Annotated in this window: 66 protein-coding genes, 1 tRNA gene, 1 other RNA gene, 1 riboswitch and 1 other annotated feature (1 of these 70 cut by a window edge); of the genes, 48 read left to right on the top strand and 20 right to left on the bottom strand. The window is 29.3% G+C overall.

Features of this window, described 5'->3' with window-relative positions:
• On the bottom strand, positions 1-99 hold a 99-nt coding region (locus V2W16_RS11200), incomplete at its 3' end, for a hypothetical protein (RefSeq protein ID WP_425353963.1).
• Positions 100-555: 456 nt separating this feature from the next.
• On the opposite strand from V2W16_RS11200, the gene V2W16_RS09585 reads away from it, so the two are divergent.
• From V2W16_RS09585 to V2W16_RS09625, 9 genes are all read left to right on the top strand, one after another.
• Positions 556-1191 carry a helix-turn-helix domain-containing protein gene (locus tag V2W16_RS09585; RefSeq protein WP_005946876.1) on the top strand — a complete coding sequence of 212 codons (636 nt, stop codon included), beginning with the start codon at positions 556-558 and terminating at the stop codon, positions 1189-1191.
• 275 nt (positions 1192-1466) lie between these two features.
• The gene (locus V2W16_RS09590) at positions 1467-2153 is read left to right on the top strand and encodes a class I SAM-dependent methyltransferase (RefSeq protein WP_223380606.1); all 687 of its coding nucleotides are present in this window, start codon (positions 1467-1469) and stop codon (positions 2151-2153) included.
• Positions 2154-2176: 23 nt separating this feature from the next.
• Complete coding sequence (locus tag V2W16_RS09595; protein WP_008728836.1) at positions 2177-2737, top strand: TetR/AcrR family transcriptional regulator; 561 nt, start codon at positions 2177-2179, stop codon at positions 2735-2737.
• Between the two features lie 627 nt (positions 2738-3364).
• Positions 3365-4414, top strand: a complete 1050-nt coding sequence (gene cfr(B), locus V2W16_RS09600) for a 23S rRNA (adenine(2503)-C(8))-methyltransferase Cfr(B) (RefSeq protein ID WP_099137574.1) — start codon at positions 3365-3367, stop codon at positions 4412-4414.
• 700 nt (positions 4415-5114) lie between these two features.
• The gene (locus V2W16_RS09605) at positions 5115-6056 is read left to right on the top strand and encodes an MATE family efflux transporter (protein ID WP_257209542.1); all 942 of its coding nucleotides are present in this window, start codon (positions 5115-5117) and stop codon (positions 6054-6056) included.
• A gap of 191 nt (positions 6057-6247) precedes the next feature.
• Positions 6248-6667 (top strand): RNA polymerase sigma factor, encoded by a 420-nt coding sequence (locus tag V2W16_RS09610; RefSeq protein WP_008728841.1) that lies wholly within the window; start codon positions 6248-6250, stop codon positions 6665-6667.
• A gap of 4 nt (positions 6668-6671) precedes the next feature.
• On the top strand, positions 6672-6911 hold the full coding sequence (locus V2W16_RS09615) for a helix-turn-helix domain-containing protein (protein WP_005946862.1): 240 nt from the start codon (positions 6672-6674) through the stop codon (positions 6909-6911).
• 290 nt (positions 6912-7201) lie between these two features.
• Complete coding sequence (locus V2W16_RS09620) at positions 7202-7453, top strand: hypothetical protein (RefSeq protein ID WP_329385113.1); 252 nt, start codon at positions 7202-7204, stop codon at positions 7451-7453.
• Positions 7454-7517: 64 nt separating this feature from the next.
• On the top strand, positions 7518-8411 hold the full coding sequence (locus V2W16_RS09625; RefSeq protein WP_329385116.1) for a YihY/virulence factor BrkB family protein: 894 nt from the start codon (positions 7518-7520) through the stop codon (positions 8409-8411).
• A gap of 10 nt (positions 8412-8421) precedes the next feature.
• Here the strand turns inward: V2W16_RS09625 and V2W16_RS09630 are convergent, their stop codons facing one another.
• Positions 8422-8949: an SGNH/GDSL hydrolase family protein gene (locus V2W16_RS09630; protein WP_329385119.1), complete on the bottom strand. Its 528-nt coding sequence runs from the start codon at positions 8947-8949 to the stop codon at positions 8422-8424.
• A gap of 180 nt (positions 8950-9129) precedes the next feature.
• Positions 9130-9205 (bottom strand) — tRNA-Thr (locus tag V2W16_RS09635).
• Between the two features lie 102 nt (positions 9206-9307).
• Here V2W16_RS09635 and V2W16_RS09640 point away from each other — a divergent pair.
• The gene (locus V2W16_RS09640) at positions 9308-10153 is read left to right on the top strand and encodes a patatin-like phospholipase family protein (RefSeq protein ID WP_329385121.1); all 846 of its coding nucleotides are present in this window, start codon (positions 9308-9310) and stop codon (positions 10151-10153) included.
• A gap of 23 nt (positions 10154-10176) precedes the next feature.
• On the opposite strand, the gene V2W16_RS09645 is transcribed toward V2W16_RS09640, so the two are convergent.
• Positions 10177-11148, bottom strand: a complete 972-nt coding sequence (locus tag V2W16_RS09645; RefSeq protein ID WP_329385124.1) for a sugar-binding transcriptional regulator — start codon at positions 11146-11148, stop codon at positions 10177-10179.
• 186 nt (positions 11149-11334) lie between these two features.
• Here V2W16_RS09645 and V2W16_RS09650 point away from each other — a divergent pair, with 186 nt between their 5' ends.
• Positions 11335-12666 carry a RuBisCO large subunit C-terminal-like domain-containing protein gene (locus V2W16_RS09650; RefSeq protein ID WP_329385127.1) on the top strand — a complete coding sequence of 444 codons (1332 nt, stop codon included), beginning with the start codon at positions 11335-11337 and terminating at the stop codon, positions 12664-12666.
• A gap of 250 nt (positions 12667-12916) precedes the next feature.
• On the opposite strand, the gene deoC is transcribed toward V2W16_RS09650, so the two are convergent.
• Entirely contained in the window at positions 12917-13609 is a 693-nt protein-coding gene (gene deoC / locus V2W16_RS09655) for a deoxyribose-phosphate aldolase (protein ID WP_329385130.1), read from the bottom strand.
• A 151-nt stretch (positions 13610-13760) separates the two neighbouring features.
• Here deoC and V2W16_RS09660 point away from each other — a divergent pair, with 151 nt between their 5' ends.
• Entirely contained in the window at positions 13761-14096 is a 336-nt protein-coding gene (locus tag V2W16_RS09660; RefSeq protein WP_329385134.1) for a hypothetical protein, read from the top strand.
• A gap of 26 nt (positions 14097-14122) precedes the next feature.
• On the opposite strand, the gene V2W16_RS09665 is transcribed toward V2W16_RS09660, so the two are convergent.
• A complete protein-coding gene (locus V2W16_RS09665) occupies positions 14123-14611 on the bottom strand; it encodes a prolyl-tRNA synthetase associated domain-containing protein (RefSeq protein ID WP_329385137.1) in 489 nt (162 codons plus the stop codon).
• Between the two features lie 243 nt (positions 14612-14854).
• On the opposite strand from V2W16_RS09665, the gene hydE reads away from it, so the two are divergent.
• The 9 genes from hydE (at position 14855) to gatB (ending at position 26164) form a co-directional block, all read left to right on the top strand.
• Complete coding sequence (hydE, locus tag V2W16_RS09670; protein ID WP_329385140.1) at positions 14855-15901, top strand: [FeFe] hydrogenase H-cluster radical SAM maturase HydE; 1047 nt, start codon at positions 14855-14857, stop codon at positions 15899-15901.
• Between the two features lie 77 nt (positions 15902-15978).
• On the top strand, positions 15979-17406 hold the full coding sequence (hydG, locus tag V2W16_RS09675) for a [FeFe] hydrogenase H-cluster radical SAM maturase HydG (RefSeq protein WP_329385143.1): 1428 nt from the start codon (positions 15979-15981) through the stop codon (positions 17404-17406).
• Positions 17407-17414: 8 nt separating this feature from the next.
• The gene (gene hydF, locus V2W16_RS09680) at positions 17415-18599 is read left to right on the top strand and encodes a [FeFe] hydrogenase H-cluster maturation GTPase HydF (protein ID WP_329385146.1); all 1185 of its coding nucleotides are present in this window, start codon (positions 17415-17417) and stop codon (positions 18597-18599) included.
• A 148-nt stretch (positions 18600-18747) separates the two neighbouring features.
• Positions 18748-19938 (top strand): M24 family metallopeptidase, encoded by a 1191-nt coding sequence (locus V2W16_RS09685; RefSeq protein ID WP_329385149.1) that lies wholly within the window; start codon positions 18748-18750, stop codon positions 19936-19938.
• A gap of 204 nt (positions 19939-20142) precedes the next feature.
• The gene (glyA, locus tag V2W16_RS09690) at positions 20143-21390 is read left to right on the top strand and encodes a serine hydroxymethyltransferase (protein ID WP_329385152.1); all 1248 of its coding nucleotides are present in this window, start codon (positions 20143-20145) and stop codon (positions 21388-21390) included.
• A 17-nt stretch (positions 21391-21407) separates the two neighbouring features.
• The gene (locus tag V2W16_RS09695) at positions 21408-21884 is read left to right on the top strand and encodes a hypothetical protein (protein ID WP_329385156.1); all 477 of its coding nucleotides are present in this window, start codon (positions 21408-21410) and stop codon (positions 21882-21884) included.
• A gap of 634 nt (positions 21885-22518) precedes the next feature.
• A complete protein-coding gene (locus V2W16_RS09700) occupies positions 22519-23094 on the top strand; it encodes a hypothetical protein (RefSeq protein WP_329385160.1) in 576 nt (191 codons plus the stop codon).
• A 168-nt stretch (positions 23095-23262) separates the two neighbouring features.
• Positions 23263-24723 carry an Asp-tRNA(Asn)/Glu-tRNA(Gln) amidotransferase subunit GatA gene (gene gatA / locus V2W16_RS09705; protein WP_329385163.1) on the top strand — a complete coding sequence of 487 codons (1461 nt, stop codon included), beginning with the start codon at positions 23263-23265 and terminating at the stop codon, positions 24721-24723.
• Between the two features lie 10 nt (positions 24724-24733).
• Entirely contained in the window at positions 24734-26164 is a 1431-nt protein-coding gene (gatB, locus tag V2W16_RS09710; protein ID WP_329385166.1) for an Asp-tRNA(Asn)/Glu-tRNA(Gln) amidotransferase subunit GatB, read from the top strand.
• 24 nt (positions 26165-26188) lie between these two features.
• Here the strand turns inward: gatB and V2W16_RS09715 are convergent, their stop codons facing one another.
• On the bottom strand, positions 26189-26782 hold the full coding sequence (locus V2W16_RS09715; RefSeq protein WP_329385169.1) for an SIS domain-containing protein: 594 nt from the start codon (positions 26780-26782) through the stop codon (positions 26189-26191).
• Positions 26783-26949: 167 nt separating this feature from the next.
• On the opposite strand from V2W16_RS09715, the gene V2W16_RS09720 reads away from it, so the two are divergent.
• From V2W16_RS09720 to rplL, 9 genes are all read left to right on the top strand, one after another.
• Positions 26950-27996 carry an alcohol dehydrogenase catalytic domain-containing protein gene (locus tag V2W16_RS09720; protein WP_253229957.1) on the top strand — a complete coding sequence of 349 codons (1047 nt, stop codon included), beginning with the start codon at positions 26950-26952 and terminating at the stop codon, positions 27994-27996.
• A 202-nt stretch (positions 27997-28198) separates the two neighbouring features.
• Positions 28199-29083 carry a cation diffusion facilitator family transporter gene (locus V2W16_RS09725; RefSeq protein WP_329385175.1) on the top strand — a complete coding sequence of 295 codons (885 nt, stop codon included), beginning with the start codon at positions 28199-28201 and terminating at the stop codon, positions 29081-29083.
• Positions 29084-29352: 269 nt separating this feature from the next.
• Positions 29353-29502 carry a 50S ribosomal protein L33 gene (gene rpmG, locus V2W16_RS09730; RefSeq protein ID WP_007049596.1) on the top strand — a complete coding sequence of 50 codons (150 nt, stop codon included), beginning with the start codon at positions 29353-29355 and terminating at the stop codon, positions 29500-29502.
• Between the two features lie 11 nt (positions 29503-29513).
• Positions 29514-29753 carry a preprotein translocase subunit SecE gene (gene secE / locus V2W16_RS09735; protein WP_329385183.1) on the top strand — a complete coding sequence of 80 codons (240 nt, stop codon included), beginning with the start codon at positions 29514-29516 and terminating at the stop codon, positions 29751-29753.
• Between the two features lie 12 nt (positions 29754-29765).
• Positions 29766-30317: a transcription termination/antitermination protein NusG gene (gene nusG, locus V2W16_RS09740; protein WP_138269421.1), complete on the top strand. Its 552-nt coding sequence runs from the start codon at positions 29766-29768 to the stop codon at positions 30315-30317.
• A 26-nt stretch (positions 30318-30343) separates the two neighbouring features.
• The gene (rplK, locus tag V2W16_RS09745) at positions 30344-30769 is read left to right on the top strand and encodes a 50S ribosomal protein L11 (protein WP_138269422.1); all 426 of its coding nucleotides are present in this window, start codon (positions 30344-30346) and stop codon (positions 30767-30769) included.
• A gap of 80 nt (positions 30770-30849) precedes the next feature.
• On the top strand, positions 30850-31539 hold the full coding sequence (gene rplA / locus V2W16_RS09750) for a 50S ribosomal protein L1 (RefSeq protein WP_138269423.1): 690 nt from the start codon (positions 30850-30852) through the stop codon (positions 31537-31539).
• Positions 31540-31602: 63 nt separating this feature from the next.
• Positions 31603-31727 (top strand) — a sequence feature (ribosomal protein L10 leader region).
• A gap of 11 nt (positions 31728-31738) precedes the next feature.
• Positions 31739-32260, top strand: coding sequence for a 50S ribosomal protein L10 (gene rplJ, locus V2W16_RS09755; RefSeq protein WP_329385191.1), 522 nt, complete (start codon positions 31739-31741; stop codon positions 32258-32260).
• A 47-nt stretch (positions 32261-32307) separates the two neighbouring features.
• Entirely contained in the window at positions 32308-32682 is a 375-nt protein-coding gene (gene rplL / locus V2W16_RS09760; protein ID WP_138269425.1) for a 50S ribosomal protein L7/L12, read from the top strand.
• A gap of 107 nt (positions 32683-32789) precedes the next feature.
• Here rplL and dapD read toward each other — a convergent pair whose 3' ends face one another.
• The 4 genes from dapD to V2W16_RS09780 are packed head-to-tail and all read right to left on the bottom strand — an operon-like array spanning position 32790 to position 36188.
• Positions 32790-33521, bottom strand: coding sequence for a 2,3,4,5-tetrahydropyridine-2,6-dicarboxylate N-acetyltransferase (gene dapD / locus V2W16_RS09765; RefSeq protein WP_138269426.1), 732 nt, complete (start codon positions 33519-33521; stop codon positions 32790-32792).
• A 10-nt stretch (positions 33522-33531) separates the two neighbouring features.
• Positions 33532-34281 carry a 4-hydroxy-tetrahydrodipicolinate reductase gene (gene dapB / locus V2W16_RS09770; RefSeq protein WP_329385196.1) on the bottom strand — a complete coding sequence of 250 codons (750 nt, stop codon included), beginning with the start codon at positions 34279-34281 and terminating at the stop codon, positions 33532-33534.
• Positions 34282-34291: 10 nt separating this feature from the next.
• A complete protein-coding gene (gene dapA / locus V2W16_RS09775; RefSeq protein ID WP_329385199.1) occupies positions 34292-35173 on the bottom strand; it encodes a 4-hydroxy-tetrahydrodipicolinate synthase in 882 nt (293 codons plus the stop codon).
• Between the two features lies 1 nt (position 35174).
• A complete protein-coding gene (locus V2W16_RS09780; RefSeq protein WP_329385203.1) occupies positions 35175-36188 on the bottom strand; it encodes an aspartate-semialdehyde dehydrogenase in 1014 nt (337 codons plus the stop codon).
• 82 nt (positions 36189-36270) lie between these two features.
• A riboswitch (Lysine riboswitch) is annotated at positions 36271-36445 on the bottom strand.
• A gap of 279 nt (positions 36446-36724) precedes the next feature.
• On the opposite strand from V2W16_RS09780, the gene minD reads away from it, so the two are divergent.
• The 5 genes from minD to V2W16_RS09805 all read left to right on the top strand — a co-directional run bounded on the left by minD (position 36725) and on the right by V2W16_RS09805 (position 40869).
• Positions 36725-37516, top strand: a complete 792-nt coding sequence (gene minD / locus V2W16_RS09785; RefSeq protein WP_138269430.1) for a septum site-determining protein MinD — start codon at positions 36725-36727, stop codon at positions 37514-37516.
• Positions 37517-37524: 8 nt separating this feature from the next.
• Entirely contained in the window at positions 37525-37788 is a 264-nt protein-coding gene (locus V2W16_RS09790) for a cell division topological specificity factor MinE (RefSeq protein ID WP_329385206.1), read from the top strand.
• Positions 37789-37883: 95 nt separating this feature from the next.
• Entirely contained in the window at positions 37884-39398 is a 1515-nt protein-coding gene (locus V2W16_RS09795; protein WP_329385209.1) for a 4Fe-4S dicluster domain-containing protein, read from the top strand.
• Positions 39379-39894 (top strand): O-acetyl-ADP-ribose deacetylase, encoded by a 516-nt coding sequence (locus V2W16_RS09800; protein ID WP_329385212.1) that lies wholly within the window; start codon positions 39379-39381, stop codon positions 39892-39894. The genes V2W16_RS09795 and V2W16_RS09800 overlap by 20 nt, the downstream gene beginning before the upstream one ends.
• A gap of 159 nt (positions 39895-40053) precedes the next feature.
• On the top strand, positions 40054-40869 hold the full coding sequence (locus V2W16_RS09805) for a DUF1002 domain-containing protein (protein ID WP_138269435.1): 816 nt from the start codon (positions 40054-40056) through the stop codon (positions 40867-40869).
• Positions 40870-40931: 62 nt separating this feature from the next.
• Here V2W16_RS09805 and V2W16_RS09810 read toward each other — a convergent pair whose 3' ends face one another.
• Entirely contained in the window at positions 40932-41435 is a 504-nt protein-coding gene (locus V2W16_RS09810; protein ID WP_138269436.1) for an ECF transporter S component, read from the bottom strand.
• A gap of 145 nt (positions 41436-41580) precedes the next feature.
• Between V2W16_RS09810 and V2W16_RS09815 the strand changes: the two genes are divergently transcribed.
• From V2W16_RS09815 to ssrA, 9 genes are all read left to right on the top strand, one after another.
• Positions 41581-42081 (top strand): DUF6512 family protein, encoded by a 501-nt coding sequence (locus V2W16_RS09815; protein WP_253229947.1) that lies wholly within the window; start codon positions 41581-41583, stop codon positions 42079-42081.
• A gap of 91 nt (positions 42082-42172) precedes the next feature.
• Entirely contained in the window at positions 42173-42541 is a 369-nt protein-coding gene (locus tag V2W16_RS09820) for an Asp23/Gls24 family envelope stress response protein (protein WP_329385219.1), read from the top strand.
• Positions 42542-42564: 23 nt separating this feature from the next.
• A complete protein-coding gene (gene nusB, locus V2W16_RS09825; protein WP_329385222.1) occupies positions 42565-42963 on the top strand; it encodes a transcription antitermination factor NusB in 399 nt (132 codons plus the stop codon).
• Between the two features lie 82 nt (positions 42964-43045).
• Positions 43046-44260 (top strand): exodeoxyribonuclease VII large subunit, encoded by a 1215-nt coding sequence (gene xseA / locus V2W16_RS09830; protein ID WP_329385226.1) that lies wholly within the window; start codon positions 43046-43048, stop codon positions 44258-44260.
• Positions 44253-44480, top strand: coding sequence for an exodeoxyribonuclease VII small subunit (xseB, locus tag V2W16_RS09835; protein WP_253229943.1), 228 nt, complete (start codon positions 44253-44255; stop codon positions 44478-44480). Before xseA ends, xseB begins: the two co-directional genes overlap by 8 nt.
• A gap of 2 nt (positions 44481-44482) precedes the next feature.
• Complete coding sequence (locus V2W16_RS09840; protein WP_329385230.1) at positions 44483-45367, top strand: polyprenyl synthetase family protein; 885 nt, start codon at positions 44483-44485, stop codon at positions 45365-45367.
• A gap of 19 nt (positions 45368-45386) precedes the next feature.
• Complete coding sequence (gene trhA, locus V2W16_RS09845) at positions 45387-46046, top strand: PAQR family membrane homeostasis protein TrhA (protein WP_329385233.1); 660 nt, start codon at positions 45387-45389, stop codon at positions 46044-46046.
• A gap of 7 nt (positions 46047-46053) precedes the next feature.
• The gene (smpB, locus tag V2W16_RS09850; protein ID WP_138269704.1) at positions 46054-46533 is read left to right on the top strand and encodes an SsrA-binding protein SmpB; all 480 of its coding nucleotides are present in this window, start codon (positions 46054-46056) and stop codon (positions 46531-46533) included.
• Between the two features lie 2 nt (positions 46534-46535).
• Positions 46536-46884: a transfer-messenger RNA gene (gene ssrA / locus V2W16_RS09855) on the top strand.
• Positions 46885-47062: 178 nt separating this feature from the next.
• Here the strand turns inward: ssrA and V2W16_RS09860 are convergent.
• The 3 genes from V2W16_RS09860 to V2W16_RS09870 form a co-directional block, all read right to left on the bottom strand.
• Positions 47063-47515 (bottom strand): hypothetical protein, encoded by a 453-nt coding sequence (locus V2W16_RS09860; RefSeq protein ID WP_329385237.1) that lies wholly within the window; start codon positions 47513-47515, stop codon positions 47063-47065.
• A gap of 114 nt (positions 47516-47629) precedes the next feature.
• Entirely contained in the window at positions 47630-48187 is a 558-nt protein-coding gene (locus tag V2W16_RS09865) for an ImmA/IrrE family metallo-endopeptidase (RefSeq protein ID WP_329385239.1), read from the bottom strand.
• A complete protein-coding gene (locus V2W16_RS09870) occupies positions 48180-48533 on the bottom strand; it encodes a helix-turn-helix domain-containing protein (RefSeq protein ID WP_329385242.1) in 354 nt (117 codons plus the stop codon). The genes V2W16_RS09865 and V2W16_RS09870 overlap by 8 nt, the downstream gene beginning before the upstream one ends.
• A gap of 152 nt (positions 48534-48685) precedes the next feature.
• Here V2W16_RS09870 and V2W16_RS09875 point away from each other — a divergent pair, with 152 nt between their 5' ends.
• Positions 48686-48916 (top strand): helix-turn-helix domain-containing protein, encoded by a 231-nt coding sequence (locus tag V2W16_RS09875; protein ID WP_329385244.1) that lies wholly within the window; start codon positions 48686-48688, stop codon positions 48914-48916.
• A gap of 28 nt (positions 48917-48944) precedes the next feature.
• Entirely contained in the window at positions 48945-49088 is a 144-nt protein-coding gene (locus V2W16_RS09880; RefSeq protein WP_329385247.1) for a hypothetical protein, read from the top strand.
• A 36-nt stretch (positions 49089-49124) separates the two neighbouring features.
• On the opposite strand, the gene V2W16_RS09885 is transcribed toward V2W16_RS09880, so the two are convergent.
• The 5 genes from V2W16_RS09885 to V2W16_RS09905 form a co-directional block, all read right to left on the bottom strand.
• The gene (locus tag V2W16_RS09885) at positions 49125-49295 is read right to left on the bottom strand and encodes a hypothetical protein (RefSeq protein ID WP_329385250.1); all 171 of its coding nucleotides are present in this window, start codon (positions 49293-49295) and stop codon (positions 49125-49127) included.
• Between the two features lie 71 nt (positions 49296-49366).
• Positions 49367-51199, bottom strand: a complete 1833-nt coding sequence (locus tag V2W16_RS09890; RefSeq protein WP_329385253.1) for an ABC transporter ATP-binding protein — start codon at positions 51197-51199, stop codon at positions 49367-49369.
• Entirely contained in the window at positions 51192-53462 is a 2271-nt protein-coding gene (locus V2W16_RS09895) for an ABC transporter ATP-binding protein (RefSeq protein ID WP_329385256.1), read from the bottom strand. Before V2W16_RS09895 ends, V2W16_RS09890 begins: the two co-directional genes overlap by 8 nt.
• Positions 53462-53932 (bottom strand): MarR family winged helix-turn-helix transcriptional regulator, encoded by a 471-nt coding sequence (locus V2W16_RS09900; protein WP_329385259.1) that lies wholly within the window; start codon positions 53930-53932, stop codon positions 53462-53464. The genes V2W16_RS09895 and V2W16_RS09900 overlap by 1 nt, the downstream gene beginning before the upstream one ends.
• A gap of 120 nt (positions 53933-54052) precedes the next feature.
• On the bottom strand, positions 54053-55354 hold the full coding sequence (locus V2W16_RS09905) for a bifunctional folylpolyglutamate synthase/dihydrofolate synthase (protein WP_329385262.1): 1302 nt from the start codon (positions 55352-55354) through the stop codon (positions 54053-54055).
• 197 nt (positions 55355-55551) lie between these two features.
• On the opposite strand from V2W16_RS09905, the gene V2W16_RS09910 reads away from it, so the two are divergent.
• The gene (locus tag V2W16_RS09910; RefSeq protein WP_329385265.1) at positions 55552-56718 is read left to right on the top strand and encodes an ABC transporter substrate-binding protein; all 1167 of its coding nucleotides are present in this window, start codon (positions 55552-55554) and stop codon (positions 56716-56718) included.
• Positions 56719-56886: 168 nt separating this feature from the next.
• A protein-coding gene (locus tag V2W16_RS09915) for a branched-chain amino acid ABC transporter permease (RefSeq protein WP_329385267.1) crosses the window boundary here: on the top strand, positions 56887-57307 show its beginning. Its footprint extends 458 nt past the window's final position; the window shows 421 of its 879 coding nt (coding positions 1-421); it begins with the start codon at positions 56887-56889; its stop codon lies beyond the right edge, outside the window.

Genomic DNA, 57307 nt, shown 5'->3' on the forward strand with positions numbered 1-57307 from the left:
TAAACCTAAAATGTGCATGATGACATCTTCAGCAGTTGCCGTTTCAAATACAATGCTGATGTAATCAATCTTAACGGATAAATTTTTGTGTGTAGTTATAGTGCATTACTCCTTTCGTACTTCCCGTTTTTTTGCGGGGTAAAAATCGTGTTTTGTCCTTTATTTATCACAGTTTCTAGGTACTATGACATGTATGCGCAGGGCGGTGTTACATATACGCCCTCTGCGAACGCCTTTAGGCGTTCCTTTTCCAAAAGGAACTGTCTGTCCGAACACGTCTGGGGGACGTGCCCCGTCCAGCCAGCCCCTTTTGGAAACCACTATTTTCGGTCTGATAGTCCATGCTTATTCATGCTATCAAAGTGAAAATGTATCTTCTCTATGCTTACTCAAGCGTGTGATTGACCTTATCGTGCTTAATCACTCTATCTGATACGATAATAACGCCATTAGAATTACTTGTCAAGAAGTTTTTGTTGACTTTTAGATGTAGATTAAGTATGATATGCTTATAAATACCAAGAAAAGCAACGAAAGGAGCGGTTATACTAAGTTATGGAGCATTACGAAAAGAAAATCAGTTTCTTAGGAGAGAACATACAGACCATAAGAAAACACAGAGGAATGAAACAACAGGAACTTGCGGATAAAATCGGTATCAATATGCAGAGCCTTTCCAAGATTGAACGAGGTGTGAATTTTCCTACCTTCGATACATTAGAAAAGATAATGGACGTGCTGGGTGTAATGCCCAATGAATTATTATCGGGAGAATGGAAGTATGTTAATCAATCCGAAAAGGAAGTCTGCCAGTTTTTAAGAATTGAAGAACGATTAAATGCAGAACTAAAACATGGACATTATGACAACTTCTTTGACAGCGAGGAAGAATGGCTGGAATATGAGTTGGAAAAGTTACGGGAATATATTACCGACTACATCAACGGGAAAAGTATTGTAGCGTCCGACCTTTATCCAATCAAAGAATTTATCCAGCATTTGAAGTTTCAAAAACTGTTAGACCGCTATGATGATTTATACAGCATGGATATGTTCGGGGAAAGCATAGAGGGACATAAATATAGGACACCTTATCAAGTCGTAAAAATGATAAACCCCAATTCAAAAGAAGATATGGAATTATTACGGGAAGTATTGAAAAATAACCATTTTGATGATGAGGACGAATAACTTTTTCCCTCTTTGTAGAAGATACAGCAAACAAAAAGCCCAGTAAAGAGTGCAAAGCACCACCAATGGTGGCAAGGCTCTTGACAGGGCTTTTTCTTTTCTGTGGAGGGTAATCAAGAGGAAGAAAAGATAAAATTTGATTTGTGGTAAATCGGATAATATCAATGAAATTGTCACGGTACAAATTTGGGCTATATAAGGAATAGTAACTGGAAGATTGTAGGGTAATCAAAAAGGCGTGTATTTTAAATCAGAGATACACGTCTTTGAAATGAATGAAATTCAATGAATTTTATTCATTGACAATCGTTCATTCACGAGATATAATTTTAGTGAAAGGAGTTGATTACATGAATATTACGAAACAAAAATCACAAAAGACTTTTGATAAGCAAGCTGCCGATTATGATACAAATATTCAGGGGGAACATGCTCGAAAACTCTATAAGCCGATTATAGAAAATTTAAAAAATAAGAATATACATTCTATATTAGATTTAGGTTGTGGAACGGGTGCGTTACTTAAAGAAATAAAAGAATTAAATATAGCAGAACAACTATTTGGAATAGATATATCTCCCAATATGCTTGAAATTGCAAAAAATAAACTAGGAAATGATGCAACACTTATCTTAGGCGACTCTGAGAGATTACCTTTTGAAGATAGTTCTTTTGACGCCATTGTATGTAATGACTCATTTCATCATTATCCACAACCAGATATTGTAGAGAAAGAAGTGTCTAGGTGTTTAAAGCAAAATGGAGTTTTCATTATCGGTGATTGTTGGCAACCAATCGGAGCAAGACAGATAATGAATTACTATATGAAACACAGCAATAGTGGAGATGTAAAGATTTATTCAAAAAAGGAAATGTTGTTATTATTATCAAAAGACTTCCACGAAATTGAATGGAAATCTTTTGGCACAAGATCTTGTTTAATTATAGCATACAATAATTAAACCGCAAGAAAGGAAAGAAAACAATGCGTATTTCAAAAGAACCAGAGGAACGTAAACAAGAAATTTTAGAAACAGCCATTAAATTATTTAGTGTAAATGGGTTTGAAAAAACTTCAATATCAGACATAGCAAAAGAAATTGGAATAGCACAAGGATTATGTTATAGATATTTCCCATCAAAAGATGTACTTTTTCAGTCTGCTATCAATGAATATTCAAATATTTTAGTCGCCAATATGACAAAAAATATAAATATAAAAAAGGATAGTTTAAAAGATATTTTGCGGAAGATGATACTTTTTGCAGAACAAGAAGATGATACATATTATCCAGTTTTTCATAATAACCAAAATAAAAATTTCCATAATTTATTAACATTGAATGTATGTGAAAAACTTTTTCCTATTGTATCTGAAATTATTGAAAGAGCAAATTACACAAATGAAATACAAGTCAATGATGTTGAAATGTATGCCAGTTTTTGCATATATGGACAACTAGGAATTATTTTAAATACCGATATATCAATTAAAGAAAAGAGTTCACGGATAAAGGCATTTTTTAGGGACTTGTTTAGGCTTTAAATCTTCCCCTGCCAAAAGGCAGGGAATATTTATTATAATTCGTCCATACGAATTACCTCCTGCAATATAGTCAGAGAGGAAACCCCTCTACCTAATAGCCACAGGAGATAATGATTGTTGAGGATTTTGAAAAAATTAATGGGTATTTGGATTATTGTGCGGAATTTGTGTATGTTGAAATGGATTTAAAATTGATTCAGCAATTTTTCTACTTTAACAAACGCCCTTTAATTGAATAACTTACTTTAAAGAAAACTGGATATTTATGTTGAAATAAGAACAAAATTGTGAATGGTTTAACTTAAATGTTAACGGTAAACGGTGCAGGTTAGTTTAACTACATTTATATCCAAAATTGTTTGTTTTTCAAATTACATGTATTTTTTTGAGTTTACATAGGGAAAGATTTATGGTATACTATTTAACACTTATATTGACAAGAAAGAGGTGAAAGCAATGTTAACTGTTTTTAGAATTTTGTTTGGTAAAAATGCAAAAGTTGGTAATCGTTCGGCATACAAAGGGAGTAGTCTGTCCTTTTTTAAGCCATATAACCATACAAAAACAGTTATCGGAGCTTTTCCTCTACGGCAAACAAACCAGAGTTATATGGAAGGATGAGAAAACATGCAACAAAAAAATAAGTATATAAGAATTCAAGAGTTCTTGAAGCAGAATAAATTTCCTAATTATAGAATGAAACAAATTACAAATGCTATATTCCCAGGGAGAATAAATAATTTCAACGAAATAACGGTTCTTCCTAAATCACTAAGAGATATGTTAATTGAGGAGTTTGGAGAATCGATTTTAAATATTGTTCCTTTAAAAGCACAACAATCTACACAAGTTTCAAAAGTCTTATTTGGAATTTCAGGAGACGAAAAAATAGAAACGGTAAATATGAAATATAAAGCTGGTTGGGAGTCATTTTGTATATCATCGCAGTGCGGTTGTAATTTTGGTTGTAAATTTTGTGCAACTGGAGATATAGGTTTAAAACGTAACTTAACTTCAGATGAAATTACTGACCAGATTTTGTACTTTCACTTACAAGGGCATTCAATTGACAGTATTTCTTTTATGGGAATGGGAGAAGCATTAGCGAATGTACAAGTTTTTGATGCTTTAAATGTACTTACAGATCCTGCGTTGTTTGCTTTAAGTCCGCGTAGGTTATCTATATCCACTATAGGAATTATTCCAAACATTAAAAAATTGACTCAAAACTATCCGCAGGTCAACCTGACATTTTCATTACATTCTCCTTTTAATGAACAGCGAAGTGAGTTAATGCCAATTAATGAACGCTACCCATTATCAGATGTGATGGATACATTAGATGAGCATATACGAGTAACCTCAAAAAAAGTTTATATTGCTTATATTATGTTGCACGGAGTTAATGATTCTATTGAACATGCGAAAGAAGTCGTAAACCTTTTAAGAGGTAGATATAGGAGTGGGAACTTGTATCATGTGAACATCATTAGATATAACCCGACTGTTAGTTCACGGATGCGGTTTGAAGAAGCAAATGAGAAATGTCTTGTCAACTTTTATAAAGAATTAAAGTCAGCAGGAATTAAAGTTACCATTAGAAGTCAATTTGGCATTGATATAGACGCTGCTTGCGGTCAATTGTATGGAAACTATCAAAAAACCAATAGCCAGTAACTTGAGGTGAGAGTGATGTTTAGAACGTGGGAAGTACCCTAATAATTTATTTAGTAACGATAAATAAACTTATTAGGATATTTATGATAAAAGGAATCTTAGAAAGAAAAATAGGCATCACTCAAGTGGAGCTAAAAAGTCGTTTGTAAAAATTGAAACTGCAATTAAATTATTGAATGTGAAAAATGGTGATGATTAGTGTTAAACAAAAAAATAATTTCAGTCAAAGTATCAGTAGAGATCATGTAGTCATTACGGATTTTTGGACGTTGACTGACAATAATGAAATTCAACTACCGTCCAACATGGAAATTATATGCAATAATTATTTGAAGAGTTTGAAATTGATGTATCAGAAGATTACTCTAAACAGTAGTTGGAAAAATTTGTCATGCGAGAATTGCGGATGCAGTGAATTATTGATAATCAGGTGGAAGACAGTAGTGTATCCAATGAAGAGATGAACACGAATACCAAAAATCACTTAAAATAAGGTGGATATGCAAAAGGAATACAATCGTGTTATCCTTGATATGAAAAGCAAGAAAAGAAATGGGAAACATTTGTTCTCAATTTAAAAAGGCAACGTCAATTGAAATATTTATAATTTCGCTTATCTAAAAGGCCTTAGAGCATATTTTAATGAACAAAATTGAAAGGACTGAACCTATAATAATGATTCACTAATCCATAAACTATTTTGTATTTATACTTTACAGCCATTTTAAGAAGTTTTGGCAATACTATGTTTCAAGCAGTTGCAATGCTTGTGTCTACTTTATTGAATGCTATTTTAGATCCTATTTTCATTAACATAATTGGATTTCACGGAGCGGCAATCGCAACCTTAATATCACAGATTATTTGTTTGGCGTTTATGTGCATTTATATTTATCGTAAAAAATTATTTAACCTTTCACTATCTGATTTTGATACAAAAGAGATTATGCCGTTTGTAAAAAATGCTGTGCCGTCTGTCATTCAACAAAGTATTCCTGCTATTAGTACAACATTTTTAACTGCTATTGTTAGTACTTATAGTATTTCTGCTATTGCTGGCTACGGAGTTGCTGGAAAATTAGAAATGATATTATTTTATCCTGCTATGGCTCTTAATATGGTGTTGACTTCAATCGTAGGGCAATGTATTGGAGCACAACGTATCGACAGAGCAAAGAATTATCTGAAATTGGCGTTAAAATATGGTATTGTTGTTTCAAGTGTATTATCAGCAGTTGTTATTTTCTTCTCTAAACAGTTGGCAAAATTGTTTGTTTCCAACGTAGCTGTAACAAATGTTGTCAGCCATTATTTTTTAATTGTTAGTATCGGTTATGTTCTTTACACTATTACTAGTTGCTACTTAGGTACTTTAAATGGTATAGGAAAACCAACAAAAAGTATGATACTAATGATATTCTACTATATTATTATTCGTATTCCTTTTGCCTATCTATTATCTTGGCTGGCAGAAAATTTAAATGGTGTTTGGATAGCGATTTTAATCAGTCACATAGTCGCCTGCATTATAACTATTTTAACAAGTAATCAAATTATTAAGCGGTTATATGGAAAACTTTATGATAGGACTAAAAAAGCAAGATATAAAAGCATTGAAAGTAACTGCTGTGGAAAGTTTTAGGAATAATCTTATACGATTATGCACTACCTAACAGCATTTTATCAACAACTAAATATTTTACAATATTAAAAGTTCGTACAGACGGTATATTTTGTACGGACTTTTTTCTTGTTCTTCTTTTTGTATTTTCCAAAGATATAGACGGTATCTCCGTTTATATATTTCAGCGTATGCGGAAAGGAGGTGAGATTATGAACCCATCTTCTTTCGAGCATATCGTTAGAATACAGTTTAATGCTTTGATGATGACTGTTATTAAATGCACAGTAAAAAACAGAAACAGACAGTTTGCAAGACGTTCTAAGCGTGAAGTTTTATTCTGTGAATTATCAGATACGAAAAATGTTGAATGTGTAACTAAGGATAACTATTCTTGTGATTACATTTCGTTTGAAGTCTTGAATTTTACAATTCAAATATCAAATGAGAAACTTGCTGTTGCTTTATATAAGTTATCGAATAAAGAGCGTGATGTAATTCTATTACGCTATTTTCAAAGTATGAGCGACCAAGAAATAGCCGAATTATATCATGTATCACGTTCTGCTATTTATCGCAGAAGAAGTAACGGATTGAAGAAACTAAAAACAGTATTGAAAGAAAGGAATTGAACCAATGAAAAAAGAATATGGCTACCCTACATTAAAAGTAATATGTCAAGCGTCTGCTGGAAATGAAACTGCCATAAGAGAGATTTTGAAGTTTTATGACGCTTATATATGTAAATTATGCTTGCGTCCGTTTTACCACTCTGAAAGTGGTAAAATCATTATGCAGGTTGATGAAGAATTAAAAGGTCAAATCCATACAGAAATGATGAAAGCAATCTTGAAATTTGAAATCAGAGTAAAATAATCATACTACATGAATGAAAAACGGGAGATACACAGATATTTGTGCTATCTCCCATGTTGTTTTTGTGTCATATCAAGGCTCATTCAATCGTGGTAAATTCGTGGTAAAATGAATAGTTTTCTATACTTCAAAATGTTTGAAAGTATAGTGTTTATGCGGATAATCAAAAATCAGATATAAAATTTAATATAAATTATTATAATTTAGATATACCAAGAAAGGCATATGTTGATAGAAGAATAGAAATAATAGGTTATATTTTATTAAGGGAACTTATTAAAAGTCATAAAATGTATGATTACAAGGAAATAAAAGATATTATTTTAAATTATTATGATAATATATTTACTTGTTCAGAAAATATAAATGAAATAATAAACAAAATAAAAAAAGAAATAAAGAATATACCTGCATATTTAATTGAAAATATGGAAGAAGAAATCAAAACAGATGAAGATATGTTTTTTGAATTATATTCAAAAGATAATATGTCTAAAAGACAAAAACAAGGTAAAAAAGGTTTACTATATCCAAAATTATAAAAATAAATTTATTTGATGTTTATAGATATCCTTTTATGGTATAAAATATGAGTAGGAGGATAAGATGAATCTTTATCAGGTAATAAAAGATATTAAAGGCTTTATACAAAAATTAAGTGATGATCTTATTTATACTTTCGCTGCGCAGACAGCCTTTTTTATGATGTTTTCTTTTGTTCCTTTGATAATGATTATTGTTTTACTGGTTCAGTATTTGCCTTTTTCTCAATCAGAACTTATAAGTATATCGGTGCATATATTTCCGCAGGCTTTATCAAGTTTTATAACGAGCTTATTTAAGGGGCTTTATATAAATTATTCCGGAACGGTTTTATTTATTACATTTATAACTCTTCTTTGGTCTGCTTCAAAAGGGATTTATGCAATATCAAAAGGGCTTAATATGATATATAAAATTGATGATGATAGAAATTATATTCATATAAGAGGTGTATCTTTAATTTATACTATATGTTTCGGTTTGATAATTTTGTCAATTATTATTTTATTGATATTTGGAATAAATATAGTTAAATTTCTTGAAAGTAAATTATTTTTTATAAGTTCAATTCATATAAATTATAGTTATTTTGGAGGACTTTTACTATTAAGTATTATATTTTTAATAATGTTTTGCTTTTTACCAAAGAGAAAATTTAAAATAAGAGAAGAAATTCCGGGAGCTATATTTTCTGCTGCGGGATGGATTGTTTTTTCAGTATTATATTCTTTGTATATAACAAGGGTAGGAGTAAATTCTCTTATATATGGTTCTCTTAGTGCTGTTATTTTATTTATGTTATGGTTGTACTTTTGCATGTATATTATTTTTCTTGGCGGGGAAATAAATGTCATACTTCAAAAATACAATGTAAAAAAAATATTAAAACGATGGTTTACTAAACCAAGAAGAAAAAGAACTTTTAAAGATTATGTTAAATTAATATTAAATAAATAAAAGACCTATATTATAGGTCTTTTATTACTTTATTTAATTCTTTAGCCAATAGTTTTGCAGAATATTCATTGAAATGAACTCCATCTATTGTTAAAATTTTTCCATTTTTAAAATCATTGTATTGTATATCAAAAATATTTATAAATAAAAAATTATATTTTTTACATAATGCACTTATAATTTTATTTCTGCCAATTATGGATTTAGTATCAAAATTATAAAATTCTACAAATGGAAGTGAAATAAATATAACTTTTTTGTTATGTTCTTTTAGTAATTTAACTATTTTTTCGTATATTGATGCAAATTGTTGTTCATTACTAAAAGAAAATAAAACATCATTTATTCCTATAAAAATTATGTAGTATTCATATATATTATCTTTTTGTAAGAAATTTTTTAATCTTAAATACATTCCTTCTGTTGTATCACCGTCAATACCTTTATTTATTGTTTTGTGATTTCTATCTAAATAACTTCTATATGAATAACCTATTTCACCATTTGTTAAACTGTCTCCAAAACAAATTATATCCATATTATTTTTCTCCAAAACGAAATTTTTAATATAAATGATATTATAGATGTTTTTTTATATAAATAGTATAATATATAAAAGATTGAAATGTAAAGAAAAGAAAATTAATATTGATTATATAGAAATTTATAGACTTTATTAGTTAATAAAAAATTTTGAGTAATATAAGACCAAAAAAAATGGAGCTATTAGTCGGACTCGAACCGACGACCTACTCATTACGAATGAGTTACTCTACCAGCTGAGTTATAATAGCCCATTTACAATATTATATTTTAATTAAATTATTATTAAGTGTCAAGGGATTTGTTTACTAATAAAAATAATTTAGTATAATATAACTAGAGGTGAATAGATCATGTTTAGCTTTATAAAAAAGAAGAAAAAAGGTATATGTTTTAGTGGTGGAGGAGTAAAAGGTTTTGCTCATATAGGTGTAATTAAAGCATTGGAAGAAAATGGAATAAAGTTTGATATGGCAAGTGGAAACAGTGCCGGAAGTATAGTAGGAGCTTTATATTCTCTTGGAATAAGTGCCGACGAAATGCTTGATTACTCTTTAAGTATGGAAGTAAGAGATATAATTAATTATAAAAGTATTAGAAGCAAGTTGAGTTTTGCATCTCCAAAAGAGTTTTTAAATTCATTTAAGGGCATAAATTTTTCTCCTGCCATTGATTCTGAAAATATAGAGAAATTTTTTGTGGGTATTGCCGGAGATAAATTATTTAATGAAACAAAAATTCCTTTTTATGCTGTAAGTGTTGATTTGAAAAGCGGAAAACTTATTATTATGGATAAAGGAAGACTTGCAACAGCCATAAGGGCAAGTAGTGCAATTCCGGGAGTTTTTACTCCAGTAATTACAAACAAATATCATTTAGTTGATGGACTTGTATTAAATAATATGCCGGCTGATATTTTAAAAGATAAAGGTGCAGATAAAGTTTTAAGTATTAATTTAAAGGCATATTCCAAAATAGGGACAGACAGCACAAAATATTTTGATATGATTTTTTCAACTATTGATATTATGGCAGACAGAAGTCTTATCCCTGGTATCCAAGCATCTGATTTGATTCTAAATCCCTATTTGGAAGATACAAAATTAAAAATGGATGAAAATTATATAAAACAAGTTTATGAACTTGGATATAAGGAAGCAAACGCACATATGAATGAAATAGTAAAAATGTTTAAATAAAAAAGACTGCTTGGCAGTCTTTTTTAAATATTAATTAAACTTTTTGCTAAATCATAATCAATTATTAATACATCGGCAAGTCCACCTTTAACGGCGGCCTTAACACTATATTTTTTATGTTCTCCGCTTACAATAATAATTTTTGTTGGAATATTTTTAAAATCTTCATAAGATATTCCTATTGTTCTGTTTTTTAGAGATGTATTGCATTCTTCACCTTGTTCGTTTATAAGGCGAAGACCAACATCAGCATAAACTTTTTGTTCTTTTAATTCTTCAAGTTGTTTTTGTGAAAAATAGTTTTCATTACATAAATACGATGTCATGTCAGGGTAAAAAGAACCTACCCCAGATACAACAATATTTACATTTTTAAATTTCTCAAATACTTCATGATTATCCATTCTATTTATAAGCATTTTGGCTTCGTATTCTGTGTTAGCGTGTCCCGGTGCTTTTATTGTGTAGTTTTCACCTCCAAAAGACATTGCCATTCTTTCTGTTAGGGTATCGACATTGAAATCTCTATGTATTTTATCTAAACTTCCGTGTAATGTAACAAACTGAGTATCAGTTTTTTTACATGGATTAAAAGAATTTATCATATGATACATTGTTCTTCCAAATGTTATACCTAAAATATCATTATCTTTTATAATTCTTTGAATGTATTGAGCCCCTTCAAATGCAACAAGTTTTTTTATGTCATCTTTTTCGGGAGTAAATCTTTTTTCCATCCATCTTGCAATAATTACATCTTTTAAATTAAACTTTTCTTTTATAATTTCTTCCAAATCAGCAACTTCCAATACCTTTTCGTCCACAACAAAAGATACCATTTTTTCCTTTTTTGCGTTATTTAAAAGTCTGGATACTGTGGAAATTGATATGTTCAGTTTTTTTGATATTTTACTTTGTGAAAGTCCTTTTTCATAATATAAAAATGTAGTCTTCATCATTAGAGATGTAGATTGTCTGTAAATTTGTGGATCCATATATTCTCCTTAGTTTATGTTCTAATATAATTATAAATATTAAATAAGATAATTCAAGAATGATAAACAGAAAATGATTATTGTTAGTGCAAAAATTTTCATTCTAACGCAAAAATTTTCTGTATTGAAAGATTTAAAAACCAATAATATACTATAGACATAGAAAGATTTAGGAGGATAAAAATTATGTCAAAAGTAAAAATGACTTACGATCCAACAATGTTCGAATTATCAGATAACATCGATAGAGATAACTTTATTATCGCTACATATGCTTATCAAGGAAAAACTACAACAAACGCATTAAAACAATCCTTTGCTTTAGCAGTGGAACAATCAACAGGAACATGGTTACCTGTACCTGAAGAAACACCTGAAGTAAGAAGAAAACATGTTGCCAGAGTATGTGGTATTTATGAAGTTCCAAATCATGCTTGGTGCATTCCTGATGATGTTAAAGAAAGAGCATGGGTTATTCAAATAGGTTTCCCAATTGCAAACTTCTCAGTTCAATTTGCAATGTTACTTACAGCTGCCGTTGGTAACATCTCAGGTGGCGGTAAACTTAAACTTTTAGATTTATCATTCCCAAAATGCTGGTTAGAATCATTTGAAGGTCCAAAATATGGGGTAGAAGGCGTTAGAGAATTACTTGGAGTAAAAGAAAGACCACTTGTAAATAATATGATTAAACCTTGCTGTGGACTTACTCCTGAAACAACAGCAAAAATCGCTTATGAAGTTGCTCTTGGCGGTGTTGACTTAATCAAAGATGATGAACTTATTGCAAATGCAGGCTACTCAAAGATCGAAGACAGAGTTAGTGCTGTAATGGATGCTCTAAAGAGAGCTGATGATGAAAAAGGTGAAAAAACAATCTATACATTTAATATTACAGATACACCTGATCAAGCTAAGAGAAATGCTGAAAAAGCAATTAAAGCAGGTGCGAACGGATTAATGCTTAACTGCTGGACTTTAGGACTTGATGCTTGTAGAGATATTATTAAAGAATTTGATGTTCCATTCTTATTCCATCCTGACTTAACAGGTTCATTATATGTATCTCATGATTATGGTTTATCAGCTGAATTAATTCAAGCTAAACTTCCAAGACTTGCTGGTTTTGATATGGGTATCGTACTTAGTCCTTATGGAAAATTCCCAATGATCGAAGATAAATTCCAACAAATTTGTATGACTCATTTGGCACCACTTCATAACATTAAACGTTCATTCCCAATGCCTGGCGGTGGAACAACTCAAGGTCACATTGAAGAAGTTATGACAAAATTTGGTACAGATGTAGTAATCGCAGCTGGTGGAGCTGTTATCGGACATCCAGACGGATCAGTTGCCGGTGGTAAAGCATTCAGACAAGGTATCGATATCGTAATGAATGGTGGTCACTTAGATGATGAAGAAACTGTAAAACAATATCCAGAACTTAAGAAAGCTCTTGATGCATTTGGTTTATATGTTGAAGAAAAACATGGTATCTTTGACTTAAAAGGTTAATATAAATATTTATATAAAATATTCATTATTAAATAAATAAACAAAACACGAGGATTTTATCCTCGTGTTTTTATGTATTAAATATTTTATTTAATAATGTTTGTACTAAATTAAATATAATGAATTAAAAAAGACATCACCTTGGATGTCTTTTTATATAAAGTTGTTTTAATTTTTATGGGTAGGGTATAAAGTATAAGGTTAAAATATTATTTACAAAATTTTTTCTTAACTTATTCTATTAAGTTTTTTATTCGCCAAATCTTTTTTTAGCATCTTCTAAAATTGTTCCTGCTGTTCTAACACCAAGACCAAATCTGTTACAGCCTGCTTCAATCATTTCTATTACTGTATCTAAATCTTTTACTCCGCCTGCAGCTTTGATTAATGCATCATCACCGATTGTTTCTTTAATGATTTTTATTGTATCAACTGTTGTTGGTTTTGGTCCCCAACCAGTTCCTGTTTTAACATATGTAACTCCGGCTTTTACTGCAAGTTCACTTGCTTTTCTGATTTCGTCATCTGTTAAGTAACAAATTTCGATGATTGCTTTTACAGGTACACCGTCAGCAGCATCAACAACAGCTTTAATATCATCAACAAAGTAATCATATTTACCTGATTTTAAAGCACTTACGTTACTTACCATGTCTAATTCTTGACATCCCATTTTAATATTTTCTTTTGCTTCTATTATTTTATTTGCAGTTGTTGCAGCACCGCTTGGGAAACTTACAACCCCTGTTGTAACGATATCAGGATAATCTTTTAATTTATCAATAGTATATTTTGTAACCCATGGCATTGGAGAAGCACATATACAATTGTATTTTATAACAGTATCGATCATTTCATCAACTTCATCCATTACTATATCTGTTCTAACTGTACTAACATCCACCATTCTGTTAATATTTGTGAAATCAAAATCTTTTTTCATTTTAAACCTCCGAGAAATAAACATCATTATCTTTTGTAATTTTATAATAACAGGTAATTACCTTTTTGTAAAGTATTTTTTTATTTTTTTGTATAAAATATATTCATTGTCATTTTTTATGATATAATGTCATTTATATAAGGAGGAGAGTATGATAAGTTTAATTCTTGGAATTGGATTTTCATTTGAAGCAGCAGGTATATTCATTTCAATAATTTTTGCTTTGAAAAATATAATATTTAATGATACACATCCTATTTTATTGTTTATTTTAATTTTTTATGCTCTCATATGTTTTTTTGTCGGTCAATTATTTTTTTATTTGGCAAGAAAGAAATATGATGTTGAAAGTATTATGGAAATTCCTATTTTAAATATTAATGTTAAAGAAGATAAAAAATTAGAACATATAATTGAAGGCAGAGATATAGCCGAAATAAAAGACGGGAAAATAACATTTGTAGAAAAAGATGAAAATGAAGAATAAAAAAGAAGTACTTTTGTACTTCTTTTTTATTCTTCAATATTGCATATTATAATTCTATTTTGATATTTTTCTATTGCTTTTATTATATCTTCAAAAGATAAAAAAATACTTGCAGAATTTTCCATTGGATGAATACCTACAATTTCGTTTTTTAAGTCTTTGCTAAAAACAGATATTACTTTATTTTCTTTGTCATTTATAACAGCAAGAGGCGTAACACTTCCTTTAGATACGTTAAGAATTTCTTCTACATCATTACCCATTGCAAAACTAAGTCTTCTGCTTCCTATTTCCTTTCTTAATTTTTTTAAGTCAGCTTTTTGATTTGGAGGAAGTGTAACTAAATAATAATTAAGCTTTTTATCATCTCTTAAGAAAAGATTTTTTGCAATTTTTTCTTTATTTGGGATTGAAAGTTCGTTTATTTCATCTATTGTATAAGCTCTTTTATGTTCGTATTTTTCATATTTAATGTTTAACTTATCCAAATATTCGTATGTTTCTTGTTTATTCATTTTCTATTCCTTATTATTTTTTTTCTTATTTTACCATATTTATGGTTATATTTTAAGTTGTAATCAAAAATATAAAATGGTATAATCACTATGCAAGTCAAAAGAATAAATCTGATGATAAGCTTTATATAATATCTAAACCTAAAGTGTTTTTCTAAGGGTAAAGAAAATAAATATTTTTATATGTTTTATTTTGTATTTAATCCCATGCTTTAGGTATGGGATTTTTTATTGGAGGTATTATTGAAAGATATAATAAATAAGTTATATAATGACAAAATTTTATCAAGAGATGAATTTATATTTTTACTTGATAATATGAATGATGAAAACAGTAAATATCTTTTTGAACTTTCAAGAAAAAGAAGAGAAGAATATTATAAAAAAGACATATACATAAGAGGTCTTATAGAATTTACAAATTATTGTAAAAATGATTGTTATTATTGTGGAATAAGATGTTCAAATAAGAATACAATGCGTTACAGGCTTTCAAAAGAAGATATTCTTCTTTGTGCAAAAGAGGGCTATAAATTAGGATTTAGGACATTTGTTTTGCAAGGTGGGGAAGACCCATATTTTACAGATGAAAGAATGGTTGAAATTATTTCTACATTAAGAGAAAAATATAATGATTGCGCCATAACTTTATCAATTGGTGAAAAAAGTTATGAAAGTTATAAAAAGTATTTTGATGCAGGAGCAAACAGATATTTGTTAAGACATGAAACTGCAAATGAAGAACATTATATGAAACTTCATCCTAGCAATTTGTCACTTGAAAATAGAAAAAAATGTTTGTTTTATTTAAAGAAAATAGGTTATCAAGTTGGAAGCGGAATTATGGTTGGTTCTCCATATCAAACCAGTGAAAATTTAGCAGATGATTTGTTATTTTTAAAGGAGCTTAATCCTCATATGGTTGGAATAGGTCCTTTTATTGCTCATAAAGATACACCGTTTAAAGATAAGAATAACGGAAGTTTTAAAATGACTTTATATTTACTTGGGATAATAAGGCTTATGTTACCTCATGTTTTACTTCCTGCTACCACAGCTCTTGCAACAATAGATAAACAAGGAAGAGAAAAAGGAATTTTAGCAGGAGCAAATGTTGTAATGCCAAATTTATCTCCAAAAGAAGTAAGAAATAAATATATGCTTTATGATGGTAAGGCAAACACAGGTGATGAAGCTGCGGAAAGTTTGGAACATTTAAGAAAAAGCATGAAAAAAATAGGATACACAGTTGTAGTCGACAGAGGAGACAGTATCTTATTAGATAATTAATTTTAGTTATTAAAATAAATAATTTATGTAGTTAAATTATTATTGATATAAAACATTTTATGAAAAGGAGAAATGTTATGGGTATAAAATATGATGTTATGTCACCAAAAGCAGAAGAATTCATAAATGATAATGAAATTATGGAAACTTTAAAATATGCTGATGAAAATAAACATAACGAAAAGTTAATCGATGAAATTTTAGAAAAAGCAAGAAAGAAAAAAGGACTTAGTCATAGAGAAGCTACTGTTTTACTTGATTGCGATATTGAAGAAAAAAATGAAGAAATATTTAAACTTGCAAAGGAAATAAAAGAAGAATTTTATGGTAACAGAATTGTTACTTTTGCACCTTTATATTTGTCAAATTACTGTGTAAATGGCTGTACATATTGTCCTTATCATTATAAGAATAAACATATATGTAGAAAAAAACTAACACAAGAAGAAATAAAAAAAGAAGTTATAGCTCTTCAAGATTTAGGACATAAAAGACTTGCCATAGAATCAGGAGAAGATCCTGTAAATAATCCTATCGAATACATACTTGAAAGCATAAAAACAATATATTCAATAAAACACAAAAACGGTTCAATAAGAAGAGTTAACGTAAATATTGCTGCAACAACCGTTGAAAACTACAGAAAATTAAAAGAAGCCGGAATAGGAACATATATATTGTTCCAAGAAACATATAACAAAGAAGCATATGAACAACTTCATCCTACAGGTCCAAAGCATAATTATGCTTATCATACGGAAGCAATGGATAGGGCAATGGATGGAGGAATTGATGATGTAGGTATTGGTGTTTTATTCGGACTTAACTTATACAGATATGATTTTGCGGGTATACTTATGCATGCAGAACATCTTGAAGCATATAAAGGGGTAGGACCTCATACTATTTCTGTTCCAAGACTTAGAAGAGCAGATGATATTGACCCTGATGATTTTGATAATGGAATTGATGATGATGTATTTGCTAAAATTGTAGCTTGTCTTAGAATTGCTGTTCCTTATACAGGAATGATTATTTCAACAAGAGAAAGTAAAGAATGTAGAGAAAAAGTATTGAATCTTGGTATTTCTCAAATAAGTGGTGGAAGTAAAACAAGTGTAGGCGGATATGCAGATGATGAACCTGAAGAAGAAAATTCAGCACAATTTGAACTTAGTGATAATAGACCTCTTGATGAAGTTGTAGATTGGCTTATAGGAATGGATTATATCCCAAGTTTCTGTACTGCTTGTTACAGAGAAGGAAGAACAGGGGATAGATTTATGCAACTTGTAAAAAGTAAACAAATTGCAAATTGCTGTCAACCTAACGCAATTATGACACTTGCTGAATATTTAGAAGATTATGCAAGTGAAAAGACAAGAGAAGATGGTTATAAATTGATTGAAAAAGAAATTAAAAAAATTCCAAGTGACAAAATGAGAGAAGTTGTTGAGAGAAACTTGGAAAATATTAAAAAAGGACAAAGAGACTTTAGAGTATAGGAGAGAAAATGGGACTTAACGAAACTCCAAATGCAAATAGAATTCATATAGGCATATTTGGAAGAAGAAATGCAGGTAAATCCAGCATAATAAATGCAATAACAGGACAAGAGCTTGCAATAGTTTCTGATGTTAAAGGAACAACAACTGATCCTGTCAGTAAATCAATGGAGCTACTACCATTAGGTCCGGTAACAATAATTGATACACCTGGACTTGACGATGAAGGGATGCTAGGAAAGAAGCGTATTGAAAAGGCATATCAAGTGCTAAACAAAACAGATATAGCACTTCTTATTGTAGATAGTTCTTTAGGACTAAGCAGTGAAGATAAAGAAATTCTTTCTTTGATAAAAGATAAAAATATTCCATATTTGGTTGTAATGAATAAATCTGATTTGATTGAAACCAAGATAGAAGATGAAAATTATATTTATGTAAGCGCTATAACCAAAGAAAATATTAATGAATTAAAAGAACTTATAGGTAAAATAGTTCCTAAAGAGAATGAAAAAGTTATTGTGTCTGATTTAATCAATCCGTCAGATAAAGTTATTTTAGTTATTCCTATTGATAAAGCTGCACCAAAAGGAAGATTAATACTTCCTCAACAACAAACAATAAGAGATATTTTGGATAAAGGTGCTGTTGCTATAATGTGTAAAGAAGATGAGCTAAAGGATACTATTTCTTTAATGAAAGAAAAACCTAAACTTGTTATTACAGATTCACAAGCATTTAAAAGAGTAAGTTTAGATACTCCGAAAGATATTCCTCTTACGTCTTTTTCTATATTATTTGCAAGATATAAAGGTGAAATTGACATATTACTAAGAGGAGTAAGAAAAGTAAAAGAGCTTAAAGACGGAGATATTATTTTAATAAGTGAAGGTTGTACTCATCATAGACAATGTGGAGATATCGGAAGTGAGAAGATACCTAAATTGTTAAAGAAATTTACAAATAAAGATTTAAAATTTGAATTTTCAAGTGGAATAGAATTTCCAAAAAATCTTGATAAATATGCTCTTGTTGTTCACTGTGGTGGATGTATGTTAAATGAAAAAGAAATGAAACATAGAATTAGCTATACAAATAATCAAGGTTTGGAAATCGTAAATTATGGAATTCTTCTTGCATACTTAAATGGTATTTTACAAAGGGCGGTAGAACCTCTTTCAATAAAATTATAAAAAGGACTTTTAAGTCCTTTTTTGTTAACTGTTTTATACTATGTTAATAGAAATATTTATATTAATTTTATTGTTTGCATTAAATAAATATTAAAGTTATAATATAGAAAAATTTGGGTAATAAAAAATATAGAAAGATAGGTATATTATGTATAATTTACTTCCAAAAGAAGAAAGCAAAAATAGAATAGAAAAATTTTTAAATATGATGGATGAAAATGGTAAATGGGATAATGTTATTATTATAAATAGAATCCATCAATATTACTTTACCGGTACAATGCAGGATGCTCTTTTAATTTTTAATAACAAAACAAGAAAGCCATATTTGTTTATTAGAAGAGACTATGATAGAGCAAAAGCAGAAGCAACTATTGATGACGTATATAAAATTAGATCTTACAAGGATATTGTAAAATATATTGGTAATGAATTATCAGATGTATATATAGAAATGTCACAAATGACAATGCTTGTATTAAATAGAATAAAAAAATATTTAAATATGAATAATATTTTTGATGTGGATAGAATTCTTGATAAATTATTAAGCGTAAAAAGCGAATATGAACTTAATCTTATTAGAAAATGTGGACAGATTCATTCTAAAGCATTTAACGAAGTTGTTCCTAATATTTTAAAAGAAGGTTTGAAAGAAAAAGAATTTCAAGGAATATTATATAATGAAAAAATTAAACTTGGTTCACAAGGTGTTGTAAGATTTAAAGAGCCTTATAATGAGGTTGCTTTGGGGCAGTTTAGTTTTGGTAAAAATGCCCTTGCTAATACAAATCATGATGGACCTGGCGGAATGCAAGGATTAAATGCTATTATTCCTATTGTAGGAGGAGATTATACCTTAAAAAAAGGAGATTTGGTTTTTGTAGATACTTCTCCTATGTTTGAAGGATATCAAACAGATAAAACACAAGTTTATAATTTTAAAGGTAAAGTAACAAATAAAGAAAGAGAACTTCATCATGAATGTATGGAAATTTTAAAAAAGGTTTCTTTTCTTTTAAAACCGGGAAATAAGCCAAGTGAAATTTATAATGAAATAATGAATAATATTTCAAATGAATTAAAACAAAATTTTATGGGGTATAAAGATAGAAAAGTTTCTTTCTTAGGGCATGGTGTTGGAATGTTTTTAGACGGATATCCTGTTATTGCAAATGGATTTAATGAACCTTTAGAAGAAAATATGGTTTTGGCAGTTGAGCCAAAATGCGGCGTTGATAATAGAGGTATTGTTGGTGTTGAAGAAACTTTTATTGTCGGTAAAGAAGGCGGAGAATGCATTACGGGTGGCGCAAGAGATATTATAGATATAATTTAAAACACTTTTTTTCAAAGTGTTTTTTATGTATATTAAGTTATTAAACTGTAATATATATTTTTTAAAATATATTGCGCATTTTTTAATATAATTTTATTAAAATAAAATTTAAAGTCTATATATATTATTATTGCTTAAAAAGTATTTGCAAAATTCAATAAATTTAGTAAAATTAAAATTACATACTTTAGGAGGATGGATTTAATGAATGTAGAAAAAAACATAAAAGATTTAATGGAATATGACAAAGAAGTAGGCGGAAGTATTTTTGAAGAATATCAAAGACAATGTAGAAATATAGAACTTATTGCTTCTGAAAATGTAGTTTCTCCTGCGGTTATGGCTGCAATGGGAACTGTTCTTACAAACAAGTATGCAGAGGGATATCCTGGTAAAAGATATTACGGAGGATGTGAATGTGTAGATAAAACTGAAGAAATTGCAATAGAAAGAGTATGTAAGCTTTTTGGTGCAAAATATGCAAATGTTCAACCTCATTCAGGAGCTCAAGCTAATATGGCAGTTTATCAAGCTTTATGTAATGTTGGTGATACTGTTATGGGTATGAGTCTTGATAATGGTGGACATTTAACTCATGGTTCACCTGTTAATCAATCAGGTCTTCTTTATAATATGGTTTCATATGGAGTAAATGACGAAACTCATATGATTGATTATGACGAAGTAAGGGACATTGCAAAAAAAGTAAAACCTAAAATGATTATTGCAGGTGCAAGTGCTTACCCAAGAGAAATTAGATTTGATTTGTTTAGAGAAATAGCTGATGAAGTAGGAGCTTATTTATTTGTAGATATGGCTCATATTGCAGGACTTGTTGCAGGTGGATGTCACATGAATCCTGTAGAATATGCTCATGTAGTAACAACAACTACACATAAGACATTAAGAGGTCCAAGAGGCGGTGTTATTTTAACAAATGACGATGAACTTATTAAAAAACTAAATAAGGCAATTTTCCCAGGTACTCAAGGTGGTCCATTGATGCATGTAATAGCTTCAAAAGCTATTTGTTTTGGAGAAGCTTTAAAACCAGAATTTAAAGAATATGCAAAACAAGTGGTAAAAAATGCATCTGTTTTAGCTGACGAACTTATGAATAGAGGTATTGATTTGGTTTCTGGAGGAACAGATAATCATTTAATGCTTGCTGATTTAAGAAAGGTTAATGTTACAGGTAAAGAACTTCAAAATAGACTTGACGATGTTTATATAACTGTTAATAAAAATACAATTCCTAATGATCCTGAAAGTCCTTTTGTTACAAGTGGTGTTAGAATAGGTACACCTGCTGTTACATCAAGAGGATTTAAAGAAAATGAGATGAAGGAAATAGCAGAATTTATTTATTTAGCAGCTACTGATTTTGATAATAAAGCTGATTATATCAGAGAAGGAGTAAAAAACTTAACTGACAGATTTCCACTTTATTAAAATTAAGGAGGGGTAAAATGAAAAAAAGGGGTTTATTGGTTTTAGTAATGAGTGTTTCTTTGGCATTATTTGCAGGATGCAGTATAAATATAAACTTAGGAAATGATGCTCAAAATTCTAATTCATCAGTTTCAAATTCTACAACAAATAATGAAGGAAGTAGTAATACAAAATCTAGTGTAGATTTGGATGAAATAAATAAAACTATTTCTTCTTATGAAAATGAAGTAAATGAATTAGACAGTGTTGTTAACAATGCAAAAGCAGGAAGCAGCAGACAAAAAAATATTGATGAATATTCAAATATTTCTTCTAAAATAAAAGAAGTTGAAAATAAAATCGATATTTTGGATGATGATTTGGAAATGATGTATAAAAGTGGTTCTTTAAGTCAAAGTGATTATCGAAATTTTGAAAAGAAACTTGATATTATGGATAATAAGTTAGATAATTATGAAGATAAAATTGAACTTATTTTTGGTGTAGACGATTAATTAAGAGAGGGAAACCTCTCTTTTTTTGAATAAAAATATCATTTTTGCTAAAAATATTTAATGAGATTAAACGAAGTTAAAAAAGTATTTTATTTAATTTGTTTGTTTATTTGTTCATTAGCTTTATTAAATATCAATAACGATATGAATAATAGTATTTTTTAATAAAAAGTTATAACGACAAAGAAAGAATGGAAAATATAAATCAAATTGATATTTTAAAGAATGAAATAGAAAAATAAAAAAATAAATTTAATGTAACTGATAAAAATGAATATGCTAAATTAAAAGATGATATAAAAGATTTAGAAGATAAGCTTGATTTAATAGGTGATTATTTAGAAATTTTATATGGCAAGGATGAAATAACAAGATAAGAATATTTAAAAAAATTCTTATATGGAAGATATTTGGAGAAATATAGAAAATGAAATAAAAAATATGTAGAAAATGATTAATTAAGTTATACTTTATAAGTAAATGATTTTTTTATATAAATAATTTAATAATTTTAATAATATGCGGTGAATAATTTATGAAAGTTTTGTGTTTTTTTTATTTACTCTTTTTTTCTACATGAAATATTGATACAATATTGATGTTTATGAAATTATTATAGAAAGAGAGTTTATTTATGAAGGAAAGACAAAACAAAAATAGTATTTTTAAAATTTTCTCTGTTATATTTTTTGTAGTTGCAATTTTTGATGCAATTATGGGAATATATTCTTTTATTTCTACCGTATCATCATATACTTCTCAAGGATTTGAAATGGGCGAAGTATTAAAATATTTATTCCCTGCACAATTCCTTCCATATGTAATTGAACCATTATGTACTATAGGTGGTATAGGTTTTGTTCTTTTGGGAGTATATAGAATTTTAGAAAATAATTCACAAACAGTTAAAATAGAAGAAACTGAAGAACAAAATTCAGAAGGAAATATTGTTTATGAATCAGTTGTTGAAGAAGAAACTGTTGAAGAAGTTGATACATCTGACAAAAAAGAAGATAGCGAAGTTTCAGAAAATATAGAAGAACAAGAAGAGTCAAAAGAAGATGTTGTAGAGGAAGAAGAAGCTGTAGATAAAGTTGATGAACAAGAAGATGTTGTAGAAAATAATGAAGAATCAACTGAAGACAGCGAATCTACAGATGAAGAAGTTACAGAAGAAAAAGATGAAGAATCTAAAGAAGATAATGAATAAATAAAATAACAGAGGTTAAAAGAGGCGTATGCCTCTTTTTTTATTTCATATTGGGTATTTATAGGGGATTAACATTGCAAAAAGCAGGAAAAAAATGTATAATAAAACAATTAATGGAATTGTTAAAATATTAAGAAAAATGTGTAAATAAAACATGGAGGAAGAAACATGGCTTTATATGAAAAAACCGTATATCAATTAAGAGATATGCTAGATAAAAAAGAAGTCAGTGTAAAAGAAGTTCTTGATAGTTATATAAAAAGAATAGAAGATACTGATGATAAATTAAATGCTTTTTTAACTAAAACATTTGAGGTTGCTAAAAAAGATGCAGAAAAAAGCGAAGAAAGAATTTTAAAAGGAGAGCCTTTAAGTTTTCTTGATGGGATACCTTATGCCCTTAAAGATAATATGTGTACAAAAGATGTAAGAACTACTTGTTCGTCTAAGTTACTTGAAAACTTTGTGCCTCCTTATAGTGCTACTGTATATAAAAAGCTTCAAAACAGTGGTGCATTACTTCTTGGTAAAGTTGATATGGATGAATTTGCAATGGGTTCATCAAATGAAAACTCTGCTTATCACACAGTAAAAAATCCTTGGGATACATCAAGAGTTCCTGGTGGATCTTCTGGTGCAAGTGCTGTTAGCGTAAGTGCATCACAAGCTGCTTTTACTCTTGGGTCTGATACAGGTGGGTCAATAAGAACTCCTGCTGCTTTTTGTGGGGTAACAGGTTTAAAACCTACTTATGGTAGAGTTTCAAGATATGGACTTGTTGCTTTTGCTTCTTCTCTTGATCAAATAGGACCTTTTGGTAAAGATATGAAAGATGTAGCAAGTGTGCTTAATGTAATTGCAGGGTATGATGAAAATGATTCTACAAGCATGAAAGTTGATGTTCCTGATTATACTTCATTCTTAACTGATGATATAAAAGGAATGAAAGTGGGCGTTGATTATAGTCTTTTAGATGAAAGTAAAATTGATAAAGATGTTTGTGATAATATAAAAAATGCAATTGAAACATTTAAAGAAATGGGTGCAGAAATAGTGGATATTTCTTTTGACTGTTTTGATTATGCAATTCCTGTATATTATTTAATTTCTTCTTCTGAAGCATCTTCAAATCTTTCAAGATTTGACGGAATAAGATACGGAGTTAGAGAAGAAGGGGAAACACTTGAAGATATTATAATAAATTCAAGAACAAAAGGTTTTGGTGAAGAAGTTAAAAAAAGAATTCTTCTTGGAACATATGCTCTTTCTGCCGGATATTATGATATGTATTATAATAAGGCTTTAAAAGTTAGAAGAATTATTAAAGAACAATATGATGAAATATTTAAACAATGTGATATAGTTCTTACTCCTACAACAACAAGCGAAGCATTTAAAATAGGTGAAAAAAGTACTGATCAAACAAAGATGTATCTTGATGATATATTTACGGTTACTGCTAATCTTGCAGGAATACCTGCTGCAAGTATTCCATGTGGATTTTCGAAAAATGGTATGCCAATAGGACTTCAAATTGCATCAAAAGCATTTGGAGAAGGTAATATTATAAAAGCCGGATATAATTATCAACAAGTAACTGATTTTCATAAAAATAAACCAAGTTTATAGGAGGTAAGAAATGAAAAATTATACTATGGTAATAGGGCTTGAAATTCATTGTGAATTAGGTACAAAAAGTAAAATTTTCTGTTCTTGCCCAACAGAATTTGGTGCCGAAGAAAATGCTCATGTATGTGAAAGATGTATGGGGATGCCTGGAACTCTTCCCGTACTTAATAAAAAGGTTGTTGAATATGCTGTAAAAGCAGGTTTATCTTTAAACTGTAATATTCAAAACTTTTCAAAATTAGATAGAAAAAATTACTTTTATCCTGACCTTCCAAAAGCATATCAAATATCTCAATATGATGAACCTATTTGTCTTGGAGGATATCTTGATATAACTAAGGAAAGCGGAGAAAAGAAAAGAATAAATATAACAAGAATTCATATTGAAGAAGATGCCGGAAAGCTTATTCATGAAGATTATCAAACATTGCTTGATAATAATAGATGTGGGGTTCCTTTAATTGAAATTGTAACAGAACCTGATATCAGAACGGCGGAAGAAGCGTTATTATTTGCTGAAACAGTAAGAAACAATCTTTTAACTGTAGGAGTTTCTGACTGTAAAATGCAAGAAGGTTCTCTTCGTTTTGATGTAAACTTATCTGTTATGCCAGAAGGTTCAAGTGAGTTTGGTACAAGAACAGAAATGAAAAATCTTAACTCTTTTAGATCATTAAAAAGAGCTATAGAATATGAATATAAAAGACAAGTTAGAGCCGTTGAAAAAGGTGAAGAAATAGTACAAGAAACAAGGAAATGGGATGATGAAAAAGGAAAATCATTCTCTATGAGAAGCAAAGAAGATGCTCATGATTATCGTTATTTCCCTGACCCTGACTTAGTTCCTATTATTTTAACAGATGAAGAAATTGCAGAATATAAAGCTCAAATGCCTGAACTTCCTCAAGCAAAGAAAGAAAGATTTATGGAAGAATATTCTTTAAGTGAATATGATGCAAACTTCTTAGCAGGTTCAAGTGAAATAAGTAATTTCTTTGAAGAAGCAATAAAGGATACTAAAAACATTAAATCTGTTGCAAACTTCTTAATGGGAGATATTTCAGCATACTTAAATAGCAATGAATTAGAATTTGTTGATATTAAATTTACTCCGGCAAATCTTGCTAAACTTATAAACCTTGTTGATAAAGGAGATATAAACTTATCTACTGCTAAAAAAGTTTTAAATGAAATGTTTGAAAGCGGTAAAGATGCTGAAGTAATAGTTGAAGAAAAAGGCTTAAAACAAATGAACGATACAGGAGAAATCAAAGTTATCGTTGAAAAAATTCTAAATGATAATCCTCAAGTTGTTGAAGACTTGAAAGGTGGAAAGAAAAAAGCTGCAGGTTTTGTGGTTGGTCAAGTTATGAGACAAACAAAAGGAAAAGCTAATCCTGGTATTGTAAATCAATTAATTAATGAAATTTTAGGATTATAAAAAAGAGAGCTTTGCTCTCTTTTTTTATTTGTCTTTTAGCATTTCTCCAACGGCTCCGTAAGGATGGATTAATTTAAAATCTTTATCTGTTATATTATTTATTTTCATAACAGTTGCACCTATTATATCAAGAACTATGCTTGTGCAGGTAGTTGATGATGTTGCAACCATTTCTTTGTCGTCAAGTTCTTTTAAAGAATCAAAAGTTATGCAAATATCTGAATTTTTAGCTAAATAAGAATCCTTGTTTTCTGTTATTGCTATTATATATGCTCCAAGTTTTTTAGCTATTGGAATGGAATGCATAAGTTCTTTTGTATTGCCGCTTTTGGAAATAGGTACAAATATATCATTCTCTCTTATTACTCCATATTCTCCGTGAAGTCCATTCATTACGTTTATTGCAATTGAAGGAATATATAAAAAATTATATATATTTGCTGCCCTAAATGCTGCTGTACTGGAAGATCCGCATCCTGCAAATATGATATTCCCCTTACAATTTGCAATTTTATTACTTGCTTTTTCAACTATTTCAAAATTTAAACTTTTTTCTAAATTGTTAACTGCATCGACTTCTCTTTTTAATAATTCTTTTATAGTATTTATATTATTCATAAAGATAACCTCCTTATGTTTTATTTTATCATTATCTTTATTTATTTAAAAGGTTTTTATGCTTTATTTAGTAAAAATATTCAAATATATTATTGAAAAAAAGATAATAATGTTTTATAATATAATTGTAAATACATCGTTATGAATTTTTAAAGGAGATTTTAATTATGAAAGCAGTTGTATTTAGAGGTCCGGAAGATTTTGGCCTAGAAGAAGTTGAAACACCGAAATGTCCAAAAGGAGGAGTTTTAATAAAAGTTGAAGCAGTAGGACTTTGTGGTTCTGATGTTAGAACTTTTAGTTCAGGACACTTTGCGGTTACACCTCCTTATATTTTAGGACATGAGGCAGCAGGAGTTATTTGTGAAAGTGATAACGAAAATTATCCTGTTGGAGAAAAAATTGTTATTAATCCACTTGTTGGATTATGTGGTACTTGTTATTTCTGTACACATGGACTAAAAAATCATTGTGAAAATAAAATAACACTTGGTACAAATTTACCTGGAGGATATGCACAATATACAGCTTTACCAGAAGAATGTTGTACTGATGATACAATAGTTAAAATACCTAGTGATTTTAATGTTGATTTAATTCCTCTTGCAGAAACAACATCAAGTGTTTATTCTGTACAAGAATTTGCAAGAGTAAAAGAAGGGGACGATGTTGTAATTATGGGCGCCGGTCCTCTTGGAAATCTACATAGTGCTATTGCAAAAGCAAGAGGAGCAAGAAAAGTAATTATTTCTGAACCAAATGAATCAAGACTTGAAATGGCTCATAGATTTAAAACTACGGATGTATTTAATAATCCAAATAAAGAAACTTTGGAAGATTGCGTAATGAGAGAAACAGACGGTCACGGAGCTGATGTTGTTATCGTTGCATGCCCTGTTGGATCTGCTCAAGAACAAGCAACTCATCTTGTTAAACCAAGAGGTACTGTAGTTCTATTTGGAGGTCTTCCAAAAGATAATTGTAAAGTTCTTTTCGACAGTAACTTAATTCATTATAAAGAACTTAATGTAGTAGGCGGATTTGCTTATGCTCCAGAAGTATTTGCAAAAGCTGTTGAATTAATCGTTAATAAGAAAATTGATGCTACACAATTTGTAACTCATATTATGCCTTTAAAAGATATTAAAGAAGGTATTAAAGCAATTAAAACAGGGGAAGCAATAAAAGTAGTTTTGAAACCTTTTAATGAATAAAATTAATTAAAAATAAAAAAGATTGTTTTCGGACAATCTTTTTTTATTACAAAAAAAGTAATATTGACATATAATAAAATATGTAGTAAAATTCGACTAATAAATTAATATCCTATTTAACAGGCGTAGTGCCGGGCTTTATGCAACAGTTTGATATATCTGTGGGTTTCATGGATATATTTTTTATTTGGAGGTTATCATCATGAAAAACAATTTAACGGATAAGCAACTTGCAATGAAGGTATCTCTTTGGAGTATGATAGTAAATATATTTTTATCTATAATCAAGGTTGCAGTTGGATTCTTTGGGAAATCATCTGCCCTTATTTCTGACGGTATACACTCTCTTTCTGATGTGTTTAGTACTGTTGCTGTTATGATTGGGATAAATGCCTCAAGTAAAGAATCAGACACTGAACATAGATATGGACACGAAAGAATAGAATGTGTGGTTGGGATGTATTTATCGGCATTTCTAGCAGTCATAGGTTTTGGTATTGGGTATGACGGAATAATAAAAATTATTAATCACAGTACAATAGCCGTTCCTTCAAGCATAGCTTTATATATAGCAGTTTTATCTGTGGTTGTAAAAGAAATGATGTTTAGAGTTACAATGCGAGCAGGAGAAAAAACAGGCTCTACTGCACTTAAAGCAGATGCTTGGCATCATAGGTCTGATGCTTTATCCTCAATAGGTAGTTTTGTCGGTATTTTGGGAGCAAGGTTAGGGTTTACAATACTTGACCCTATTGCATGTATTTTAATTTGTTTAATGATTTTTCAAGCTGCTTATGAAATAGGTAAGGATTGTGTAGATAAAGTGGTAGATAAGTCTTGTGATGAAGATATTGTTAAGGATATGGTTGAAGTTATAAAAAATATTGATGGGGTTTATTCAATAAAGGATATAAAAACGAGACTTTTCGGAAGTAAAAAATATGTTGATATTATAATTTATGTAGACGGAAAGTTATCAGTATATGACGGGCATGCAATAGCAATGAATGTTCATGAAGCAATTGAAAAAGAATTTGAGGGAGTAAAGCATTGTATGGTGCATGTTGATCCTATTTTTATAAATTAAAATTTTTAACTTTTGTAATTTTTTAATTACAAAAGTTTTTTGTTCATTTATGTATAAAAAAAGTAAAAAAAACCTTTATTTCTCTTGATTTTTCTTCTTATTATGGTATACTTATGATTGCTAAAGGCAAAAAAGCCTTTTTTTAATGTTGCAAATTTATTCTTGATAATGATGTGGACTCCATTATAGAGAGTGATTTGTATCGAAGTTTTATATTAAGTCCTGTAGATATAAAGCTTCACCAAGTAATACAGCGGAGGTTGTAAATAATGAGAGTAAAAGTAACACTTGCATGTGAAGAGTGTAAACAAAGAAACTATAATACAATGAAAAATAAAGACAATCCAAAAGAGAGATTAGAACTTAAAAAGTATTGTAGATTTTGCAAGAAACATACTAATCATAAGGAAACAAAATAAGGAGTATGGTTATGGCAAACAGTAAGAAAAATGCTAAAGCCACAAAGAAAAAAGAATTTTTTCTTTTAAGATGGATAAAAGGTATCTCTGAATTTTTTAGAGGGGTTAGTGTAGAACTAAAAAAAGTTACATGGCCAACTAAAGATGAACTTATAAAGCAAACAATTGTTGTAATTGTTATTTGCGGAATACTTACAATATTTATTTGGGGTTTAGATACTGTTTTAGGATTATTAAGAGGTCTTTTGTAGTAGGTAAAAATTATGAGTGAAAATGTTAAACAAATTGAAAGTGATAGCACTAAAGCACTTTGGTATGTAGCACATACTTATTCAGGATACGAAAACAAGGTTAAAGAAAATATCGAAGCCGCAGTTATTCGTAGGAATATGTCTGATGTTATTGAAGAAGTTGTAGTGCCTATGCATAAAGTTGAAGAAACAAAAAACGGAGAAAGAAAAGTTGTTGAAAAGAAAGTATTTCCCGGATATGTTTTGGTAAAAATGTACATGACTGATGATGCTTGGTATATCGTAAGAAATACCAGAGGTGTAACAGGATTTGTTGGACCAGCGTCAAAACCAGTACCTTTAACGGAAGAAGAACTTAGAAATCTTGGCATAATTGAAAAAGAAACAGTGACGACAGACCTTAAGGTTGGAGATGAAATTGAAGTTTTATCCGGACCTTTTGAAAATTATACCGGTATTATCGAAGAAGTAAATATCGATAAAGCAAAATTAAAAGTTAATATATCTATGTTTGGCAGAGAAACACCTGTTGAATTGGATTTTGAACAAGTAAGAAAATTTTAATTGAAAGAAAAGTAGGAGAATAAAAAATGGCAAAGAAAATTGTTGGAATGATAAAATTACAAATTCCTGCTGGAAAAGCTACACCAGCACCACCAGTTGGTCCTGCACTTGGTCAACATGGTGTAAATATCATGGACTTTTGTAAAGCATTTAACGCAAAAACAGAATCACAAGCCGGTCTTATAATTCCGGTTGTAATCAGTGTATATCAAGACCGTTCATATACATTTATTACAAAAACTCCACCAGCTCCAGTATTAATTAAAAGAGCTATCAACCTACAAAAAGGTAGTGGAGAACCTAACAAAAACAAAGTAGGTAAAATTACTAAAGATCAAATTAAAGAAATTGCTGAAATGAAAATGCCTGACTTAAATGCTGCTAATATCGATACTGCTATGAGCATGATCGAAGGTACAGCAAGAAGTATGGGTATTACTGTAGAAGAATAATAACTGGTTATTTATCTCGTATATATGTGGGAGAGGTAAATAAGTATTTAAATTGTAACCACACAGGAGGATATATATTAATGAAAAAAGGTAAAAATTATCTTGCAAAAAAAGAAATGATTGAACAAGGTAAATTATATGATGTAAATGAAGCTGTAGCATTAGTTAAAAAAATGGCAACAGCTAAATTTGATGAAACAATTGAACTTCATGTTAAACTTGGTGTTGACTCAAGACATGCTGACCAACAAGTTCGTGGTGCTATTGTTCTTCCTCACGGAACAGGAAAAACAGTTAGAGTTTTAGTATTTGCTAAAGGTGAAAAAGCTGAAGCTGCTAAAGCTGCTGGTGCTGATTATGTTGGAGCAGAAGAATATTTGGACAAAATTCAAAAAGAAGGCTGGTTCGAATTTGATGCAGTTGTAGCTACACCTGATATGATGGGTGTTGTTGGTAGATTAGGTAGAGTTCTTGGACCTAAAGGTTTAATGCCTAACCCAAAATCTGGAACTGTTACATTTGATGTTGATAAAGCTGTAAATGAAATTAAAGCAGGTAAAGTTGAATACAGACTTGATAAATCAAACATTATTCACGTTGCTATTGGTAAAGCAAGCTTTGGTGAAGAACAAATCGAAGAAAACTTCAATGTTTTAATCGATGCTATCAAGAAAGCAAAACCTGCTGCAGCAAAAGGACAATATTTCAGAAGTGTTACTTTATCAAGCACAATGTCTCCTGGAGTAAAACTTTCTGTTGCAAAATTCTAATTAATATAGTATAATATATTAGCTAAAAATTGAATATTAATTATTCACGATAATTAAAGGGTTTTAACCTTTTAATATATACCGCAGACAGCAGGGGGATATAATCCGTAACAATCCTGCCGAGGTTAAGAAGTGGAGTTATCAAATACTCTTTCTTAACTTGCGGAAAGAGTATTTTTTATGAATAGGAGGAAATGTCGTGTCATCAGAAGCTATTTTAGAAAGCAAAAAAGCCATTGTTGCCGAAATAGTTGAAAAAATGAAAAATGCAGAAGCTTTCGTTTTAGTAGATTATAAAGGTATTAATGTTGAACAAGATACTGCATTCAGAGCAAAAGCAAGAGAATTAAACGTAGATTACAAAATTTACAAAAATACATTCCTTAGATTTGCTGCAAAAGAATGTGGATATGATGAACTTGTTGACGTATTAAAAGGAAGTACAGCAGTTGCTTTTTGTGACGAAGATGTTGTTGCACCAGCAAAAGTTGTTAGCGAATTTGCTAAAGACAATGCTTTAGAATGCTTAACAATTAAAGGCGGTGTGATCGAAGGTAGTGTAGCTAAATTAGAAGAATTACAAAAAATCGCAACATTACCATCAAGAGAAGCATTACTTGCAAAAATGCTTGGAAGCTTACAAGCTCCAATTTCAAACTTTGCATGTGTTATCAATGCTATCAAAGAAAAAATGGAAGAAGACGAACAAGCAAGCGCTTAGTTTTGTCTAGCTAAAGAAATAAGAAAAATAAATAGGAGAAAATTAAAATGAGTGAAAAATTTGATAAAATTATTGAAGAAGTAAAATCTATGTCAGTTTTAGAACTATCTGAATTAGTTAGTGCTTTAGAAGAAGAATTTGGTGTAAGTGCTGCTGCTGCACAAGTAGTAGTTGCTGGTGATGCTGGTGCTGCTGGTGGTGCTGCAGAACAAACAGAATTTGATGTAATCTTAACAGCTGCTGGTGATTCTAAACTTAAAGTTGTTAAAGCTGTTAGAGAAGTAACAGGTTTAGGACTTAAAGAAGCTAAAGAAATCGTTGATAACGCTCCAAAAGCTATCAAAGAAGGCGCTAGCAAAGAAGAAGCTGAAGAAATCAAAGCTAAAATCGAAGAAGTTGGCGGACAAATCGAACTTAAATAGTTTAGATTATAATTTTAAAAGACCACAATTATGTGGTCTTTTTTTGTTTTATATAACTGATGATAATAAAAAAGACGGAATTAAATCCGTCTTATATTTTTAAGTTATTAACCTCTAAGATCATCAAGAAGTTCTGTTTTTTCTTCTGTTTTATCGTCTTTTTGTTTTACGATTTTAGCAGGTGCACCTGCAACTACAACGCCTTCAGGAACATCTTCTGTTACAACACTTCCTGCTGCAACGACACTTCCGTTTCCAATTTTAACACCTTCTAAAACTACAACGTTTCCGCCTATCATACAATCATCTCCAACGATAACAGGTGTTGCTGATGGTGGTTCTAAAACTCCTGCTAGAACTGCTCCAGCACCAATGTGGCTTCTTTTACCTACTGTTGCTCTTGCACCAAGAACTGCATTCATATCAATCATAGATTCTTCGCCGATAACAGCTCCGATGTTTATTGTAGCACCCATCATTATAACGGCATTTTTACCAATTTGTACACCTTCTCTGATGTTTGCACCTGGTTCAATTCTTGCTTCAACTTCATTTGTATCCATCATAGGAATAGCTGAATTTCTTCTATCATATTCCATTCTATAGCTTGTTATTCTATCTTTGTTGCTGTCAATAAAGTCAAATACTTCTTCTTTTTCTCCAAATACAATATAAGAACCTTGTGTTCCGTAATATTCAAGTCCTTCAAGCATATTTTCTACTAAATCACCTTTAACATAAAGTTTTATAGGTGTACTTTTTTGTGCAGCCTTAATGTATTTAGCGATTTCATAAGGGTTTGTTAAGTCAAATTGTTCTTTTAATTTAGCGTTATCCATTATTTTCTCCTTAAATTATATCATTCATTTGGAAATATCCATTTCCTTTATCATATATGTATCTGCCTGCTTTAACTGCTCCCACTGCAAATACTTTTCTTGATAATGCTGTATGTTTTACTTCTATTATTTCATCTTCTCCTGCGAAGATTACTTCATGTTCTCCTACAATAGTACCACCTCTTACAGCATGTATTGTAAGATCGCTTTTTTCTCTTTTAACATCTTTACCATATCTTGAAAATTTGTATTCAAGTTCTTTATTTGAATTTTCTTTTATTACATCTGCAAGCATATAAGCTGTTCCACTTGGAGCATCTACTTTTCTGTTGTGATGTTTTTCTATTATTTCAGTATCAAAATCTTCACAAAGAAGTTTAGCGCCAAGTTCAAGCATTTTGCTTACAACACTTATGCCATAAGAGAAGTTTCCTGTTTTAAATACAGGTATAGTTTTGCTTGCTTCATCTAAATGTTTGTTTGTATCTTCATCAAGACCTGTTGTAGCACATACAAGTGCAATATTGTTTTTTACACAAAAGTCTATTAAACTGTCAACAAGACTAAAATGAGAGAAATCTATTACAATATCTATATCTTCTTTTATTTTATCAAAGGAATCATATATAGGATATTCTTCATTTCCTTTTATGTTTTTATCAAATCCGCATACGATTTGCATATCTTCATATCCTTCGACTATGTTTTTTACATTTTGTCCCATGGCTCCGTTAAAGCCGCTTATCATAACTTTTATCATATTTAGCCTCTTAGATTAAAGAATATTCTTTCAATGTTTTTTCTAATAAATCTCTTTTACTTCCTGTTAGCTCTGTTAAAGGAAGTCTCATATCACCTGTATTAAGTCCCATTATTTTCATGGCAGTTTTTACAGGGATTGGATTACATTCACAGAATAGTGCATCGCACATTGGTAAGATATCAAGTTGTTTTTGAATTGCTGTTTTTATATCTCCATTAAAGAATGCATCTGTTAATGCTACACATTCTTTAGGAATAATGTTTGAACATGTTGAAATTACACCATCTCCTCCAAGAGATAAAACAGGCATGATTTGGTCGTCATTTCCTGAATATAATTCTACATCTTCAGGTAAATCTTTCATTATTCTTGCAACTTGAGATAAGTCTCCACTTGCTTCTTTAAAACCTTTTACGTTTTTTATTTTAGTAAGTTCAATAGCAAGTGATGCAGATATATTTTTACCTGTTCTTGATGGAACGTTATAAACAATAATAGGTACATCTACTCTGTCACTTATATATTCATAACTTTTATAAATTCCTTCATCACTTGATTTATTGTAATAAGGGTTATTGATTAAAACCGCATCAGCACCTCTTTTTGCTGCCATTTCTGTTAAATGAAGAACATGTTCTGTATTGTTTGTTCCTGTTCCTGCAATAAAAGGAACTCTACCGTTTATAACTTCATTTGAAACTTTGAAAATTTGATCTTTTTCTTCATCGGTAACTGTTGGAGATTCTCCTGTTGTGCCACAAATTACAAGACCGTTAATCCCATTTTCTATTTGTGAGTTAATAAGTTCTTCAAGTACGTTATAGTTTACTTTATTATTTTCATCAAATGGAGTAACTAAAGCAGTACTTACACCTTTAAAAATAGACATATTAATTATTTTCCTTTCCAAAGAAATCTTCTTTAATTAAATATTCAGCGATTTGAACTGTATTAGATGCAGCACCTTTTCTTATGTTATCACCTACACACCATAAGTTCATTCCGCTTTCAACAGAAAAGTCTCTTCTTATTCTTCCAACGTAAACTTCATCTCCGCCTGCTGCATCAAGTACAGTAGGGTATTCTGGAACTGAAATATCGTCTTTTACTATTACGCCAGGAGCTTTTCTTAATAATTCTCTTGCCTCTTCAAGGTCAAAAGGTTTTTCAAATTCAAGGTTGATGCTTTCGCTATGACCTACAAAAACAGGTACTCTTACTGTTGTTGCAGTAACTTTTACATCGTAGTCACCAAGAATTTTATGTGTTTCATTAACCATTTTAAGTTCTTCTTTTGTATATCCGTTTTCTGTAAATTCATCAATATGAGGAAGACAGTTATATGCGATTTGAACAGGGTAAAATTCATTTTTACCGCCTTTAACTCCTTCTTCAAGATCTTTTATTCCTTTTAGTCCAGAACCTGCAACTGCTTGATATGTAGAATAAATTACTCTTTTTATTTTATACGCATCATGAAGAGGTTTTAAAACTACCATTGCTTGGATAGTTGAGCAGTTTGGATTTGCGATTATCCCTTTGTTTTTTAAAGCATCTTTTGGATTTACTTCAGGTACAACCAAAGGTACTTCATCATCCATTCTCCATGCTGAAGAGTTATCAATTACAACAACTCCGTTTTTTGCTGCGATAGGTGCATATTTTAAACTTGTTCCTCCGCCTGCTGAAAATAATGCAAAGTCGATATCTTTGTCAAAAGAATGTTCTGTTAATTCTTCAACAGTATATTCATTTCCGTTAAATTTAACTTTTTTTCCTGCTGATCTTATTGATGCCATAGGGTAAAAGTTATTAACATCAATTTTGCTTTCTTCAAGTACTTCAATCATTTTTTGTCCTACAACACCTGTTGCACCAACAACAGCTACATTGTATTTTCCCATAAAAATCCTCCTAAATATTTTTTATAGTGTTATAAAAAATAAAAGTCGACAATGCGACTCATAATACGTAAATAAATCAGTATTAGTGAATAGCACTCCATCAAACTCGATGACAGTCTTAATGCTCTTAACATTAAGCCCGAAAAGACACCCGGTAAAAAGTGCCAATTCTCGGCAAATTTCCCTTTCATTTATTTTCACTTATATTTACCTATATCCAATAAATTACTGATAAAATTTGCACCTCTATTTTAACACTATGATATATAAATTCTATTGTTTTTATTATAGTAATAAATGTGTTTTATTGCAAGCCTTTTATTATAGTTTTGATGTAGTTTTATATTTGAAAATTAAATTTATTAAATCTTTTTTTGAATAATGTTTTAAATATAATTTATTTGCTTTTTTCATAATATTTTCATAATTATTTTTTGTTACATTGATTTTTTTATTTTACTAACAAATAAAGACAAAAAATTTTAAATAAGATTGATATTATTTATAAAAAAAGCGAAAAGAGGAAGAACATAAAAATGGGAAAAACTTTGGTTATTACATCGGGAAAAGGAGGAGTCGGAAAGACTACATCTACTGCAAATATTGGTGTATCCTTAAGTAAGCTGGGGAAAAAGACTGTTGTTATAGATGCTGATATAGGACTTAGAAACTTAGATGTAATATTGGGGCTTGAAAACAGGATTGTTTATACTATTATTGATGTAATTGAAAACAGATGTAGATTAAAACAGGCGCTTATTAAAGATAAACGTTATGATGGATTATACTTGCTTCCGGCTTCGCAAACAAAGGATAAAACTGCAATAAGACCAACTCAAATGAGAAAAATTTGTAAAGAACTTGAAAATACTTTTGATTACATAATAGTTGATTCTCCTGCAGGAATAGAGCAAGGTTTTCAAAATGCGGTTGCCGGTGCAAAAGATGCAATAGTTGTAACCACTCCCGAAGTTTCTGCAGTTAGAGATGCTGATAGAATAATATCCCTTCTTGATGTAAATGGAATAGAAAATACAAAATTAATAATTAATAGAGCAAAAGAAGATATGATGAAAAAAGGTCAGATGATGGATACAAATGACATTTTGGATATTTTAGGTATAGAACTTATTGGAATTGTTCCTGATGAAAAAGAAATTGTTATTTCTTCAAATAGAGGTGAGCCGGTTGCGGGAAAAGAAGATTTAATAACAGGACAAGCGTATATGGATATAGCAAGAAGAATAACAGGGGAAGAAATACCAATAAGAAATATTGTAAAGAAAGAAAATTTGGTAAAAAGGCTTGTTCATAGTCTTGGATTTTAGGAGGAGATATGTTTGATTTTTTTAGGTATAAAACAGATGAAAATAAAAGTAAAGATATAGCAAAAGAAAGACTTCAAAACATTCTAATGAAAGAAAGAACGAATATAACAAATGACAAATTGGAAATGGTAAAAAAAGAAGTTCTTTGCGTTGTAAATGAATATTTTATGGTAGATGAAAGAAGAAGCAAAACTTATCTTACAAAAATGAAACTTGGTAAAGAAAAAAAAGAAGAAAATGTTCTGGTTTCGCTTATGGTTATTAAAAATTAAAAGAGATGTATTTCATCTCTTTTTTTTATTTTTTTCTATTAATTTTGTAATAAATGTTAAAAATAAATTATAATAAGAAAAAAAGGAGAAATGTAATGAAAGAAATATTTACCCCTATCGTTGATATTAGAAGAAAAGTTTTTAAAGAAGTTGCAAAAGTAGCATATGAAAATTTAGATATTGATTTAGAAAATTTAGCAAAAAAAATTGTCATGGAAGAAGATAACAAAATAACTGATAAAAATAGAGAAACGTTATTAATCTTGGAAAGATTAAGACTTGCTTTTGGGCTTGATGCTACAACAGAAAGTAATCCATATAATAAAGAAAAAGATATTGAGAATATAAAAAATGAAAAGAACGTATTAAATCTTCCTCTTGTAAATGTTGTAACTGATGCTTGTATGAAGTGTGAAGAAAATACAGTTTTTGTAACAAATAATTGTAGAGGCTGTTATGCTCATCCTTGTAGTGAAGTTTGTCCTGTTGATGCAATATATTTTGAAAATGGTAAAAGTGTTATTAATAAAGATAAATGTATTAGATGTGGTAAATGTGTTTCCGCCTGCCCTTATAATGCCATTGTAAAATATGATAGACCTTGTAAAGCAGCTTGTGGAGTAAATGCTTATATAAGCGATAATGAAGGTCACGCAAAAATAGATTATGATAAATGTGTTTCTTGCGGGCAATGTATTGTTTCATGTCCTTTTGGTGTAGTAAGTGATAAATCAGAGATTTATCAAACAATAAAATCAATTCAAAACAATAAAAAAGTTATAGCAGAAATTGCTCCTGCTTTTGTTGGACAGTTTGGAAGTGATGCAAGTCCCGAAAAAATAAAAGAAGCACTAATTAAACTAGGCTTTTATGATGTTGTTGAAGTAGCTCTTGGTGCTGATATGGGGGCTGTTGCGGAAGCAAAGCATTTTATTGAAAAAGTTAAAACAGGTAAAGAACCTTTCCTTGCAACTTCATGTTGTCCTTCATGGGCAGTTATGGCAAAAAGAGATTATCCTGATATTGCTCCTTATGTTTCACCTGCTCTTACACCTATGGTTGCATGTGCAAGAATAATAAAAGAAAAGCATCCAGATTCAAAGATTGTATTTATTGGACCTTGTAGTGCAAAGAAATTGGAAGCTAACAGAAGAAGCGTAAAGAGCGATGTAGATTATGTATTAACATTTGAAGAAGTGTATGGAATGTTTGAAGCAAAAGGAATAAGAGTAAGTGACTTAAAAGGTGAACATATGGAAGATGCAACAGCAGCAGGTAGAGGTTATGGATATTCAGGTGGTGTAAGCAAAGCTATTATAGGAGCAATTAAGAAATTTGATCCTGAACTTGAAGTGCCAAATGATAGAGCTGATGGACTTAACGGTTGTAAAAAGATTTTAACTCTTGCGAAAATGGGTAAGAGAGACGGATATTTACTTGAAGGAATGGGATGTCCAGGAGGTTGTGTTGGAGGAATGGGTACTTTGATATCTCAAACAAAAGCAGAAAAAGGAATAAAATCTTTTGAAAATGAAGCCAAATCCAAAGAAGCATATGAAAATGAATATATTAAAGAAATCGGAGAAGAAAATGTCAAAGTTGAACATTAAAATAGGGGATATTACAAAAGAAACAACAGACGCAATAGTAAATGCTGCCAACACCTCTCTTCTTGGAGGGGGAGGTGTTGACGGTGCAATTCATAGAGCTGCAGGAAGGGAGCTTTTAGAAGAATGTATGACTCTTAATGGATGTAGAACAGGAGAGGCAAAGATAACAAAAGGATATAATCTTCCTTCGAAATATGTTATTCATACTGTTGGGCCAATTTATAGGGGAGGAAATAACAACGAAAGCGAACTTCTTAAAAATGCTTATGAAAATTCTCTTAAAGTTGCAGTTGAAAATAAAATAAAGACAATCGCTTTCCCTTCAATAAGTACTGGTGTTTATTCTTATCCATTAAAAGAAGCAAGTGACATTGCCATAAAGACTATATTGAATTTTCTTAAGAAAAACAATTCAATTGAAGAAGTTATAATGGTTTGTTTTGATAATAATACCTATGAGTATTATAAAAATGCATTAGAGAAATATACTAGATAAGCTGGTAATTAAATTTTTACTTAAAATAAATATTTTACATCCAAAATATTTTAGTAGTTTTATATTATTTTAATTATTATAATTTTATTAAAAACATGGTAATAACATGAAACTTGTGGTATCATGTTGAAATCGAAATAAAATTTAATGGAGTAGAATATGAAAAAAATATTAAGTATTGTTTTATCAATTATGATGATAATGGTACCATTATCAAATGTTTTCGCGATAGAATCTGGTAAACAGATGGTTGCTATCGGAGGAGATTTAAATGAGAGCCAAAGAAAAACAGTTTATGATTACTTTGGCGTTAGTGAAGGAAGTGTAGATGAAGTTACTGTAACTCATGATGATGAAAAACAATATCTTGAGGATGTTGATCCATCAAGAATAGGTTCAAACAGTATATCTTCTATTTATATTGAAACACAAAATGAAGGTGCTGGTTTAGATATTGAACTTCATAATATAAACTGGCTAACAGAAGACATATATCAAAATGCACTTTTAACTGTTGGTATTAAAGATGCAAAAATTGTTATTGCAGCGCCATTTGAAGTTTCAGGTACTGCAGCATTAACAGGAGTTTATAAAGCATATGAACAAATGAGTGGCGAAACAGTTTCAGAAGAAGCAAAAGAAGCTGCTACTGAAGAACTTGTTACTACAGGGGAATTATCTGATGATATTGGAAGTGAAGATGCTTCTCAGCTTGTAAATGAATTAAAATTATCTATAGATGATTTTAAAAATATGGATGATGAGCAAGTAAAAGAAGAAATAAAAAATATTGCTGACGGAATGAACATTTCTCTTACAGATGAACAATTAGATCAACTTCTTGATTTAGTTAGAAGTTTAGAAAATGTTGATTTTAGCGGAGTAATGGATGAACTTAAAAATATTTCAAATCAATTTGCTGATCTTGGTATTTGGGATAAAATAGTAAATTTCTTTAAAGGATTATTTAACTAAAAATATAAAAGTTAATATTATATAATTATGTAAATAAAAAAAGCACATTATATGTGCTTTTTTTATTTGTAACTTATTTTATATTTCATTAATATTTTTGCTACAGGAACGCCAATTACAACGGCTACCATATCAGAAATAAATTCTCCTGGCATTGACGCCATTGGTGCAATCCAGTTGCCATAAATAAAAGCTTCAGCCATATAATATCCGACCATTCCTATTATGGTAAAAGCTATCATTGCAAATACTGTTTTAGAAATTCCACCTTTTAATAATATTTTAGAAACAACGATTCCTTGAACAAGTCTTATTACGAAAGTAAATGGTGCCCATACTGCATAAGGACTTAATAAATCGAAAAGCCCCATACCTATTGCTCCCGCAAGTCCTGCTTCAACAGGCATAAGAAGAAAAGTTGCAATAACAAGAACTGCTCCTCCTAAATGTATAAGTCCGCCGTCTGTAAATGAAATTGGGAGTCTTATATTTATATATGTTGCAATATATATAAACGCTGCCATTACTCCAGTAAGAACAATATTTAATGTTTTTTTGTTAGTCATATTTTCCCTCCTGTCAGATCTAAGTTGTTTTTATTTTAATACTACATTATTAAATTTTCAATAATAAAGTTTTATTTCTATTTTAAAACGACATTATTTTTATGTATCTTTTTATATATTATTTGTATAAAAGGGAGGTAATGTTATGAAACTTATAAAAGTTGAACGATTTGGAATTATTTTTATTACTTTATTTGTTTTTTTATTATCAAATTTATATTTTCTTACTGAGTTTGATTTCTTTAAATTTATATGTGCAGGAAATAATAGTATGTTGGAGCAAATGAAAGTTGTATATTTTTCTTATATGTTTTTTATGATTATAGAAATGATTTGTAAAATTCAGTATAATGATAATTTTTTTCTTGCAAAAGCAATAAGTACATATATTCTTGTTTTTAGTATTCCAATGTTTTTTTATACTTTTAAAAATATGTTTGGTGTAATGAATACTATTTTTTATTTTATTTTAGTTTTGATTTGTGTAGGTATAAGTCAAAGTTTTAGTTATAAAATTTTGCTTGATGAACAAAATGATAAAGTTAAAGTAAAATTAATAAGTATAATGAGCATTATTTTACTTGGAATAATACTTGTTTATTTTTCATATAATCCTCTGAATACACCAATTTTTATGGATATTTAAATTTTCATTAATTATTTGAAATAAAATAAAATAATGTTATAATTGAGTTACTAATATGTATATGTTTATTTCTCGAAAAGGAGGTACAATTATGAGCAAAATTATTGATGAAAACATTACTTTAAGAGAAACCTTAGAACAAGGTGATGAGTTAAATATAAGTGATAATGTGATAACTTCAATAGTAGGACTTGTTACAAGAGAAGTTGATGGTATAAGCGGTCTATATGGCGGTATAGATATTGGAGAAATATTTGGTAAAAAGAATGTTGGAAAAGGTGTAAAAACAATAATAAGTGGTAATAAAATTATTATTGATATTTCTTTAATTATAAAATACGGAGCAATAATACCTGATTTAACAGATGAAGTTAAGAAAAAAGTTAAACAATCTGTTGAATCTATGACAGGATACAATGTAATTCAAGTTAATATATATATTGAAGGATTAGAATGTTAAATATATTTTAAAGGGGTTAAATTTTGAAAAGAGACGTAGCAAGAGATTTAGTATATAAAATTATTTTTCAAATGAGTTTCCATGATGATTTTAATGAAAGATATGAACAAATGATTATAGATAATGGTTTAAAAGGAACTCAAGGTGAGTATGCAAAAAAGACCATTAAAGGTATATTAGAAAATCTTGATGAAATTGATGGAATAATAAAAGAAAATTTAAAAGGTTGGAAGTTTGAAAGACTTTCAAATCATGTAATAGCTGTTTTGAGACTTGGCGTTTTTGAAATTATGTATAATGATGATATTCCTGCTTTGGTAGGTTTAAATGAAGCTGTTGGGTTGGCTCATACATACTCAGATGAAAAAGAGGCAAGTTTTGTAAACGGGTTATTAAATAGTGTATATAAAAAAGTTAGTTAATATTTATTGACTTGTATATGAATATATTATAATATAGTATCCAATACCAGATGATATGGTTTTGGGTATAGTGAGGATTAAAATGATAGATAATGTAATTTTAACCGTCACGGATGTAAATAGATATATTAAGACTTTACTTGATTATGATGAATTATTGTCTAATTTAAAAGTAGAGGGGGAAGTTTCAAATTATAAGAGACATTCTTCCGGACATTTATATTTTTCAATAAAAGATAATAAAGGTAAAATAAATTGCGTTATGTTTCGAGCAGACACATATTCTCTGGATTTTGAGCCTAAAGATGGCATGAAAGTTATAATAGAGGGTAATGTGTCTGTTTTTGAAAAGAACGGTAATTATCAATTATATGTCCGTAGTATGAAAAAAAAGGGTATAGGAAGATTATATGAAGAATATAATAAATTGCTTGAAGAGTTAAAAGCAAAGGGATATTTTGATAACAGCATTAAGAAGCCTATACCTAGATTTATCAGTAGAGTAGCTGTTGTAACATCCAAGACGGGTGCAGCCGTAAGAGATATAATAAGCGTTATAAAAAGAAGAAATAAGAATATTGAAATAATTGTTTGTCCTGTACTTGTTCAAGGTGAGGGAAGCGGAGAAGACGTTGCTCAAATGATATACGATATAAATAGCCTTAACCTTGCTGATGTGATAATAACAGGAAGAGGTGGAGGAAGTATTGAGGAACTTTGGGCTTTTAATGAAAGAGTAGTTGCTCAAGCTGTATATGACAGTAAAATTCCTGTGGTTTCTGCCGTAGGACATGAAACTGATTTTACTATATGTGATTTTGTCGCAGATTTTAGAGCTCCAACACCATCTGTTGCAGGAGAAATTGTAAGTGAACCGTTGGATAATATTATTTTTACAATTGATGAATATGAAAGAAAGACTACAAACAGTTTAAATAATTTAATTGATTCTTATAAACAAAGAATAGAAAATGTAATAAATAAACCTGTAATAAAAAGACCAAATGCATATATTGAAAATATGGAACAGTATGTTGATAATTTAAAAGATTCCATTGATTTGTCTTTTGGTAATAAAATTAGTTTTAATAAACAAAAATTAAATTCTTTAGAAAAACTAATTAAAACTCTTTCTGTTGAAAGTATTATAGATAGAGGTTTTGCGATAGTTGAAAAGGATAATAATGTTATTACTTCTGTTAGTGAAGCAAATATAAACGATATTATAAAAATAAGGATGAAAGACGGTAAGTTTATTTCTACAATAAACAGTATTGAAGGTGAAAACAATGAGTGATAAAAAAACATTTGAAGAAAAATTATCAAGACTTGAAGAAATAAGTAAGTTAATGGAAGAATCCAAGATTACACTTGATAATAGTGTTAAATTATATGATGAAGCCGGAATTTTAATAAAAGAGTTAAAAGAAGAACTTCTAGATGCAGAAAAGAAAGTAAAAGTATTTGTAGCAGAAAAAGACGGTGAAGCTGTTATAAAAAATTTTGAAGAGGCTTAAACATGGATATAAAGAAAGAATTAAAAGAAAAACAATTATTTGTTGAAGATATATTAAATAAATATACCGTTAAAGAAGGTAAACCTGGAATAATATTTGAAAGTTTTAATTATTCATTGTTTGTAGGTGGTAAAAGAATAAGACCTATTCTTTTGATGGAATCTTGTAAGGCTGTTGGGGGAGATATAAAAGAAGCATATCCTTTAATGGCTGCAATAGAGATGATTCATACATATTCTCTTATTCATGATGATTTACCATGTATGGATGATGATGAGTTAAGAAGAGGAAAACCGACAAATCATGTTTTATACGGAGAGGCAATGGCTCTTCTTGCAGGAGACAGTCTATTAAATCTTGCATATGAAACAATGATTAAAAATTGTAAAAAGGCTAAAAATATAACAAGATATGTAGATGCAATGGAAGTTATTGCTGATGCTGCAGGTATAAACGGAATGGTTGCAGGTCAGGTTATGGACATGATAAGTGAAGGGAAAGAACCAAACGGAGAAACTCTTAATTTTATTCATGATAATAAAACAGGTGCGCTTCTTAGAGCTTGCATATTAAGCGGAGCTATTATAGGAGGAGCAGATGAAGAAAAGATGGAATCTTTTAAGAAATATGCTGATTCTATAGGTTTAATGTTCCAAGTTGTTGATGATATATTAGATGTAGTATCTGATAGTGAAACTTTAGGTAAAAATGTTGGGATGGATGAGGAAAGAAACAAAATGACATATCCGTATGTTTACGGGTTAGAAAAATCATATGAAAAAGTAGAACAACTTTTAAATATTGCTCTTGAAAGTCTTTCGGATTTTGATGAAAGTGCTGATTTCTTAAGAAATCTTGCAGTTTATTTATCAAGTAGAAAAAATTAATTTGAAAAGAGGAAAATTTATGAGTGAAGAAAGAAAAGATACTATAAAAAGATATACACTGGGGGAAGAAATTTTTAATTCTGTTTCACATGGTGTAGGCGTGTTTTTTGCCATTGCCGGCTGTACGGTTTTAATCGTTCTTAGTGCAATGTATGCTAATATGTGGGCTGTAATTGGAAGCATTATTTACGGCATAAGTATGTTTTCTTTATATCTTGCATCTACTTTATATCATTCTTTTCAGAACCATCGTGTAAAAGAAATTTTTAGAGTATTTGACCATTGTACAATATTTTTACTTATAGCCGGTACTTATACACCTTTTACTTTATATACATTAAGAGAAAGTGTTGGATGGTATATATTTGTTGTTATATGGTTAAGTGCAATAGTAGGTATAGTTTTAAATGCAATCAATTTAAAGAAATTTGAAAAAATATCTTTAGTTTTATATTTAATTATGGGATGGGCTGTTGTTTTTGCAATTAAACCTTTGGTTGCAGCTGTTTCACTTTTAACATTAGTTCTTTTAATTTTAGGAGGATTGATGTATACTGTTGGTGTAATATTTTATTGTTTGACTAAATATAAATATATGCATTCTATTTGGCACTTATTTGTTTTGGCAGGCACAATATTACATTATTTTGCAATTTTATTTAATATTATAGGTATGTAGGTAGAATATGGGGGCAAATAAAAATAAAGAAGATAAAAAAATAATTGCCAGAAATAAACAGGCAAATTTTGAATATTTTGTTATAGAAAAATATGAAGCAGGCATTGAGCTTAAAGGTACGGAAGTAAAATCAATAAGAAACGGTAAAGTTAATTTAAAAGATAGTTATGCAAATGTTACTAAAGGAAATGAAATATATATAATTGGTATGCATGTGAGTCCTTATGAATTTGGTAACAGAAATAATGTCGATCCTTTAAGGGAACGAAGGCTGCTTTTAAATAAAAGGGAAATAAGGAAAATAAAGGACTATCTTACAAAAGATGGATATACTTTAATCCCGTTAAATTTGCACTTTAGTAAAAGTTATGTTAAAATGGATATCGCTGTTTGTAAAGGTAAGAAGCTTTATGATAAAAGAGAAAGTCTTAAAGAAAAAGATGCAAAACGTGATATAGCTAGAAACCTTAAAAATAGTTATAGATAAACGGGGATGCAATGGTTTCGACAGGGTTAGTGAGGTTAAATAAGCGAGTAGATGAGCTTAACATCTTTAAAATAAGCAAATTAAAAAATAAACGATAACAATAGATTATCTTTCGCTGCCTAGTTGCAGCGCGGTCGTGTATTTCTGACCTGCAAGAAATATAACGATTGTCACACTTTCGCAGGGACCTATATGTTGGGTGTCTTGACAATGTATAGTATTAATTAAGGCTCGCCTTATATAATTTTGTTTGTTTTATAGTATTAGGTTAAATTTTAAGACAAACTGCACTCGGAGAAAGTTTAATTTAGCTGGTTTTGGACGGGGGTTCGATTCCCCCCATCTCCACCATATGAAAATTCACTGAAAACGCTTATTATTAAGTGATTTTAGTTTTATTTATTAATTATAAAAGAGCAAATTTTTTAAATTTGCTCTTTTTTTATATTAATTAAAATAATTTATTTCTTTAATTGTGTATTACAATGCAATTGATTAAGTTTATTTGATTTTTTTAATTTATTTTAAATTAGTTTTTATCATTTTTATATTGCTTATTTACAATAAATTCGCCTTTATCATTTCTATTTTGCTTATTTACAATAAATTCATCTTTTATTTTATTTACATTATTGTTTTTAATTTCCTTATTGATATTATTTACAATTTCCCTTACTTCATCTTCTTCTTTTCTTTGAGTAAGTTTAACTATTTTATATACAATAAATGCAATAATAGGAATTGCAAGTATATTTATAAATCCATATAATAAACAAATTAAACCTAAATATAGAAGTATTTTACCAATATATGGATTACTTTTTTTTCTGTTCTTATTTGAAAAAATGAATCCTGAAGTAATTAATATACCCCCTAGTATAAAACATATAATCATAACATTGCCATAATATTGTGCACGTTGCATTTGTTCAGCATAATATTCATCATAGTTATATGCTGATAAAAATAAATTATAATTCATAACATCCTCCTCATTTATTATAATTATTATAAAATAATTTTCTTTGTAATTAAATATAAAATTTTTAAAAAGAGTTAATCCCAAATAAAAAAAGGATATATTTAAATATCCATTTTAATTGTTTTCTATATAGTCTTTAAATTGTTGTAAAATCTTTTTTTCTTTTGGATTAACATAGAATTTATTTTTTATTAATGCTTTTTGCAATCTTTCATATCTGTATGTTCCTGCGGTTTTAGAAATATTACATAGTTGTGATAATTCTTCAGGAGAAGATATATTCATTTCTTTTAAAACACAAAGAGGGGCTAAAAGTCTTATGGCAAACATGTTTGCTTCGGTTTCCATTTCGTTGTATGTTTTAGTTTTATCTTTACTATGTTCAAGTAAAATATGACCTAGTTCGTGAGCTATTGTGAATCTATTCCTACAGTCATTATTTACAGATTTATTAAAAAAGATTATTTTTTCATTATCTTCAGTTATATATGAAAATCCATCTTTATAAGTCTTTGCAATTTCACTATTATTATCATAATATCTTATTTTTATGTCTAATTCCCTACATATATGAATAATGTCAACAGGAAGTTTATTTGTTTTTGTTTCTCTTAAAATGTACCAAACTAAATGCTGTATATTTTTATAATTATTTAAATCTATTTTATTCATCTTTTGTAATTAGAATAGTATTTTCTTTTAGTTTATTTAGTTCGGATTTACTAAGAGAGTTATAGCTTATTCCATCTTCTCTAGCTATCATTTTTAAATTATTATTTACTTTCTTTTTTCTGTTTCCAACTTCAAATTCTTCTAAGATATTATTAACATTATATATGTCGCATAGATTTAAAAAAATATCGGGGTTTGGAAGTCGTTGTCCACTTTCCCAACCGTATATTGTTTTTATTGCAACATTTATATTTCTTTTTTCCAAAAGATGTTTGACTTCATCTATTGTCAACTTGTTTTTTCTTCTAAGTTCTTTTAATTTTAGTGAGATTTCTTCCTTGCTCATATTGTTAACTCCTTGTTTTCAATCATATATAAAAGTCACTTTTTTGTCAATATTTTGTCAATAAATATTCTTCGATTTGAAGAGTATTTATTGACAAAGTTTTTATGTAATATTATAATAAAATAAAAATTCTTCAAAACGGAGAAAATATTATGATGGATAAGAAATTGGATGATGGAGTAGGGAATACCGATAATGCCAGTAAAAATTTATCGAAATATATACTGGATAATAATATTGATATTAAACAAATATGCAGGGAAACTGGTTTAAATTATAATGAGGTAAAAATGAGTATTAATGGAAATAAAAAAAGTTTGGATGTAGATGAATTTCTTGAGATATGTAGTTATATAAATAAAGATCCAAAAAATTTTAAATAAAATAAATTATGGGGGGAGAGTTTTAAATATGACAAAAGATGACATATATAATCTTTATAAGATTATATATGCGATTGATGAAGATTTTCATTTTTTGTTAAAAGACATTTTAGAGCCTGACAATTTTGATATTGAAGTATTTTATTATACTGATTTTGAAAAAACGCAATAATATCTAAGTAAAAATACTTAGATATTATTGCGTTTTTTATTTTTCTATATTTGTTTGTGTTTGATATAAATCTTCATAAGATTCTTCTTCATCATTACTTTTAGGTATATTTTGCATCAGTCCCGTACATTCTGTTGATGAAATGGTTTTTGAATTTTTTAAGAAATCCGTATCGGGTGGGTTTAAATCTTTTTTGTTTATTTTCATAATAACCTCCTTAATATTTATTTTCCCAAAAATCAAATAAAATATTAAAAAAAGAGCCTTTCAGCTCTTTTTTATTCTTCAAATTGTGAATTGTAAAGATTTGCGTAAAATTCATTTTCTTCCATTAATTCACTATGAGTACCTTGTTCAATAATATTTCCTTCATTCATTACAAGTATTAAATCTGCATCTTTTATTGTTGATAATCTATGTGCAATTATAAAACTTGTTCTTCCTTTTACTAAGGTATCCATTGCTTTTACAATTAATTTTTCTGTTCTTGTATCAACGGAACTTGTTGCCTCATCTAAAATTAAAATTTTAGGGTCTGCAAGTAATGCTCTGGCAATTGTTAAAAGCTGTTTTTGCCCGCTTGAAATATTACTTGCTTCTTCGTTTAGTACCATTTGATATCCGTCAACATTTGTTTTGATAAAATGGTCAACGTGGGTAGCAATTGCGGCTTGTTCTACTTCTTCATCAGTTGCATTTAAGTTACCATATCTAATGTTATTCATTACTGTATCATTGTATAGCCATGTATCTTGTAAAACCATACCGAACATTTTTCTTAAATCTCTACGTTTGTACTCATTTATATTTACACCGTCAACTTTTATTGAACCGCTGTTAATATCATAGAATCTCATTAATAATTTTACTATTGTAGTTTTACCAGCTCCTGTAGGTCCAACTATTGCAATTTTTTGTCCTGATTTTATTTTAGAAGAAAAATCTTTAATGATAGGTTTATTTTCATCATATCCAAAATATACATGGTCAAATTCTACGCTTCCTTTAACATCATTTAGATTAACTTCTTTAGGTTCATTTGTTGTTTCTTTTTCATCTTCTTCTCCTAAGAATTCAAAAACTCTTTCAGCAGCGGCTGCTGTTTGTTGAAGAATATTAGAAACATTTGCAAGTTGTGTTATAGGTTGAGTAAAGTTTCTTACATATTGTATGAATGCTTGTATATCACCAACTGTTATAAATCCTTTTGTTGCTCTATATCCACCAAGAATACAAATAGCTACATATCCGAGGTTACTGATAAAACTCATGATAGGTTGCATCATTCCTGATAAAAATTGTGATTTCCAAGCTGAATGATATAGAGTATCGTTATATTCATTAAAATCATTAATTGATTGTTCTTCTCTGTTAAATGCTTTTACAATAGAGTGTCCTGAATACATTTCTTCAATATGTCCGTTAACGTGTCCAAGATATTCTTGTTGACTTCTAAAATATTTTTGTGAGAAGTGTATTACAGTCATAATAAATATTGAAGAAATAGGAATGATGAGTAAAGCAATAATAGTCATTGTGATATCTATGCTTGCCATCATTATTAAAATACCAATTACCGTTGTAATACTTGTTATTATTTGTGTAACACCTTGATTTAAGTTTTGGTTTATTGTATCTACATCGTTTGTTATTCTCGATAAAACTTCACCTGTTTGTTGTGTATCATAGTATTTTAAAGGTAGAGTATTTATTTTATGAGAAATATCTTTTCTAAGGTTGTATGTTAAATTAGTTGTAACACCTGTCATTATATGTGCTTGTAAATAAGAGAATATGGCAGATATTAAATATAGACATACTAATATAATAAGTATTTTGCCAATATAAATAAAGTCAATTCCTGTTGCTGTTCCTGCAATTTTTCCCATTACTCCGTCAAATACTTTTGTAGTTGCTTTTCCAAGTATTTTAGGTCCTACTATATTAAATACCGTTGAAATTACTGCAAATATAAAGACAATAAATATTTGTAATTTTTTTGTCCCGAGATAATGGAGAAGTTTTTTCATTGTACCTTTAAAATCTCTTGCTTTTTCTCCGCCTCTCATTGCAGGCATTCCTCTCATAGGTCCTCTTCCATGATTACCCATTGTTTCTTACCTCCTCTTCTGATAATTGAGATAAGGCTATTTCTTTATATACTTCACAATTTTGCATTAATTCTTTATGTGTGCCTTTTCCTACGATTTCTCCATCGTCAAGTACTATTATCTGCTCAGCATGCATAATTGTGCTAATTCTTTGAGCAACTATAATTATCGTAGCATCTGATAATTCTTTATTTATTGCACTACGAAGATTTTTATCTGTTTTGAAATCAAGGGCAGAGAAACTATCATCAAAAATGTATATTTCAGCATTTTTTACAATTGCTCTTGCTATTGATAATCTTTGTCTTTGACCTCCTGAAACGTTGGTTCCTCCTGATGCAATTTCCGTTTCAAAACCATCCGGTTTTTCTTTTATAAATTTACTTGCTTGCGCAATGTCACAAGCTTTCCATAATTCCTCATCTGTTGCATTTTCTTTTCCATATTCAAGATTGGATCTTATTGTTCCTTTAAATAAGACTCCTTTTTGAGGAATGTATCCTATTTTATCTCTTAAATGTGTTTGGTTAATATCTTTTATGTTTACTCCGTCAACTAGTATTTCACCTTTACTTGCTTCAAAAAGTCTTGGTATTAATTGTACAAGAGTTGATTTACCGCTTCCCGTAGAACCTACAATAGCAGTAGTTTCACCTTTATTAGCGGTAAAGTCTATATTGTGAAGCACATATTCACTAGCACCCGGATAAGCGAAAGAAACGTTTTTAAATTCAACAACTCCTTTTTTGTTATCATCAAAAGGTTTTTCTTCCTTAGGGTCTTTTAGTTCTAAAGGTGTTTGTAAAACTTCATTTATTCTGTTAGCAGAAACACTAGCTCTTGGAACCATGATAAACATCATTGAAATCATTAAGAACGCCATAATTATTTGCATTGCGTATTGAATAAATGCCATCATATCTCCAACTTGAAGAGTACTTGCTTCTATTTGGTTTGCACCAACCCAAACAATAAGAAGTTGTACAAGGTTCATAACTAGCATCATAAATGGCATTAAGAACATCATGAATCTATTAACAAATAAGTTATTTTTTGTTAAAGTTTTATTTGTTTCATCAAATCTTTTTTCTTCAAAATCTTCTGTTCCAAAGGCTCTTATAACCATAAGTCCTGATAAATTTTCTCTTGCAACAAGGTTTAATTTATCTGTTAATTTTTGTATTTTCTTAAATCTTGGAAGTACAACGCTGAAAGCTATCATCATAAATCCTAAAATAACTATTACTGCAAGAAGAATTATCCAACTCATTGATGTACTGGAGCTAAGAGCTTTCATTATTGCAATAACTCCCATTATAGGAGCATAACATAATATTCTAAGTCCCATTACTATAAGCATTTGAATTTGTGTAATATCGTTTGTGGTTCTTGTGATAAGAGAAGATACCGCAAATTTATTAAATTCTACATTAGAGAAACTTTCTACTTTTGCAAAAACATCTTTTCGAAGTGTTCTTGCAACTCCTGCTGCAGTTCTTGATGCAAGGAAACCTACTAAAATAGCACAAACAGCAGATACAAGAGCAATTAGAAGCATTTTAACGCCAATATTGATAATATATGATGATTGAACATCTTCAAGGTTTAATCCTATTTGTTGATACTCACCTTTTATATAAGTACAAGCAATTTGAGATATACTTGTTTCGGGAATGTTGTCAAGTTGAGAGTTTATTTTATTTAAAAATTCATCTCTATTTTCTTTTGGCATGTTCTTTATTATAGAAAACATATCGGTATTACTTGACATCATTAAACTCATATCAGCTGTTTTATTGTCACCTTCTTTTGTATCGATATCAAATAAATTTTGTTTTTGCATATTTTCAGGGTTATCAATAAAACTTACGATAATTTCACTTTTCCCAACTGCTAAATCTAATGAATCAATAACATCTTTGTTTGCATCATCTTTAAGAATATATACATTTTCTTTTTCAAGGATAGGGTATTCTTCCTTATATTCTTCATAATCATTATTTTCTTTTGTAACTTTTGAATAAATGCTGTCAAGTTGTTGTTGTTCATTTTCTTCTAAGAAAAATTTAACTTTTTCATATTCATTTTCTCTTATTACATTTGGAAGGTTGTTCTCAATGCCACCGTTTTGTATTCCGTAGTCTACTATCTTAGACATATAATCAGGTAGAGATAGTTCGCAATTTGCCTGTATTAATAGAAATACAATTGAAAAAATAATAGAGAAAATAAATGGTTTTAAATATTTTCTTAATTTAATCATTACAGGTCATTTCCTTTCTGGTTATTTTTGGATATTTCTACTATTTCTTTAAAAATATCCGTAAGTTGATTTACTTTTTCTTTCCCTAATTTTTCGATAATATCCATAAGTTCACTGAATTTGGATTCAAAAGTATCATTAAACATTTTTTTCCCTTTTGGTGTTATTTCTACTTTGAATTTTCTTCTGTCTTTTTCATCCATTATCCTTACTACATAACCTTTTTTTTCAAGGCTGTTTAACGTTTGTGTGACCGCCGGTCTTGATAATTTAGTCTTTTCGCTTATTGTTGAAGGTAAAACACTGTCGATATTTTTTTCTTTCTTTTGTTTAATTAAAAAAGCGAGAAGGAAAAATTCAGATTTCGGGAGTTTAATGTCACATTCCGCTTTTGAACCTAAGATTTTACCGATAGAGTGCAGATAATAAATAAATTCTTTGATTTCTTTTTTTTCAATTTTATCATGCATTTCTTTATCCTCTCTAAAACAAAAAAAGCAACAAATAGTTAAGTTGCTTAATTATTTTGTTGCTTAATTATATTACTGAGATGTTTATATGTCAATATAAAAATTTTTTTTAATTAAATTTTAATAATTTGCATGTCTAAGTAAAGTTCTTATTTCTCCTATAAGGTATAAGGATCCTACAAATGCATATATATATTCACTATCTTTTTCTATTAACTCAATTGATTTTGCCGTATCTGTGATATAGGATACATGGGCATTTTTATCAATTTGTTTTATTTTTTCATACATATCTTTGCTTGAAAAAGCACGATTGTTATTTGGTGTTAAAGTATAAATTTTTTCTGCCTTTGGCAAAAGTTTTTTTAACGAACTGTCTATATCTTTATCTGCAAGCATACCAAAAAATAATATTATTTTCTTATCTTTAAAATAAAGGTTTAAGTTGTTTACAAAACTTTCAATGCCTTCTTTATTATGCCCTCCATCTAATATTATTATTGGATTTTTGGAGAAAATTTCAAATCTTCCATTAAAATGTATATTTTCTAATGCAGTTAGTATATCTTCTTTTTTTATTTTATATCCAAGTGAATAAAGTACTTCCAAAGTTTGTAAAACCGTTAATGCATTATAAACTTGATTTTTACCAAGTAAAGAAAGTTTAAATTCATTTATACTAAAAGGATTTGTTTTTCTATATTTTATTTTGCTTCCGTCAAAACTGATTTCTATTAATTCAATATCTTCTTTTTTAGGTAAATAAAAAGATGCATTTTTTTCTTTTGATATTTTTATAAGTTCATCTACAGCTTCTTTATCAGAAGGATATATTACGACATTTGAATTTGTTTTTATGATTCCTCCTTTTTCGTATGCAATCTTTTTTAAAGTATTACCAAGTTGTTCAACATGGTCAAAACTTATTGATGCAATAACGCTTATTAGAGGATTATTTACAACGTTTGTAGCATCTAATCTACCTCCAAGCCCTACTTCAAGTATAACTATATCAACATCTTTTTCTTTGAAGTAAAGTAGTGCAGCTGCAGTTATTATTTCAAATTCTGTAGGATGAGGAAAATTATTTTTTATCATTATATCTATTTTATCTTTAACTACTGATACGTAATATGCTATATCCTCATTTGAAATATCTATACCGTTTATTTTTATTCTTTCATTAAACTTTTCCAAAAAAGGTGAAGTGTATAGACCTGTTTTGTATCCGGACTTTGATAAAACAGCATTTAACATTGTTGAAATAGAGCCTTTTCCGTTTGTTCCTGCTATGTGAATTACCTTTAAATCATCTTGAGGGTTTCCTATAAGCCTAAGTAATTCATTGATATTATCAAGACCAAGTACAGATCCGAATTTATTTGTAGAATGTATAAAATTTATTGCTTGTTCGTAGTTCAATTTGTATCTCCTTAATATAAAAACTTGATTAAAATTATATCATATTTTTGAAAAAAATCGGGAGTAATATATAATATTTTGAAATATTCAGAAAATTGTATCATTTTACTTGACAAAAGAAAATAGTAAGGGTAAGATAATAACAATTATTAATATATTTTTATATTAATTAAAAAAATTAGTTAGGGGTATAGACAATGAAAAAGACAATGAAAAAAGCTGCTGCTTTACTTTTGTCTGCAACAATGCTTGTAGGATTTAGTGCATGTGGAGGAAGCAGCGCAGAAAATTCAGACACAATTAAAATAGGGGTTAACTATGAATTGTCAGGTGACGTTGCAACATACGGACAATCTTGTACAAAAGGCATTGAAATGGCCGTTAATGAAGTAAACGAAGCTGGCGGAATAAATGGTAAAAAAGTTGAAATTGTTAAAATTGATAACAAATCAGATAACAATGAAGCTATGAGTGCTGCTACAAAACTTGCAAGTAAAGAAGGCGTAAGTGTTATGATTGGACCTGCTACTTCAGGTGCTTTCAAAGCAACAATCGCAGCTGCAAATCAATATAAAGTTCCTGCAATTACATGTTCAGGTACATCAGATGATATTACAGTAGATTCAAACGGAAATGTACAAGAGTACATATTTAGATTATGTTATACAGACTCATTACAAGGTAGTAAAATGGCTGAATTTGCAACTAAAAAATTAAATGCAAAATCAGCAATCGTTTTAGCTGATACATCAAATGATTATTCAAACGGACTTGCAAAAGCATTTGAATCAGAATTTAAAGCAAACGGAGGAACAATCGTATCAACAGAAACATTTACAGCTCAAGATAAAGATTTCTCTCCTGTACTTACAAAAATCAAAGATAAAAAAGCTGATGTAATCTACTTACCAGGTTATTACACAGAATGTTCTTTAATTATTAAACAAGCAAGAGAATTAGGTATTGATTTACCAATCTTAGGCGGTGACGGATATGACTCTCCAACAATGCTTGAAACAGCAGGTAAAGATGCACTTAAAAATGTATACTTTACAAACCATTATGCAGTAGATGATGAATCAGAAGTTGTTCAAAACTTCGTAAAAGCTTATAAAGCTGCAAATAATGATGAAAATCCTGGTGCTTTTGAAACATTAGGATATGATGCAGGTAAACTTGCTTGTGATGCAATCGCTAGAGCAGGAAGTGCTGATCCTCAAAAAGTTGCTGAAGCTTTAGCTGCAACAAAAGATTTCCAAGCTGTAACAGGTACTCTAAGCATTGATGAAAAACATAACCCTGTAAAAGAAACAGTAGTACTTGAATTTAAAGATGGAAATGCTGTATTTAATACAAAACTTTAATTGAATAAAATATTTGAAATTTATTAACAAATAAAATAAATTTTGGTAAAGTGGTGAGAAAAACTCACCACTTTACTGCAGTTTTAAGGATATGATTAAAACAATATATGAATATAATATGGTTTTAACAATATTTTTAAAATAATAAAGATACTGGGGGTACATAATTTGGAACAATTTATTCAGCAAATTATCAATGGGATTTCCATTGGTAGTATTTATGCCTTGATTGCGCTTGGATATACTATGGTTTACGGAATTATAAACCTTATTAACTTTGCGCATGGAGATATTTTAATGATAGGAGGATATGTAGGATTTTTCTGTTCATATACGCTAGGAATAGGCTTTATACCTGCAACTATTATTGCAGTTATAATTTGTTCTATACTTGGAGTTGTAATTGAAAGAGTTGCATATAGACCACTAAGACATGCACCAAGAATTACGCTTCTTATTACAGCTATTGGTGTAAGTTTCTTGCTTGAATATGCAATGATGTATTTTGTAGGTCCAGATGTTAGAACATATCCTTCAGGATTTTTTGGACTTGGTTACATTAATTTAGGTGGAATTTCAATTCCAAGTG

Source organism: Anaerofustis butyriciformans (genome assembly GCF_036289385.1).
Classification (GTDB): domain Bacteria; phylum Bacillota; class Clostridia; order Eubacteriales; family Anaerofustaceae; genus Anaerofustis; species Anaerofustis butyriciformans.

Coding starts and splice junctions, on each gene's coding strand:
- V2W16_RS09585 (WP_005946876.1), top strand. CDS start 556: ATGGAGCATTACGAAAAGAAAATCAGTTTCTTAGGAGAGAACATACAG.
- V2W16_RS09590 (WP_223380606.1), top strand. CDS start 1,467: ATGAAATTCAATGAATTTTATTCATTGACAATCGTTCATTCACGAGAT.
- V2W16_RS09595 (WP_008728836.1), top strand. CDS start 2,177: ATGCGTATTTCAAAAGAACCAGAGGAACGTAAACAAGAAATTTTAGAA.
- V2W16_RS09610 (WP_008728841.1), top strand. CDS start 6,248: ATGAACCCATCTTCTTTCGAGCATATCGTTAGAATACAGTTTAATGCT.
- V2W16_RS09615 (WP_005946862.1), top strand. CDS start 6,672: ATGAAAAAAGAATATGGCTACCCTACATTAAAAGTAATATGTCAAGCG.
- V2W16_RS09620 (WP_329385113.1), top strand. CDS start 7,202: ATGTATGATTACAAGGAAATAAAAGATATTATTTTAAATTATTATGAT.
- V2W16_RS09625 (WP_329385116.1), top strand. CDS start 7,518: ATGAATCTTTATCAGGTAATAAAAGATATTAAAGGCTTTATACAAAAA.
- V2W16_RS09630 (WP_329385119.1), bottom strand. CDS start 8,949: ATGGATATAATTTGTTTTGGAGACAGTTTAACAAATGGTGAAATAGGT.
- V2W16_RS09640 (WP_329385121.1), top strand. CDS start 9,308: ATGTTTAGCTTTATAAAAAAGAAGAAAAAAGGTATATGTTTTAGTGGT.
- V2W16_RS09645 (WP_329385124.1), bottom strand. CDS start 11,148: ATGGATCCACAAATTTACAGACAATCTACATCTCTAATGATGAAGACT.
- V2W16_RS09650 (WP_329385127.1), top strand. CDS start 11,335: ATGTCAAAAGTAAAAATGACTTACGATCCAACAATGTTCGAATTATCA.
- deoC (WP_329385130.1), bottom strand. CDS start 13,609: ATGAAAAAAGATTTTGATTTCACAAATATTAACAGAATGGTGGATGTT.
- V2W16_RS09660 (WP_329385134.1), top strand. CDS start 13,761: ATGATAAGTTTAATTCTTGGAATTGGATTTTCATTTGAAGCAGCAGGT.
- V2W16_RS09665 (WP_329385137.1), bottom strand. CDS start 14,611: ATGAATAAACAAGAAACATACGAATATTTGGATAAGTTAAACATTAAA.
- hydG (WP_329385143.1), top strand. CDS start 15,979: ATGGGTATAAAATATGATGTTATGTCACCAAAAGCAGAAGAATTCATA.
- hydF (WP_329385146.1), top strand. CDS start 17,415: ATGGGACTTAACGAAACTCCAAATGCAAATAGAATTCATATAGGCATA.
- V2W16_RS09685 (WP_329385149.1), top strand. CDS start 18,748: ATGTATAATTTACTTCCAAAAGAAGAAAGCAAAAATAGAATAGAAAAA.
- glyA (WP_329385152.1), top strand. CDS start 20,143: ATGAATGTAGAAAAAAACATAAAAGATTTAATGGAATATGACAAAGAA.
- V2W16_RS09695 (WP_329385156.1), top strand. CDS start 21,408: ATGAAAAAAAGGGGTTTATTGGTTTTAGTAATGAGTGTTTCTTTGGCA.
- V2W16_RS09700 (WP_329385160.1), top strand. CDS start 22,519: ATGAAGGAAAGACAAAACAAAAATAGTATTTTTAAAATTTTCTCTGTT.
- gatA (WP_329385163.1), top strand. CDS start 23,263: ATGGCTTTATATGAAAAAACCGTATATCAATTAAGAGATATGCTAGAT.
- gatB (WP_329385166.1), top strand. CDS start 24,734: ATGAAAAATTATACTATGGTAATAGGGCTTGAAATTCATTGTGAATTA.
- V2W16_RS09715 (WP_329385169.1), bottom strand. CDS start 26,782: ATGAATAATATAAATACTATAAAAGAATTATTAAAAAGAGAAGTCGAT.
- V2W16_RS09720 (WP_253229957.1), top strand. CDS start 26,950: ATGAAAGCAGTTGTATTTAGAGGTCCGGAAGATTTTGGCCTAGAAGAA.
- V2W16_RS09725 (WP_329385175.1), top strand. CDS start 28,199: ATGAAAAACAATTTAACGGATAAGCAACTTGCAATGAAGGTATCTCTT.
- rpmG (WP_007049596.1), top strand. CDS start 29,353: ATGAGAGTAAAAGTAACACTTGCATGTGAAGAGTGTAAACAAAGAAAC.
- secE (WP_329385183.1), top strand. CDS start 29,514: ATGGCAAACAGTAAGAAAAATGCTAAAGCCACAAAGAAAAAAGAATTT.
- nusG (WP_138269421.1), top strand. CDS start 29,766: ATGAGTGAAAATGTTAAACAAATTGAAAGTGATAGCACTAAAGCACTT.
- rplK (WP_138269422.1), top strand. CDS start 30,344: ATGGCAAAGAAAATTGTTGGAATGATAAAATTACAAATTCCTGCTGGA.
- rplA (WP_138269423.1), top strand. CDS start 30,850: ATGAAAAAAGGTAAAAATTATCTTGCAAAAAAAGAAATGATTGAACAA.
- rplL (WP_138269425.1), top strand. CDS start 32,308: ATGAGTGAAAAATTTGATAAAATTATTGAAGAAGTAAAATCTATGTCA.
- dapD (WP_138269426.1), bottom strand. CDS start 33,521: ATGGATAACGCTAAATTAAAAGAACAATTTGACTTAACAAACCCTTAT.
- dapB (WP_329385196.1), bottom strand. CDS start 34,281: ATGATAAAAGTTATGATAAGCGGCTTTAACGGAGCCATGGGACAAAAT.
- dapA (WP_329385199.1), bottom strand. CDS start 35,173: ATGTCTATTTTTAAAGGTGTAAGTACTGCTTTAGTTACTCCATTTGAT.
- V2W16_RS09780 (WP_329385203.1), bottom strand. CDS start 36,188: ATGGGAAAATACAATGTAGCTGTTGTTGGTGCAACAGGTGTTGTAGGA.
- minD (WP_138269430.1), top strand. CDS start 36,725: ATGGGAAAAACTTTGGTTATTACATCGGGAAAAGGAGGAGTCGGAAAG.
- V2W16_RS09790 (WP_329385206.1), top strand. CDS start 37,525: ATGTTTGATTTTTTTAGGTATAAAACAGATGAAAATAAAAGTAAAGAT.
- V2W16_RS09795 (WP_329385209.1), top strand. CDS start 37,884: ATGAAAGAAATATTTACCCCTATCGTTGATATTAGAAGAAAAGTTTTT.
- V2W16_RS09800 (WP_329385212.1), top strand. CDS start 39,379: ATGTCAAAGTTGAACATTAAAATAGGGGATATTACAAAAGAAACAACA.
- V2W16_RS09805 (WP_138269435.1), top strand. CDS start 40,054: ATGAAAAAAATATTAAGTATTGTTTTATCAATTATGATGATAATGGTA.
- V2W16_RS09810 (WP_138269436.1), bottom strand. CDS start 41,435: ATGACTAACAAAAAAACATTAAATATTGTTCTTACTGGAGTAATGGCA.
- V2W16_RS09815 (WP_253229947.1), top strand. CDS start 41,581: ATGAAACTTATAAAAGTTGAACGATTTGGAATTATTTTTATTACTTTA.
- V2W16_RS09820 (WP_329385219.1), top strand. CDS start 42,173: ATGAGCAAAATTATTGATGAAAACATTACTTTAAGAGAAACCTTAGAA.
- xseA (WP_329385226.1), top strand. CDS start 43,046: ATGATAGATAATGTAATTTTAACCGTCACGGATGTAAATAGATATATT.
- xseB (WP_253229943.1), top strand. CDS start 44,253: ATGAGTGATAAAAAAACATTTGAAGAAAAATTATCAAGACTTGAAGAA.
- V2W16_RS09840 (WP_329385230.1), top strand. CDS start 44,483: ATGGATATAAAGAAAGAATTAAAAGAAAAACAATTATTTGTTGAAGAT.
- trhA (WP_329385233.1), top strand. CDS start 45,387: ATGAGTGAAGAAAGAAAAGATACTATAAAAAGATATACACTGGGGGAA.
- smpB (WP_138269704.1), top strand. CDS start 46,054: ATGGGGGCAAATAAAAATAAAGAAGATAAAAAAATAATTGCCAGAAAT.
- V2W16_RS09860 (WP_329385237.1), bottom strand. CDS start 47,515: ATGAATTATAATTTATTTTTATCAGCATATAACTATGATGAATATTAT.
- V2W16_RS09865 (WP_329385239.1), bottom strand. CDS start 48,187: ATGAATAAAATAGATTTAAATAATTATAAAAATATACAGCATTTAGTT.
- V2W16_RS09870 (WP_329385242.1), bottom strand. CDS start 48,533: ATGAGCAAGGAAGAAATCTCACTAAAATTAAAAGAACTTAGAAGAAAA.
- V2W16_RS09875 (WP_329385244.1), top strand. CDS start 48,686: ATGATGGATAAGAAATTGGATGATGGAGTAGGGAATACCGATAATGCC.
- V2W16_RS09880 (WP_329385247.1), top strand. CDS start 48,945: ATGACAAAAGATGACATATATAATCTTTATAAGATTATATATGCGATT.
- V2W16_RS09885 (WP_329385250.1), bottom strand. CDS start 49,295: ATGAAAATAAACAAAAAAGATTTAAACCCACCCGATACGGATTTCTTA.
- V2W16_RS09890 (WP_329385253.1), bottom strand. CDS start 51,199: ATGGGTAATCATGGAAGAGGACCTATGAGAGGAATGCCTGCAATGAGA.
- V2W16_RS09895 (WP_329385256.1), bottom strand. CDS start 53,462: ATGATTAAATTAAGAAAATATTTAAAACCATTTATTTTCTCTATTATT.
- V2W16_RS09900 (WP_329385259.1), bottom strand. CDS start 53,932: ATGCATGATAAAATTGAAAAAAAAGAAATCAAAGAATTTATTTATTAT.
- V2W16_RS09910 (WP_329385265.1), top strand. CDS start 55,552: ATGAAAAAGACAATGAAAAAAGCTGCTGCTTTACTTTTGTCTGCAACA.